The sequence below is a fragment of the Duganella fentianensis genome (assembly GCF_009857835.1).
Classification (GTDB): Bacteria; Pseudomonadota; Gammaproteobacteria; order Burkholderiales; family Burkholderiaceae_D; genus Rugamonas; species Rugamonas fentianensis.
The window spans coordinates 687,514-745,184 of the sequence record NZ_WWCL01000002.1 but is presented as its reverse complement, the minus strand read 5'-3'; the positions used below and the strand labels follow the sequence as shown (position 1 = coordinate 745,184).

The window sequence follows — 57,671 nt, the reverse complement described above, 5'->3', positions numbered from 1 at the left end:
TTATACTAAAGCAACTTATTGATGTAGGACAGATGAAGCAGGGGCAAATTCGCAGCCAAATATGCTGAGGCAGGAACTTACTATGGATTTGTATTAGACAATTACGGAATTTCTATCTCTGCCGTGGCATATTCTGCGCCACAACTCGAATAGCGGCTAGCACTCAAGCATGGTGGGTGGAATAGCCTGCATAGGCTGACTGTGCAGGACTGCTGGCCTGACGCTTACTTCTCCACCGCAGCGTGGCGCTGCTGCTTGGCACGGTACATGGCTTGATCGGCCTGGTCCATCAGTTCGTCCAGGTCGTAACCCTGTTCGGGGCAGATGGCATAGCCTATGCTGGCTGCCAGCGGCAATTCCCGTCCTTCGTACAGGAAAGGCGCGCTGATGGCGAGCCTGAGTCTGGCGCACTTGTCGTCCATGCTGGCACGGTCCCGTACGCTGGGCAGCAGCACGGCAAACTCATCGCCGCCAAGACGGGCAGCCAGATCGCCCTCGCGCAACACCTTGCCTATCCGCTGCGCTACCTGGCGGATGGCAGCATCGCCTGCCCGGTGCCCGCGGCTATCGTTGATGGTTTTCAAGCCATCCATATCGATGCTGATGATGGCCAGTTGGCTGTGGGCGCGCCGTGCCACGGCCAGTTGCTGGCGCAGACGGTCGTAGAACAGGGAACGATTGGCGAGGCCGGTCAGATCGTCGTGCGTGGCCCGAACGTAAAGATCGCTGGACTCGTACTTGGCTGCGTTGAAGATGGCGGCTCCGATCAGCTCGGATAGCAGCCCCAGTATCTGCGCGATTTCGGGGCTGAACGCGTGGGTGCGTACGGCTATGACTTTCAGCACACCGACGATGTCATGATCGTAGTGCAGTGGCACCACGAGCATGGAGCGGAAGCCGACTTTACGGCAGGCGGGTCTGTCCACACGGGGATCGGTTTCCGAGTCGTCACACTGGAGGATGCGGTTTTCTGTCACACACAGCCCCGACAGGCTGCCGCTACGCTGCAGGCGCAAGCCCAGCTGGCCTTCGGCGATGCCGGCCGTGGCGCGGTACACCATCTCGTCGCCTTCCGCCAGCTCCACCACCGCACCATCCCCATGGCAGAGCGACGAGGCATACTGGCAGACCAGCTGCATGACGCCACCCAGGTCCAGCCCCAGACGGGCAATTTCCGTCTGGACACGGATCACCTCTAGCAAGACCGACGGACTGATGCTGTTCGCTTTCATGCCAATACCCACCGTTGAACTTGGATCCAGTGTGGCGCATAGCATGTGAAAAGCCAATCTCATACCAGGGTCTGACCTAGCATACTAGCTCTACAGCAGCCACCACAGAGCGCAGGCGGGGGGAGCTGCGGCATAGCCCGCTGTGTACCGTTTGCTACGCCCGGCAGCTTATCCGTGTGTGGACGTCAGGTAACTTGATCTTACATAGTTTTGGCGCAGGGAGAGCGCGGTCATGTAAGCAACAGCATGGCCGGTGGCGTGCCGCGGCGGCGGCACGCCATCTCCCCTCACACGCGCCCTACCTGGCGATTTTCACCCCGAAGAATAACTGGCGACCGTTCGAGTAGAAGGCCTGCGGACGATCAGCCGTGGAGTAATACTTGAGCGTCGGATTGTTCAGGTTCAGCGCATCGAGCGTGAACGTGATATGGTCGTTCAGCTTGTAGTTGACGGAAATGGCCAGCGTCCCCATGCCGGCCGCGTACTGCGGCGCCACATTGGCCAGCCCGACCAGATAGGCGGAACGGTAGGAATAGGCCAGCCGCGTGCTGAAGCCGGCCTTCTCGTAATACACCTCGGCGTTATAGGTATTGGCCGAAGAACCGACCAGCGAGGCACCGTCTGCTGTGCGGCCATGGGCATAGGTGTAGTTGAGGGCGGCGCCAAAGTCCTGCCACAGCGGTTGCTGCCAGGCCAGCTCTATGCCCTTGTTTTTTGCCGCCACATTCAACGGCGTAGTGATGGTGAAATCGTCAAACTGGTTAATCGCGGTATTCAGGTAGCGCCGCTTGCTGTAGCCAAAGGCAATGTAGGACGGCATATCCATGTAGAAGACCGCGGCCGACAGCACCGACTGCGGCGCGTAATACCATTCCAGCGTGGCATCGGCATTGTAGGAACGCACAGGCTTCAGATCGGTATTGCCGCCCGTGCCGGTGGCGTTGATGTTGTTCAGCGTGACAGCCGGGGTCAGCGCCGAATAGTCAGGGCGCGACATGGTTTTCGACGCTGCCAGGCGGGCCACCAGATCCTTGCTCACATCGAAGCGCAGATTGGCGCTCGGCAGCACGTCGACGTAGTTGTGGCTTACCGTCTCGGCCACTGCATGGTTGTCCGCATCGAAGTTATAGCCCAGGCTGCGCTGACGGGTGCCGGCCACGCGCAGGCCGACATTGCCGCGCCAGCCATCGCCGGCCAGATTGGCCATGGCGTAAGCCGCGCTGACTTTCTCTTCGATGGCGAAATTGCCCTGATAGTTAGGCCCCAGATCGACATTGTTATACTGGCTGTGCCAGAGCGCCACCTTGGCCGGATCCAGCGTCCAGACACGCGACAGGAAACCGCTGCCGCCCCCCAGACTGCTGCCGTAATTAGCCGGCGTGGTTTCGCCATTCCATTGCGGCAGCGGCAGCGTTACGCCGGGGTTGCCTAAGCAGGCCGCCTCGCTATCGGTCGAGCAGCCGAAGTTGTGTCCATCGGCCTCCCGCTTGTGGGCGGCAAAGCGCACACCGAACTTGACGCTTTCCAGATGGCCCCAGTCCGTATCGGCCAGCGCGTCGATCTGGGCATAGCGCTCCTGATCCGTCACCCTGGCGCTGCTAGACCAGCTGCCGCCGTTGGTCACGTTGGCCGGATTGTTGAAGTTGGCCGCATCCACGCCGGGGAAGGATACGCTGGCTGGCCCGGAAGTGCCGTGCATCTGGTAGGACATGGCGGAGTTGGTCAGATACGCTTCATAGCCATAGTCATGCGGCGTTTCGCCCAGGCCGCGCGTATAGCCCAGCATGCCGGTAATCTGCAGGCGGTCGGTCGGGCGGTACTTGGCCGACAGGTCCAGATAGGACGCCATCGAAGCGGCCTTGGGGCGGTAGATCACATCGCGCAAGCCGGGGAAAGGCTGGTCGCCGCCCGGCGAGGCGCCGCTGGGATCGAAGTGGGTGACGGGGAAAGTCGCGGCCACCAGCGTGTTATTGCGCACCGTGTAGCTGGTCGGAGCTATGCCTTTTTCCAGCAGATCGGTAGGATTGGCCAGATAGTTGGTATCGTAGTTGGTGCCCTGGAAGTGCGAATAGAAGGCGTTGGCTTCCAGCGTCAGCGTCTTCACCGGTTTGACCTGCACATCGAGCAGGCCGCCCTGGCGTTTGCTCTGCTGGGTGAACAGTGCCGAGCCGATCTGCGAGGGATAGAGCACATCTTTCAGATCAGGATGGGCGGCAATCACATCGGGATGGGTGATCGTGCCCTGCCCCAGCAGGAATAGTTCCTGACCATCGCGGCGCTCTTTGCGCGACTCGGAAAACACTTGCGCCAGCACGCCCAGCGTCTTTTCCTCGTTACGCCAGTTCAGCAGCGCATTCGCCTGTGGCGAAGTTTTGCGCGGCAAGTCCGCATACATGGCCTGCGCCGTCGCTTCCAGCGTCAGCAGCTGCTTGAAGTCCAGCGGCTTGCGGGTGACGATGTTGACATTGCCGGTCGTGCCGCCTTCCGTGATATCGGCCTGCGCGCTCTTCAGCACTTCGACCGAGCCGACGATTTCCGACGGCAGCAGGGTGAAGCTGACGCTGCGTCCCACCGTGCCCGTCTGGTCGCCCACATACCAGTCACCAGTGGCGATGCTGTGACCGTTGACGGTAGTCTGGGTCAGGCTGGGATTGGTGCCCCGTATGCTGACGCGGTCGTTTTCCGAAAAGCCGCCCTGCCCGCCCGAGCCCGAGCTGATATTCACGCCTGCTACGCGCTGCACGGCATCGGCCACGTTCTTGTCCGGCAGCTTGCCGATGTCTTCGGCCGACACCACATCCATCACCGAATCGGCACCGCGCTTGCGCACCAGCGATTTTTCACGCGAGGAGCGCACACCGGTCACCACCACCTGTTCCACTTCTGCTTCGGCTGCAGTAGCAAGCACGGCAGCACTGCCAGCATTCGACTGCTGCGCCAACGCGCCGCTGCAATACTGGCCCAGCGCCATGGCCACGGCCAGCGCGAGCGGACTACGAGTGAGTTGTTTCATTTTGTCTCCAATCTTGTTGTCAATGGTGGAGCCCCGAACGGCGGGACTTACTGCTGCCCAAACAGCTGCGCAATGGGGAGCGTGTGATTACGGACCAGCGGACGAGCCCAGCCAGCGATGGCCAGAATGAAGCTCAGGGTCAGGAACAGCAGGGTCATCGCCAGGCGCAGCCCGATGCGATCCCCCAGAAAGCCCACTAGCAGCGGCAGCAGCGCGCCGCCGAGGATGCCGGTACACAAAATGCCGGACAGCGCACCGTGATGGGCCGGCACGGAATTGAGTGCCAGCGAAAAAATAATCGAGAACATCACCGACAGGCAGAAGCCCGCAGCGGGGAAGGCCAGTACGGCCTGCGCTGCCGATCCGAACAGCGCCAGTGCCACACAGCCCAGTGCCAGCAAGGAAAACAGTGCCAGCACACGGCGCGAGTCCAGCAGCTTGAGCAGCCCCAGTCCCGTCAGGCAGCCCAGCGCCATCAGGCCCCAGAAGCGCGCCACCGCATCGGCACCGGCGCCGCTGGGCGACAGGTGGTGATAGGTGCTGAGGAATTGCGACATCCAGTTGGCCAGCGTCTGCTCGCTGCCCACATAGGCCACCAGTCCGACGAAGAACAGCCACACATCGCGCCGCGCTAGCAGCACCCGGTAGGCCTGCCAGCCGCTGGTCTTTTCATCGTCCTTGAGTGCCAGCGTGGGCAGCGGCAGCAGCTGGTTGGCCACCAGCAGCAGCACGAACAGCACGCTGAACGCCCAGTAGAAGCCTACCCACACACCGGCCGTCGCAGGCGCACCACCCGTGCCGGCCTGCTCCATCATGCGGCTGAACACTAGCGGACTGAGGAAGGAAGCCAGCCCGAAGATCAGCTGCGCCATCACAGAATAGAACGCAAACTGGGCTTCGCCGCCGACGGTGCGCAGCAAAGGGTTGACCACCACCTGCAGCAGCGCCATGCCCAGCCCGATGGTGAACAGCCCGCCTATCACGGCGGCATAACGCGGCTGGATGGCAATCGCCAGTGCGCCCGCCAGATTGAGCAGGAAGGCCAGCCTCAGCGTGCTGCGCCCGCCCTTGCGTTCCACCAGCAGGCCGCCCGGTATCGAGATCAGGCCGTAGGCGAGGAAGAAGGAGAATGGCAGAAAGCCCGCCATGGACAGGCTCAGGTGAAACTCTTCTATCATGATGGGCATCAGCGGCCCGATCAGGTTGGTGACAAAGGAAATCACGAACCAGATCAGCATGATGTAGGCCATGATCAGGGTACGCTGGCTCATGCTGCCTCCGCCGTCCAGCCATCCTGCTGCAGACAGCCGGCCAGTTCGCCGGGGACGATGGCGCTGCGCGGGAAGCGCTGCAGAATCGCTACGGCCGCCTGACAGCCTGCCGCCAGCGCCTGTGCCAGACTGCCGCCGCGCAGCCGCATGGCCAGATAGCCGGCGTTAAAGGAATCACCGGCACCGATGGTGTCGAAGATCTCCGCACGGGCCGAACGATGGTCTATGCGCTGGCCGGCCTGCAGGCCGGTAACGCCTTGCGCGCCCGTCTTGACGATGATGCTGGCCTCCGGCTGGCTCGCCAGCGCCAGCCGTGCCAGCGCCGTGTCCAGATCAGCCGCGCCGGTAATGCTGAGCGCCTCCAGCTCGTTGATCAGCAAGTGGTCGCACAGCGGCAGCCAGCTGGCCACCAGCGCCAGATTGGTGTCGTTCCACTGGTCGGACGGCCAGCCCGTATCGAGCGCCACCTGATAGCCGAGCGCACGTATCGCTTGCAGCAAACGGATGTAATGAGCGCGCAAGCGCGGCAGCAGGAAGACGCCCGTCAGCAGGACGATGGCGCCCTGGCTGCTGGCTGGCGGCAGGTGGGCCAGCACATATTCGCAGGACAGCTCTTCCAGATGGCCGTGGGTGGTAAAGAAATTGCGCTCGCCGCAGGCGTGCATCAGTCCCACTGACACCGTGCTGGGCCGGTCGCAGATTTGCAGATCGGTGCGCACGCCGTGGAACTGGGCTTGCAGCAGGCGGCCCAGTTCGTCGTTGCCGATGGCCGAGATCAGATGGGCCGGCAAGCCCAGATGGCGCAAGGCCAGCGCCGTGTTGGCTGCCGAACCGCCGGCGCGCAGCTCGCTGCGCGGCAGCAGCACTTCCGTGCCGATCTGGGGCCAGCCGTCGATAGACCCCATGACGAGATCAACGCCGAGGTCACCAATGATGGTTAAAGGGGGATGAGGTGTGTTCATGCCCCCAACTGTAGAACACGATTATTCCAGTGTCAATAAATAAAACCATTGGATGTATTTAATCAGACACTCCCTGTCCGGCGCTGTTGCCCCAGCAGTTCTGCTGCGTCCAGCTCGCTGCGCGGCTCTGATTGCAGCACGTCCAGACGGGGCGATAACATGTCGTACAAAGGCAACACGGCCGCACCTAAAATCGAACTATCCTGCTCGCGCTCGGACAGCATGATGCGCTGGGCCGCACCCGGCACGCCGCCCCGCACGGAACGGTGCAGCGGCTGCGCCAGCTCGACCAGATGGGCCACCAGCGCCTTCGGTGCCGAACCGCCGATCACGATGGTGTGAGGGTCCAGCATGTTTTCGATGGTGCAGATGGCATCGCGCAGACAGGCGGCAGCGGACTCGCACCAGGCCGTGAACGCGGGCTGGCCGCCCTGCTCTATCCATTGCTCGATGGGGCTGTCGTGGATCTTGCTGCTCTCCACGCCGAGCGCCTCGGCCAGCGAAAACAGCGAAACATAGCGTTCCAGACAGCCGCTATTGCCGCAATAGCAGGCGCGCCCGTCCTTGACCACGGGAATGTGGCCAATCTCCGTAGCATTGCCGCTGGCGCCGCGGTAGGCCGAACGGCCATCGACCAGCACCCCGCCCAGCCCCATGCCCATATGCAGATAGAAGAAGTTATCGATGGATTTGGCCACGCCGAACAGGTTTTCGCCCAGCGCACCGGCCACGCTATCGACGCTGTAGAACACGGGCAGGCCCGTTGCATGGCGCAAATCGTCCAGCACGGCCAGATTGCCCCAGCCTTCCAGCGAGGTGGGACCGATGAAACTGACTTCGCTGGTGACCAGCGGCCCCGGCAGCGCCACGCCCACCCCCCAGATCCGCCCCTGCGCCCCGCGCCGCAGCTCGCGCACCAGATCGAGCATGGCCAGCAGCACGCGCTGGGGATCGGACGTATCGACCTCGACGTGGCGGCGCTCCTGCACCTCGCCCACCAGACTGACCAGCGCGGCCGAAGCCTTGCCGTTTTCCAGACTGATGCCGATGGCCCCGCCCGCCGCCGGATTGAGGGCAAATTCTATCGGCGGCTGGCCGCGCGCCTTATCGGCTTTCTGGCGGCGCGAAACGATCAGGCCTATAGCTTCCAGATCATTGGTAATGTTGGTCACGGTCTGGGGGCTGAGCGACACGCTATCGACGATTTCCTTGCGGGACATCGCGCCTTGCTGGCGTATGAGGTCGAGTACAACGCGCCGGTTATAGGGTGCGCTCGATTGTTGATTCGTGCCGCGAGCTGTGATTTTCATGAAAGAGCATTCAGACAGTAAAGCGTAAATGATACCGCAAGCCAGCGCGGATGACGGACTGCTAGTCGCTCAATAATAAATACAATCAATGTTTGTAATGATTGACGCAGCCCCGGCCTGGCCGTATAGTGCAGCGGACAGCCCATCCCCACCAGAAAAAAGGCGCACCATGAGACGAACTCCGCTAGTCCGACTACTCCCCCTGTTCCTGCTCGTTGCCGGCAGCGCACTCGTCAGCAGCCAGGCCTGCGCTGCCAGCACGCCAGAGGTGAGCGCCATACTGCCAGTCAGCGCCACCACCCCGCTCAGCGTGCAGATCAATCAGGTGGCACTGGACAGCCATGGTCCGAAGATCGCGCTGGTCGAAGCACGTAGCGCCACCACCCAAGGCAGTTACCGCGTGCTGCGCAACGCACAGCAGGTCGGCAGCGGCCCGTTGCAAGCCCTGCCCGCCTTTAGCGACTGGGGCGCGGGCCTGCACTATTTTGCCGTCGACTTCTCCCGCTATACTGAAGTGGGCGACTACCAGATCGAAGTCGAACTCGATGGCCAGCTGGCCACCACGCCCGCCGTGCCGGTCAGCGACAACGCCCTGTTCACCCGCACGGCCACCCAGTTGCTCGACTACTTCCGCAAGAGCCGCAACACCAGTGCAGCCGATCACCGCATACGCATCTTCGGCACCCAGCGTTTTGTCGATGTCTGGGGCGGCTGGAACGATGCGGGTGGCGATAACGGCAAATACCTGTCGCACCTGTCGTATGCCCACTTCTTCAATCCCCAGCAAGCTTCGCTGGCCACCTGGGTACTGGCCAGCACGGCTGATCAGGCGCCCGAACTGTACCGGCAGGCCGGACTGGAAACGGCCGTACGCGAAGAAGCCTTCTGGGGTGCCGACTATCTGCACCGCATACTGGACCGGCGGGGCTATTTCTACCTGACGGTGTTCGACAAATGGGGCACCGACAATGCCGAACGCGTGGTGACCGGCTTCGAAGGCATAGACGGCGTCTACACCAAAAACTACAAATCCTCTTTCCGCGCCGGCGGCGGCATGGCTATTGCCGCACTGGCAAGGGCGGCGCTGCTCGCGCGCCACACGGGCCAGCATGGCCAGTACAAGGCAGCAACCTATCTGGCCGATGCGGAGCGCGCCTTTGCCCACTTACAGCAGCACAACCGCGACTACTGTAGCGACGGCAAGGAAAACATCATCGACGACTACACGGCGCTGATGGCCGCTGTCGAACTGCATCACGCCACGCGTCAGCCGCGCTACCTCGCTGCGGCACGGCTGCGTGCTGCCAGCCTGTCCGCCCGCCTGAAACCTGGCGGCTACTTCACCAGCGATCAGGCTGACCGGCCGTTCTACCATGGCGTCGAAGCGGGCCTGCCCATCATCAGTCTGGCCTACTATCAGGCCATCGAAACCGATGCGGGCTTGCGCGCACAAGCGCGACTGACCATCGCCACGGCACTGGAGCAGCAGCTTGCACTTGATCGCGAGGTGGCCAATCCCTACAACTATGCGCGCCAGATATTCCGCACCTTTGAACAGGGCAAGCTGTCCGGCGAATTGCAGCGCGGCTTCTTCATGCCGCATGCGAACGAGACGGGTTACTGGTGGCAAGGCGAAAGCGCGCGCCTGTCCTCGCTCAGCACGGCAGCGCTGCTGGGCGGCCGTATCAGCCATGCCGATGCGGCCGGTCCTTACGGCGTACGGCAGGATCTGGCCGAGTTCGCCCAGAATCAGGTGGACTGGACGCTGGGCCGCAACCCGTATGGCATGACCATGCTGTATGGCTACGGCCAGCGCAACCCGCCCCATGCGGAGAGCGCCGGCACCATGCTGGTTGGCGGCATCTCCAACGGCATCACGGGAGCACAGGACAGTCCCACCGGCGCCGGCATAGAATTCAGCCCCGGCCCTGACGAAAACCAGTGGCGCTGGGTGGAGCAGTGGCTGCCGCATAGCGCTTGGATGCTGCTCAATGCGACGGCCATGGCGCCAGCCTCCAAGCCATCGCATAAGCCGCCGCACGCGGCGTTGCCTTCACCATCCCGCTAGACCGTACATCGGCCCAGCCCCGCGCTAGCGCGGCGGCCGGGCACTACGCATCTCCACATAATCTCCATAAACATTCCACAGATTATTCACCACCCAGCCCCATAATAGTAGTTTTACAAGTTTGCAGGACTACTATGGACTTCAGAAGCAGAAATTACTGGTGGCTGTGGCTGCCTGTTCTAGGCCTGAGCGCCTGTACCGACACGCCGCCATCGGAGCCGCCTGCGGCGCCGGCCGCAGTCTCCGTCCTGACCATCCAGCCACAGGACATCACCTTGCAGGACACCTTGCCCGGCCGGGTGGTCGCCGTGCGCAGCGCAGAAATCCGTCCGCAGGTAGGCGGCATCGTCGTGCGCCGCCTGTTCGAACAGGGCAGCGAAGTGCGTGCCGGCCAGCCGCTGTACCAGCTCAATCCGGCGCCTCTGAAGGCGGAACTGGCAGCGGCCCAGGCTGCGCTGGCCCACGCCGAAGTCACTTATGCGCGCAGCCAGCGTCAGGCTGAACGCCTGCGTCCCCTGCTCGACGCCGACGGCGTCAGCCAGCAGGCCTATGATGACGCCGTATCGGAGCGCGATATGGCGCAGGCCAGTCTGGCGCAGGCCCGTGCCAATCTGCAGCGCAGGAGGCTGGATCTGGAATATGCCACGGTACAGGCGCCCATCTCCGGCCGCATCGGCGCCGAGCTGGTGTCCGAAGGCACGCTGGTAGCGCCCACCGATAGTGCGCCGATGGCACGCGTGCAGCAGATCGACCAGGTCTATGTCGATGTACTGCGTCCTGCCAGCACCTTGCTGGCGCGCCAGCCTGACCATAAGACCGCACCGCCCGTCACCATCCTCGGCGCCGATGGCCGTCCATATGAGGGCAGCGCCCGCGTGCTGCTGCAGGAGCAGCAGGTCGATCCGGCCACGGGCGACAGCAATGTGCGCATACTGGTGAACAACCCCTACCATGTGCTGCTGCCGGGCATGTTCGTGCGCGCCAGCATGGCGCGCGCCAGCGCCGCCCCGCAGCTGCTGGTGCCACAGCAGGCCGTGCAGCGCAGTGCCGACGGCCAGGCCTATGTCTGGGTGATCGACAAGACCCAGCGCGCGATGCAGCGTCAGGTGAATGTGGGCGACGTGATTGCCCACCAATACCTGATCCATACCGGCCTGCAGGCCGGCGAACTGCTCGTCGTCGAAGGGCAGGAACATCTGCACGCAGGCAGCGTCACCAAACCACGCCTGTGGCGCAGTGCGACGGCAGCCGCTGGCAGCAGCGGCAATACCCGCCAATAAGGAAATCCGATGTCCGCATTTTTCATCCACCGGCCCGTGTTTGCCTGGGTCGTCGCGATCTTTATCATACTGGCCGGCCTGCTGGCCTTGCCCGAACTGCCGATAGCGCGCTTTCCTTCGGTAGCGCCGCCCAGCGTCTCGATAGGCGCCAGCTATCCGGGCGCCTCGCCCCAGACCATGAACGATGCCGTGATCGGCCTGATCGAGCGCGAGCTGTCCGGCGTAAAAAATCTGCTGTACTTCGAATCATCGAGCGACACCTCGGGCTCGGCTTCCATCACCGTCACCTTCAAACCCGGCACCAATCCGGAACTGGCGCAGGTCGATGTACAGAATCGCCTGAAGGCGGTCGAGTCGCGCCTGCCGCAAGCGGTGCGCCAGAATGGCCTGTCGGTGGAATCGTCGTCATCGAGCTTCCTGATGATCGTCAGCATCAACTCCACCCGCAAACATGACGAACAGGAGCTGGGCGACTATCTGGCGCGCAATGTGGTGGATGAGCTGCGCCGCGTGCCCGGCGTAGGCCGGGTCCAGCTGTTCGGCGCCGAGCGCGCCATGCGGGTCTGGGTCGATCCCGTCAAGCTGATCGCCTATCAGCTGTCCATGGGCGATGTGACCGCTGCCATCACCCAGCAGAATCTGGTGATCGCTCCGGGCCGGGTGGGCGATGCGCCCGCTGTGGCGGGGCAGATGGTCACCACACCGCTGACCGTGCAAGGCCAGCTGCGTACGGCCGAGGAATTCGGCGCCATCGTACTGCGTGCCCAGCGTGGCGGCGGCAACGTCACGCTGGCCGACGTCGCCCGTATCGAACTGGGTTCGCGCGACTATACTTTCCGCGCGCGGGAAAACGGCAAGACCACGGCAGGCGCCTCGGTCTCCCTGTCGCCCGGCGCGAATGCCGTCGCCACGGCAGCCCAGCTGCGCGCACGGCTGGACGATCTGTCCAAAGCCCTGCCGGCCGGCATGGAATTTACCGTGCCTTTCGATACCGCGCCCTTCGTCAAAATCTCGATAGAGAAAGTGCTCGTCACGCTGTGCGAAGCCATGCTGCTGGTCTTCCTCGTCATGTATCTGTTCCTGCAGAAGTTGCGCTACACGCTGATCCCCGCCGTGGTCGCCCCGATAGCGCTGCTGGGCACGCTGGCCGTCATGGCGCTGGCCGGCTATTCCATCAACGTGCTGACCATGTTCGGCATGGTGCTGGCCATCGGCATCATCGTCGACGATGCCATCGTGGTGGTGGAAGCGGTGGAACGCCTGATGGCCAGCGAAGGACTGTCACCGCGCGCTGCCACCCTGCGTGCCATGCAGGAGATCAGCCATCCCATCATCGGCATCACGCTGGTACTGACGGCGGTGTTCATCCCTATGGCGTTCGCGGCCGGCTCGGTGGGTGTGATCTACCGCCAGTTCACCATCGCCATGGCGGTGTCCATCCTGTTTTCCGCCGTGCTGGCACTGACCCTCACGCCCGCCCTCTGCGCGACGCTGCTGCGCCCTATCACGCCGGAGCAGCACCATAAGAGCCGTTTCTTTGTCTGGTTCGACCGGCAGTTCGAACGTCTGACGCAGCAATACACCTGGCTCGCCGGCAAACTGATACAACGTAGCGGACGCATGCTGCTGATCTATGCCGTGCTGACGGGCGCCGTGGCGGCCGGCTTCAGCCTGCTGCCCTCGGCCTTCCTGCCGGAAGAAGATCAGGGTTATTTCATGACCTCGTTCCAGCTGCCGGCCGATGCCACCATGGACCGCACCATGCGCGTGGTGCAGCAATATGAACAGCATCTGGCCAGCCGCCCCGGCATCGATGTCAATCAGTCGCTGCTGGGCTTCAGCTTCTCCGGTTCCGGTCCCAACGCGGCCATGGCTTACACCATGCTGAAGGACTGGAAAGATCGCCATGGCGCCAGCGTGGCAAAAGAGGTAGAGCTGGCCCAGGCCGCCATGGCCAGCGCGGGCGAAGGCACCATCATGGTGGTGATGCCGCCGGCCATCGATGAACTGGGCAACTCCGCGGGCTTCTCGCTGCGCCTGCTGGACCGCAGCAATCAGGGCTATGGCGCCTTGCAGGCAGCACAGGCCCATCTGCTGAATCTGGCCGCGAAGAGCCCATTGCTGGCCGGCGTCTATGCCGATCAGCTACCGCCCGGCAACAGCATCCAGCTCGAGATCGACCGCCAGAAAGCCGAGACCCTAGGCGTGCCGTTCAGCGCCATCGCCGACCTGCTGGTCAATGCGACAGGTTCCAGCTATGTCAACGACTTCCCCAATGCAGGCCGGATGCAGCAGGTGATCGTGCAGGCCGATGCAGCGGCACGCATGCAACTCGACGACGTGCTGGCACTACGCGTGCGCAACAACGACGGCAAGATGGTCGCACTGGCGCAACTGGTCAAGCCGCACTGGCAGCAAACGCCGCTGCAGCTGAACCGCTATCAGGGCTATCTGGCAGCGCGCCTTAGCGGCACTGCGGCGCCGGGCGTCTCGAGCGGCGCCGCACTCAAGGAAATGGAACGTCTGGGCCGCCAGCTGCCGCCCGGCTATGCGCTGGCCTGGACCGGACAATCGCTGCAGGAACAGGGTGCTGCCGCCCAGGCGCCGCTGCTGATGCTGCTCTCGATGCTGGTGGTCTTCCTGGTCCTGGCGGCCCTGTATGAAAGCTGGACCATACCGCTGGCGGTGATGCTGGTGGTGCCGCTCGGTCTGTTCGGCGCGCTGACGGCAGTGATCCTGCGCGAGCTGCCCAACGACGTCTTCTTCAAAGTCGGCCTGATTACCATCATCGGCCTGTCCGCCAAGAACGCCATCCTGATCATCGAATATGCACGCAAGCTGCACGCCGAAGGCAGCGATCTGACCACGGCGGCCATCAACGCGGCCCAGCTGCGCCTGCGCCCTATTCTGATGACCTCACTGGCCTTTACCCTGGGCGTGCTGCCGCTGATGCTGGCCAGCGGCGCCAGCGCGGAAACCCAGCAGGCCATAGGCACCGGCGTGTTCGGCGGCATGCTGGCCGCCACGGTACTGGGCGTGCTCTTCGTCCCGGTGTTCTTCGTCATCGTGGTCGGCGCGGCGCAAGCACTGCAACGCCGCTACCGCAAGTAAGTAGTAAGGAACTGAACCATGCAACCCACCATAGTCCTGTGCCTCTGCCTGAGCACGCTCACCGCATGCAGCCTGACGCCGCCCCGCCCGCCTACCGCCGTGCAGCTACCGGCCAGCTACCGGCAAGTGCCGCCCACCAGCGCTAACGCTGCCGAACTGGGCTGGCGTGAAGTGCTGACCGAGCCCCAGCTGCAACAGCTGGTGGCCCTGGGGCTGGAGCACAACCGCGATCTGCGCGTGGCCACCCTGAACGTGGCCGCGATGCGGGCCCAGGTCCAGCAACAGGATGCAGCGCTGCTGCCCTCGGTCGATCTGAGTCTGGCTGCCAGCCGCCAGCGCTTAGGGGCTGGCATGCCCGTCCAGGCGCAATACAGTGCAGGCATAGCCAGCACAGCCTTCGAGCTCGATCTGTTCGGCCGCCTGCGCTCGCTATCCGCTGCAGCCCAGGCGCGCTATCTGGCATCCGATCAGGGCCGGCGTGCTGCCCAGCTCAGTCTGATCAACGCTATCGCCGAAGCCTACCTCGAACACCAGCGTGCACGGGCACAGCAGCAGCTCAGCGAACGCATGCTGGCGGACTGGCGCAGCACCCTGCACATCACCGAGCAGCAACACCAGGCCAGACAGCGCAGCGGCATAGACCTCAGCGCCGTGCAGGCCCAGGTGGCCAGCGCCGAGGCCGATCTGCAGGCGCGCAGCCGTGAACTGCAGCTGGCCAGCCATGCCCTGCAATTCCTGATCGGTACCGAGCTGCCCGCCCCCGCCGCCCTTGCCGACCCGCTCACTGCCGCGCCCGTGCGCACGGTCCTGCCAGCCGGCCTGCCTTCCGACCTGCTGATACGGCGGCCCGATATCATGCAGGCGGAACAGGAACTGCAGGGCGCCCAGGCCGATATCGGCGCCGCCCGTGCCGCTTTCTTCCCCCGCATTGCCCTGACCACCAGCTTCGGTCTGGGCAGCAGCGAATTCGGCGATCTGTTCAAAGGCGCCAGCCGCAGCTGGTCTTTCGCACCGCAGATCACCCAGCCGCTGTTTCACGGCGGGCAGTTGCAGGCCGAACTGAGTCTGGCCAGAATCCGCAGCTCGGTGGCGGTGGCCCAGTATGAAAAAGCCATCCAGAATGCGTTCCGCGAAGTCAGCGATGCGCTGGCCGGTTGCCAGACCATCGCGCCACAGATGGCGGCCCAGCAGCGCGTGCTGGGCGCCAGCCGGCAGCGGGCGCAATGGGCCGTGCTGCGCTACCGTCAGGGGCTGGACGGACGGCTAGAGCTGCTCGATGCGCAGCGCCAGGCTTATGCTGCCGAAGCAACGCTGATCGATCTCCAGCGCGAGCAGTATCGCTATGCACTGGCTTTGTACAAGGCTCTCGGTGGCGGAGTCAGCTGATGCAGTATCATGCTCTGATGAAAACCCCTAGCGCTCCACAGAATAATGAGAGCGACCATCCGTCGCTGATACTGGTGGTCGAAGACGAGGAAGAAATCGCCCAGATCGTCATGGCCTATCTCTCCCGTGCCGGCATGCGCGTGGCCCATGCGGCCGACGGGCGCAATGCGCTGGCCATGCATCTGATGCTCAAGCCCGACCTGATCCTGCTCGATGTCCAGCTGCCGGAACTCGATGGCTGGGCCGTGCTGGCCCAGTTGCGCCAGCGCGGCGATACGGCCGTCATCATGCTCACGGCCATGGATCAGGACATCGACAAACTGACGGGACTGCGCATCGGCGCCGATGACTATGTGGTCAAGCCCTTCAATCCGGCCGAAGTGGTGGCACGCGTGCAGGCCGTGCTGCGCCGTACCCGCCAGCCCGCCACACCGGTCCATAAACTGTTGCGCGTCGAAGGCATGGAAATCGATGCGGAAGAACATCAGGCCAGCGTGATTGCTCCCGACGGCAGCCGTCAGGTGCTGAGCCTGACACTGACAGAGTTCCGCCTGCTGGCCCACATGGCCCGCGCGCCCAAGCGCGTATTTAGCCGCGGCGAGCTGCTCGTCAGCTGCCTGCCTGAAGGTGAAACCATGGAGCGCACTGTGGACAGCCATGTCAGCAAGCTGCGCAAAAAACTGGAAGCGAGCGGCCTGCAAGGCAAACTCGAAAGCGTGCGCGGCGTCGGCTACCGTCTCGGAGGCGGCGCATGAAACTCAATGCAGGCATCAGCCGGCAGATTTCGCTATCGATGGCGCTGGTAGTGCTGGGCATCATCGCCATGGTGCAGATCAGTTCCTATGCGCTGTATTTCTGGCTATTGCGCCAATCGCCGGATGCCCTGTGCGATATCACCAACCCGTGGCCGGAAAAGGAAGAAGTCATCTGGCTGATCGTCACGACCATCTGTTCGCTGCTGATTGCCGTACTCGCCGCAGGCCGGCTATCGCGCCGCATCCTGACACCGCTGAACTCGGTGGCGCAGAGCCTGCGTGCAGTCGCCCAGGGCGATCTGTCGGCGCGGGCGGGCAGCGACCAGCACGCGATGGGCGAAGCAGCGCAGCTGGTCAGCGACTTCAATCTGATGGCCGAGCGCCAGCAGCATATGGCGCAGCAGCGCGCTTTCTGGAATGCGGCCATCGCCCATGAATTGCGTACGCCTGTCACCATCCTGCGCGGGCGCCTGCAGGGGATTAACGATGGCGTGTTCCCGGCCGAACCAGCGCAGTTCCAGAGCCTGCTCAAGCAGGTGGAAGGTCTGGGCCATCTGATCGAAGATCTGCGCACGGTAGCGCTGGCCGAGAGCGGCCACCTGCCACTGCAAAAAATCGCCACGCGGCTCGACGAAGAAGTGGCCAGCGTGGTCGAACTGGCAGAGCCGCTGTGGCAGGCCGGCGGCTTCCGCATTGAAGTCGCACTGAGCGTAAGCGTGGTCGAATGTGATCCCATCCGCATCCGGCAGGCTTTGCTGGCCATGCTGGAGAATGCCTGCAAACATGCTACGCCCGGCCTGATCCGCATCAGCGCCGAGATCAGCCAGGGCTACTGCCATCTGGCCGTCGCCGATCAGGGGCCCGGCATAGCTCCCGCTGCCGCCCAGACCATCTTCGAAGCATTTCAGCGCGGCGCCGCCGTCAGTACGGGCAAGACCAGCGGTAGCGGCCTGGGACTGGCCGTCGTCAAGGCAATCGCCCTGGCCCATGGCGGCTTTGCCGTCTGGCAGCCTTCCTCGCTGGGCGGCAGCCAGTTTGAAATCTGCTGGCCGCACAGCGCATCGGCGTAAGTCTGGCACGCTTAATTCTGCGCCGCTGACGCCAGCACGCCGCCACGCTCGACGTACAGCCTTAGCACTTCGCGCGTCAACATCACGATGGCATTTTCGTGCAAGGTGAGCTGCCCCAGCATCCACAGTTCACCGTGCACCGATTCGGAGTACCAGACTTTCCCCTCGGGGAAAGTGGCCGGCAGCGCATCGAAACTCGCAGTGAGCACATAGTCTGCCATCGGCCCCCAGAGAAAATCCGGCGGGTGCCTGGCACTCCAGCGATAGCCATTTTCCTCCGCAAACATGCGGTTGTGGCGAAATGTCAGGTCCACCAGAATGCGCTGACCCGAGGCATCGTGCGCGGATTCGATCCAGCAGTGATAAGCGCTGCGCCGGCCTATAGCGGCTTGCAGTTGGCTGTAATGTATTGCTGCAAGATCGAGACTCAGCGATGCCAAGGTGGAGAATCGATGGAGAGGCCCAGGCAGCGCCATCCGCTGCGGAATGCAAGGGCGGCTCAGGTCGCCGCGTGCGCCCTATCGAATGTGGAATGCCAGAGTGTTGCATTCACGTCTGGCAAGGTCATCGGGATAGGACCATTTCACGATGTGTCCGCTCCCGTCATAGTAGAACTGCCAGCGACAATAGACCGGACGCAGGTAGGAGTACTCGACGATCACAAAATCATCGCGCGAGGCGCTTTTCAGTGGCATATCCAGTGGCAATGCGACTTGCTCGTTGGTTTTACCGACTGCCATATCCAGCTTGGCATTGAAATCGGGATAGCTCGAGGTGTTCACACATCCGCCAAGCAGGAATGGCAGCGCGACAACCATCGCATGGGGTAATCTCATGTTCGGACTCGGAGTCTGGTTCGAATTGATGTTCATGCTGACCTGAAGCGCAACACACAAGGTTCCGGCACACACAATAAGGCGATTGTCGTCTCGAACTATGGATATTTGATGGAGAATGGATTGCGCGTCTGTGATGCTCCAAACGGGCGCAAAATTGACTTGCGGGCATAAGCGGCTGCTCTTCTTCTCCCCGTTGCGGCAAGTAGCTACTGCGCCGCCATCCCGATCGCCGGTAAGGTGCTGCTCCCCGCAGGGCAGTCTGAAAACATCATTACCGCTGCGCTAGCAAATGTGGCGACCTGGCAGATCTTTAACAACAGTCGCTTTCGATTTTGAACCAGTAGTGATATTGTCAACATATCATTCTGATATCAAAGAAGTTCTCCGATGGAAGGTGGAATTCACATGCGGATGAGACTATTGCTGTTCATGCTGGTGCTCAGTGTCTTTTGCCGAGCGGCTTACGCGCAACAGAAAGAGCTGACGCTCGTGAGCTTTGACTATCCGCCGCTTATGGAAGCGGCATCCGCGCAGCGGCCGGCCAGCGGAATGGCGGTTGATATCGTCAGCGAAGCGTTCCAGCGTATGAAAGTGCCGATGCGGATAGTGTTCTATCCCTTGGCCCGTGGACTCGCAATGCTGGAATCAGGGCAGGCAGACGGTATTTTCACGATCAAGAAAAATCCGGAACGGGAGGCCCGCTTCCTCTTTTCGACCCGTCCACTGCTATCGCAGGACTATGTGATTTTTGTGCGGAAGAATTCCAAGATCGTGTTCGACGGCGACATTACCTCACTCGAAAATATCTCGCTGGGCATCCTGAATCGAGCCTATTACGGCCCAGTGTTCGATGCGGCGCTACAGGCTGGACTCTTCAAGAAACTTGATATCGCCAACAGCCACAAGGGTAACTTTCTAAAACTACTGGCGCAGAGAACCGATGCTGTCATCTGCAGCCGGATAGTAGGCTTGGCCTTGCTCAGACAACTTAACGCAGAAAACGACGTGGTCGTCAGCGGGCCAGTACTGGATACAGCGCCCAGCTACATCATGTTCAGCCGGCAGACGATTACGCCTGAATTTATCCGGCAATTCGACGCCACCATCGCAGCAATGCATGAGGACGGCACTTTCGCCTCTATCGCAAAGAAATATCCTCAGTAATGCGGTAATCGTAATGAGGCCCCGGGCCAGACGAGCAAATCATCCAGACCTTAGGCTGTGACAACCCAGTGCTTCGCCCCATACTCCACAAAACAAATAAAAAGCCCCTGAAGATCACGGGCTCCGAAGTCATCTTAGTCAGTAGGGACGGAAAGATGTACTGCATTGAACTTGATTTCTTGGCGAAAGACTGCAGAAGCCCTACCTCGGAAAACACTGTCCCCATCCCATCGATTTTCTCAAGCGACAGGTGCAAGGCAGGATAACCCATGCATTGATTTGCGCCCTGTAAGCTGCCATTTTTAGAGTTGGGTAAAGGTAGAAGCGCTCAGCTACGTCATTACCCGACAGGCAAAAACACTTGACCGAGATCCTACAAGTGTGACATGCTACTCCTGTAGCACAACCTCTAGGATCTCAATCATGGCTTCTGGCATCAAGCAAGCATTGCTCTTCCTTGTTCTCTTCTGCGCAGGCTACTGCGCCAGCGCGACAGACTTTGATGGCCTGGTCGATCTGGAGCAGCAAAAACTCCATGTGGTCCAGGCAGGCCATGGTCCGATAACCGTCGTTTTTGAAGCCGGTTTCGCCAGCGATCTGAGCGTCTGGCGCCGTGTTGCCCCGGAAGTAGCAAAGAAGGCACAGGTCTTCCTCTACTCCCGAGCTGGCATGGGGAAATCTCCGGCTCCGGCACAGGTGCATACGTTTGACCAAGACACGCTCGAACTTGAAAAGTTACTGGAGCAGTCGCAAGCCAAGCCGCCCTATATTCTTGTAGGGCATTCATACGGTAGCTTCTTGATTCGTGCATTCGCGTCCCGCCATCCCGGGCTGATCGCCGGGATGGTATTTGTCGACCCGGCCGACGAAGGCATGGAAAGCGCCCTCAAACAGATCAATGCAGCGCGCGTGCTCCAAGACCGGCAAGCGCTGCTTGCTGCCATCCCGGCAAAATGGCATGGCGACCTGGAGATGATTCAGCAGCTACTCGACGCTGGAAAACTCCCCATCACGGCACCGCTGCCAGATGTTCCGACCTACGTCTTGACGTCGGTGCGCGCCCGTGAAGGATCTGACTTTTTCCAGGAAACGCCAGTCGCCGTACAGCTCAAGCGCTCTCGCCACCAGGCATTTTTTGCGCAGTTTAGCAATGGCGCCCATCTGGTTACCTCAAACAGCGGTCATACTATTCAGTTGCAAGAGCCGGAGCTGGTCGTCCATGCGGTGGAACAAGTGCTTACCAGTGCTAACAACAACATGAAGCGCATGGCCTATGAACGGACACGTAAAGCCATACTCGGCGAATTCGACAAGGCGCAATCCCTGCTCGACCAAAACAAAGCCGACATGGCGACCAACATAGTCTCCAGTGCAATTCGCGATAGCCAGTTTAATGAAGCAGATGTCAACAACCTTGGCTTTGAGCTTTTAACGAAGCGCAAGCAAGTAGCACTGGCGGGGCTGGTCCTGCAATACAATTCCCGAGCCTACCCTCAATCACATAATGCGGCGGACAGTTATGGTGAAGCGCTGTACGCCCTGAAGCGCTATCGCGAATCCAAATTGGAGTTTCAACGTGCGCTAGCACTAGGGACACAGGCGGCGGCTAGCGAGCGAGCCCTGGCAGGCTATCGGGAAAATCTTGGAAAAGCTGAAAAAGCGGAGCAATGAACATGAAAAAATCGGACGACCAGCCACACCTGACACTGGAGGATCTTCCGCTGAGGGAGCGTCAGGTCGTCGAAGCGATATATTTTCTACAGGAAGCTACGGCCACGCAGATTCAGGAAAAACTGGAGGTCGAACTGACCAATTCCGCCATCCGTGCAATGCTGGCACGGCTGGAGGAAAAAGGCATTCTGCGGCATCGTACCGAAGGCCAGCGCTATTTATATAGCGCCGTAACGCCTAAGCAGGTAGTGCGCAATTCCGCGTTGAAAAAGCTGGTCGGGACATTTTTCGACAATTCGACCGCCAGCGCTGCAACAGCGCTGCTCGGTTTGGCCGAAGACCTGAGCAAGGCTGACCTCGACGCTCTTGAGGCAATGATAGCCAAAGCCCGTAAAGAGGGGCGCTAGTGGCGGGACTTGATCTGGTCACTCTGCTGCTAAAGCATAGCGTGACTGTCCTTCTGGTGTTTGTGGCCTTGCATTACCTGGCCAAGGCATCCGCCGCGCAACGTGTCTTTGCTGCGCGTTGCGGTATGGTCGCGCTCCTTTTGACGCCCTTGCTCTGGACGCAACTGCCAACCCCAGCGCTGCGTTTGCCACATGCCTGGACGGCCTTGCTCGATCCGCCACTTGAATTGCCAAGGCTAGAATGGCTGGCCGTCGTTCCCAATCAGGATACGGCCCAAGCCATGGTTGACCGTGCCGCTGACCTCGGCCGCTACCTCATTGCCGTCTACATCGCCGGTGTCTCGCTCTTCCTGGCACCGCTATTCCTGGGTTTGCTCAGGCTAAGTATCCTGTCGCGCAAATCTATCCCGGTTGAATCGGAAAAATGGCGCACCGAACTGGCCCGCCTGCGCGGACAATTCGGCATCACCAGGGATATTGCGCTACACCTTAGTGACAAGATTAACGCGCCAATCAGCTGGGGGCTGGTGCGGCCAATCGTCCTGCTTGATCGAAGAAGTCTGTTGGGCACGCAGCCTGAAACCATCCTTGCCCATGAGCTCGGCCATATTGCCCATCACGACTGGCCCGGCATGATAGGCGCCAAATTACTCGTCGCCCTGTACTGGTGGCATCCGCTGATGCACCTGCTGCTGAAGAAACTAGCGTATGAAACGGAATGCGCCGCCGACGATGCCACACTCGCAGCGGGCGTTACCCCATCGACGTATGCAGAGACTTTGGTGTCTGTTTCGCAACGGGCGTTTGGCGCGAGCAAAGCGGCCAATAGTCTCGCCGGTAGCGGCAAACCATTTGTTGACCGGATAGTTGCGTTGCTTGAAACAGATCGTGACCGTGAGCGCGTGAGCACCGGGCAATGGATCCTTGGATCATGCCTGACAGCACTGATCATCACAGTGCTTGGCAGCCTTGTGGTCCGTGGCGAACATGTAGTCTGGCCGGACACTATGTTTGCTGCACCACGTGCAGGGGATAAGCAAGCCGAACAACTTCTCGAAGAGCTGGGCAATCCCAATTTCAGCCAGCTTGCGAAAGCAATGCGCGCGCGCGATTTCGCTCAGCGGCATGCAGAAGGTGGTGTTTCGTTTCGACAGAGAGCCGCTATCCCGGCACTCTTGCTGGCAATGCGGGACGCTGATCCGGTAGTTCGGCGGCTCGCGGTATGGGGGCTAAGTGAACTTCGATTCCCGGAAACAATTCCTGCCGTGGCTGCAGCCTTGGTCGACCACGATGCCGCTGTACGTGGCGAAGCGGTGGCCGCGCTGGGTGATTTCGCAGAGAGTCGCTGGCGATTACCGATGCTGGCCATGCTCAAGGATGAGAGTTCCAGCGTACGCGCCCGTGCGGCGCACGCGCTGGGGGACTTAGGGGAGAAATCAAGTATCTCGGCCCTGGAAAACACACTAAGCGATACGCATCCACAGGTGGTCGCCGAAGCGGAATGGGCGCTGCGAGAGCTTCGATAGCATGCGCAACTATTCACAGTTCGCGCGCCACCATGGCATCAGCTTTGCCGCGAAAATGGCATAGGCTTCTGGCTCGCACGGGCATTTGCGCCGTGCCATGAAAAATGCCATTGACGATGCAGTGAAGATCATCAATGGCATGCGACTAGCCCTACACAATCAAGGCATTAGAAAACAACCTCATTCCCACTCGATGGTCGCTGGCGGTTTGCCACTGATATCGTAGACCACACGGTTGATGCCGCGTACTTCGTTGATGATGCGGTTCGATACCTTGCCCAGCAGCGCGTGCGGCAGGTGCGCCCAGTGTGCCGTCATGAAGTCCTGCGTCTGTACCGCACGCAGCGCCACCACGTATTCATAGGTACGGCCGTCGCCCATCACGCCTACCGATTTCACCGGCAGGAACACGGCGAATGCCTGGCTGGTGGCTTCGTACCAGTTGGCTGGTACGCTGTCCTGATCGAAGCCCGGCACTACTACGGCTTCGTACGGCGTATTGCGCAGCTCTTCGATGAAGATGGCATCGGCCTGACGCAGCAGGTCGGCATATTCCTTCTTCACTTCGCCAAGGATACGCACACCGAGGCCAGGGCCAGGGAATGGATGACGGTACACCATGTCATGCGGCAGACCCAGCGCCACACCGAGCTTGCGCACTTCATCCTTGAACAGTTCGCGCAGCGGTTCCAGCAGCTGCAGCTTCATGTGCTCGGGCAGGCCGCCCACGTTGTGGTGGCTCTTGATGGTCTGGCCTTTTTTGCCCTTGCCTGCGGACTCGATTACGTCCGGATAGATGGTACCCTGAGCCAGCCATTTGGCGCTGGTCAGCTTGCCCGATTCGGCATTGAACACTTCGACGAACTCGCGGCCGATGATCTTGCGCTTCTGCTCGGGATCAGCCACACCGGCCAGATGGCCCATGAACTGGGCTTCGGCATCGACGCGGATCACTTTCACGCCGAGGTTTTTGGAGAACATATCCATCACCATCTTGCCTTCGTCGAGGCGCAGCAGGCCATGATCGACGAAGACGCAGGTCAGCTGATCGCCGATGGCGCGGTGGATCAGCGCGGCAGCAACGGACGAATCCACGCCGCCCGACAGACCCAGGATCACTTCATCCTTGCCCACTTGCGCGCGGATTTTCTCGACCGCTTCGCTGATGTAATCAGGCATGTTCCAGTCCGATTTGCAGCCGCAGATTTCGTGTACAAAGCGGCCCAGCATGGCCTTGCCCTGCACCGTGTGGGTGACTTCCGGGTGCCACTGCACGCCGTAGAAGCGCTTCTCTTCGTTCGCCATCGCGGCAATCGGACAGCTCGGGGTATTCCCCATCAATACGAAACCCGGTGGCATTTCCAGCACTTTGTCGCCGTGGCTCATCCAGACTTTCAGCATGCCGTGGCCTTCGTCGGTGACGAAGTCGTTGATGCCGTCCAGCAGCTTGGTGTGGCTGCGCGCGCGCACTTCGGCGTAGCCGAACTCGCGTACCTTGCCGTTTTCCACTTTGCCGCCCAGCTGGGCTGCCATGGTCTGCATGCCGTAGCAGATACCCAGCACTGGCACGCCCAGTTCGAACACGGCGTCCGGCGCGCGTGGCGCGTCGCCTTCCAGCGTGGAGCTGTGGCTGCCCGACAGGATCACACCGGCGGCGCCATAGTTGCGGACGAATTCGTCGCTAACGTCGTAGGGGTAGACTTCCGAGAACACGCCGGCATCGCGCACGCGGCGTGCGATCAGCTGGGTTACCTGGGAGCCGAAATCGAGAATGAGGATTTTAGAGTGCATGGATATGTGCAGAAGAGGTCAACAATAGAAAAACGCCGGCCACACGGCCGGCGTTGCAAGGAGCTTAGTCGCCCGAACGGTAGTTCGGCGCTTCCTTGGTGATTTGTACATCGTGTACGTGCGATTCGCGCATGCCGGCCGAGGTGATCTCGACGAATTCGGCCTTGTTACGCAATTCTTCGATAGTCGCGCAACCGCAGTAGCCCATGGACTGGCGCACGCCGCCCACCAGCTGGAAGATGATGGCCAGCACACTACCCTTGTAGGCAACGCGGCCTTCGATACCTTCCGGCACGAACTTGTCGGCCTTCATGGCAGCGTCCTGGAAATAGCGGTCGGCCGAACCATCGGACATCGCGCCCAGCGAACCCATGCCACGGTAGGACTTGTAGGAACGGCCCTGATACAGGATCACTTCGCCCGGTGCTTCTTCGGTACCGGCAAACATGGAGCCCATCATCACGGTCGATGCACCGGCTGCCAGCGCTTTCGAGATATCGCCCGAGTAGCGGATGCCGCCGTCAGCGATACAAGGTACGCCCGTGCCTTCCAGCGCTTCGGCCACGTTGGAGATGGCGGTGATCTGCGGTACGCCTACGCCAGCGACGATACGGGTGGTGCAGATCGAGCCGGGACCGATACCGACCTTGACTGCGTCAGCGCCATGTTCTACCAGAGCTTTGGCAGCAGCAGCGGTAGCGATATTGCCGCCGATGACGTCCACTTGCGGGAACTTGGTCTTGATCCATTTTACGCGGTCCAGAATGCCTTGCGAGTGACCGTGGGCGGTATCCACCACCAGCACGTCCACACCGGCAGCGACCAGCAGTTCGATCCGCTCTTCATCCTTGGCACCGACACCGACGGCAGCGCCAACCAGCAGCTTGCCCTGCGAGTCTTTCGAGGCCATCGGGTGCGAGGTCGATTTCTGGATGTCTTTCACGGTGATCAGGCCGCGCAGTTCGAAGGCATCGTTCACCACCAGCACGCGTTCCAGACGGTGCTTGTTCATCAGGCGCTTGGCTTCGTCGCGGTCTGCGCCCTCGGCGCCTTCCTTCACGTACACCAGCTTGTCGCGCGGGGTCATCTTGGCGCGTACTTCAGCGTCCAGTTCGCGTTCGAAACGCAGGTCGCGGTTGGTGATGATGCCGACCACTTCCTTGCCTTCCACCACAGGGAAACCGGAAATGCCATACTGCTCGGTCAGCTGAATCACGTCGCGGATTTTCATGGTCGGCGGAATCGTGATCGGGTCACGCAGCACACCGGCTTCAAAACGCTTGACGCGAGCTACTTCGCGCGCCTGATCCTTGGGGCTCAGGTTCTTGTGGATGATACCGATGCCGCCTTCCTGTGCCATCGCGATGGCCAGACGGGCTTCGGTCACCGTATCCATCGCAGCCGACAGCAGCGGGATATTCAGACTGATATTACGGGTCAGACGGGTTTTGAGAGACGTATCGGCAGGCAGAACATTCGAATACGCGGGGACGAGCAGCACGTCATCGAACGTGAGTGCTTTTTGGAGTAGACGCATAGCATTTCCTATAGGCGCAAAAGCAGATTATACAGAAAATGGCGCATTCTGTCTGCAACTTCCTCGCACCTTGCTGCGAAAGCGCTATCATTAGCCTTCTTCACCGTATAAGGTAAGCCGTATGTGCGTGAATTTCCGACCGCCCGATCCTGCCCTGCTGGAAGCCGTCATGGGCGTAGTGATCGACTTGCATGACAGCGGGTTCTGGCGTGGTGAAACATGGAAGGACTACCCTGCCCCCATCGTCCGGCGCGGCGCCGGCGGGCAGCATGAAGGCCTGCTGGCCAGCTACGGCATGGTGCCGCGTGAGCGCATTCCGGCCGGCGTGCGGCCCTTCGACACCATGAATGCCCGCATCGAAACGGTGGGCCAGTTGCGCTCGTTCTCTGCCGCATGGCAGCATAGCCAGCTTTGTCTGGTGCCCATGACGGCCTTTTACGAGCCCAACTATGAATCGGGCAAAGCCGTGCGCTGGGGCATAGGCGCGGCCGATGGCGGCCTGCTGGCGGCTGCCGGCCTGTGGCGCGCCTGGCAAACAGAAGCCGGCCTGCAGCATTCCTTCACTCAGCTGACCATGAACGCCGATGATCACCCGCTGATGCGCCGCTTCCACCGTCCCGGCGAGGAAAAACGGGCACTCATATTGATCCCGCAGGCAGAATGGGACGAATGGCTGGACTGCCGCAATCCCGAGTACGCGCGCAGCTTCGTGCAGCCCTATCCGGCTGATCAGCTACGCGCATGGCCGGAACCGCTGGCAACGCGGGCCAAGACCGCACCGACGCAGCAAGCCGCTGACAAACAAGGCAATCTAACGCTGGATTTCTGACATCACCATGAAAATAATGATCCAAACCTCCATCCCATGGCGCCATCAAGCGCTTGCAGTACTGGGCGGCCTGTGTCTGCTCGGGGGCGCATTGCCGGCATCTGCTCAGTACATGTGGCTGGACGAAAAAGGCGTCAAGCAGCTCTCGGACCGGCCGCCACCACCGAATATACCGGACAAGCGCATCCTCAAGGCACCGGGCAAAACCAGCTTCAATCCCGACGCTGCCCCGGCCGAGGAAGCGGCTCCGGCGCAGGCCAGCACGCCCACGCTGGCCGAGCGCAATGCCGAATTCAACCGGCGCCAGACGGAAGCCCGGCAGGCGGCCGGCAAGGCGGCTGACGAAGCACGCCAGCGGGCCGCCATCGCCGCCAACTGTGAAATTGCCAGAAAGAATCAACAAGCGCTGAACGACGGCATCCGCATCGCAACTTACGATAAAAACGGCGAACGTTCCTTCATGACAGACGCGGAGCGGGTCGAACAGGAAAAAAACAACCGTAAAGTGTTGGCCAATTGCAAATAGCCCCTGTTGCAAATGGGGCAAGCTGCCGTATCATGTCGCGATACTTTTTCTTCGCAACCTGACATGCTCAAGCCTAGCTTTAACAAGGGCCGCGCCAGCGGACGTATCACCTTGGCCATGGTTGCACGGCACGCCGGGGTTGCCACCATGACGGCCTCCCGTGCGCTGACCCAGCCCGGCCTGGTTTCGCAGCCCCTGCGCGACCGTGTACTGCAATCCGTCGCCGAACTCGGTTATGTGCCCAACCGCGCCGCCCGCGCCCTCGCCTCGTCCCAGTCCAAAGTCATCGCGGTACTGGTGCCGTCGCTGTCGAACGCCGTGTTCACCGAAGTGCTGGCCGGCATCGAAGACGCACTGGAAGGCGACGATTACCAGATCCTGATCGGCAACACCCGCTATTCCGAACGCGAAGAAGAGAAGCTGATCGCCACCTATCTGCAATCGGCCCCCGATGGCATGCTGCTGACGGGCCTGAGCCCTTGCCCGCGCGTGCAGCAGCTGCTGGCAGGCAGCCCAATGCCGCTGGTTTCCATGATGGATCTGGCCGGTGCCAGCGAACAGCCATCGGTCGGCTTCTCCCAGTTTGCCGCCGGCCAGACCATGACGCGCTACCTGATCAGCCGTGGCTACCGCCGCATCGGTTTCATGGGCGCCCAGCTGGACGAGCGCACGCTGCGCCGGGCCGACGGCTACCGTCAGGCCATGCAGGAGGCGGGACTGGCCGCGCCGGAACTGGAAGTGATGGTAGCGCAGCCCTCCACCATCGCCCTAGGTGCGGCCCTGCTGGACCGCATGCTGGAACAATCGCCCGATTGCGACGCCATCTTCTGCTGCAACGACGATCTGGCCCAGGGTGCCGTGTTCCAGGCCCAGCGGCGTCACCTGAGCATCCCCGACCAGCTGGCCATCTGCGGCTTCAACGACCTGCCCGCCTCGGCGTGGATGAACCCCACCCTGACCACCATCAGCACGCCACGCTACCGCATCGGCTTCGAAGCGGCAACCTTGCTGCGCTCGCTCATCAAAGGCGAAACGCCGCCGGCCCGTCACATCGACCTCGGCTTCACGCTGATGGCGCGCGAGAGCGCATGAACCAGTCTGTCGCCAGCAGCTGGGTAGTCATGGGCGTCAGTGGCAGCGGCAAGTCGTCCGTCGGCCAGCAACTGGCGCAAGCGCTGCAATGCCCTTTCATCGAAGGCGACGCCTTCCATTCGCCGGCCAATATCGCCCGCATGAGTTCCGGCATCGCCCTCAGCGACGCCGACCGTGCCGACTGGCTGGAGGCACTGGGCGACGAAATCCGCCGTGTTCGCCAGCAGCACGGCGGCTACGTGCTGTCCTGCTCGGCACTCAAGCGCGCTTACCGCGACCGCCTGCGTCAGGCCGATCCTGCGCTACGCTTTGCCCACCTGCATGGCGAAGCGGCACTGCTGGCCCAGCGCATGGCCGGCCGCAACGCCCATTTCATGCCGCCCAGCCTGCTAGCCAGCCAGCTGGCCGCCCTGCAGCCGCTGGAAGCGGACGAGGCCGGACTGGTGCTGGACATCCGCCACAGCACCGAGCAGCTGGTACAGGCGATATTGATGCAATCCGGCGCAGCAAGTCCTTAAAAACGCTTAGACTGGCGCTACCACCGCAGCGCGGGAGAGCGCCATGAATCTTACCAAGCAGGAGCAGCTGCAGCGCGCGCTGAACGATGCGGCACGCGACATCGTGCGTCCGCCGCTGACGCTGGCCGCCGTCAGCATGCCGCTCAGCGCGGCCCAGATCGCTGATGGCAACCTCAATATCGTGCGCAACAAGGATACCGGCTGCATCCAGTTCATCTTTCCCGGCCATCGTGCGCCCCAGCTCGATAGCGCGCCCGCTTCCGCCATGGACTGGCTGGTGCATGCCGCCCTGCGCGTGCGCGAAGAAATCACGCAGGGCATGATAGATACCATGGAAAGCCACAGCAAGCCGGAACGCCTGCTCAAGCTGGGAGCCAGCTGGCAGCAGCCTGCCACGGCGCAGGATCTGGCCGGTGCGCGCGGCCGCAAAGTGCTGCTGATGGTACATGGCATCTGCAGCAGCAGCGAAGGCGCATTCTGCGAACTGGAGCGCGATGGCACGCTGGCCACACTGGTCGAACACTATCAGGGCCAGGTGTACGGCTATGACCACTGGACCATCGCCAAGACGCCGCAGCAGAATGCGCTCGATCTGCTGCAACTGCTGCCAGCCGACGGGCAATGGCAGCTCGACCTGCTGTGCCACAGCCGTGGCGGGCTGGTGGTGCGCAGCCTGCTGACCGAGGCCACGCAGGACAGCACGCTGGCCGCCGTACGCAGCGCCCGTCAGGGCCGCATCGCCAGCGTGGGCAAGGCCATTTTCGTGGCTGCAGCCAATCAGGGCACGCCACTGGCCCAGCCGGCCGACGTGCAGAGTTTTCTGAATATCGCCGCCATGCTGGCCACCATCAGCGGCGCGCTGGGGCTGGATCTGGTGATCGCACTGGCAAGGCTGGTGCTGAATCAAGGCCTACAACGGCCCAGCATCGCCGCACTGGCCAGCCAGTCGGCACTACAGGCCCAGCTAGCCACCGGCAGCAGCCTGCTGGCAGCGGCACAGGTCTTCTACGCCCGCGCCGATTTTGCCTACGGCGGCTCGGCGCTGGAGCAGACGGGCGCGCTGATCAATCATTTGCTGATCTCCGCCGACAACGATGTGATCGTCCCCTACGACAGCGTGCTGCTGCCGGAAGCCGTACCGGCGGCCGACCATCTGCTCGACTTCGGCACGCCGCAAAAGCGCCAGAGCGAAGTCTGGCATACGGAATTCTTCCGCCAGCCCGCCATGCGCGAATTCATTTTGCAGGCAGTACGATCGCCAGCGTAGTGCCGTCCACGTCCGAGGTGGTCATGGCGATGCTGCCGCCGTGGGCCTCGGTAATCAGGCGCGCCGAATACGTCCCCAGACCGCTGCCGTTCTCCTTGCCGGAGGTGGCATATTTTTCGAAAAAGCGTTCCCGCATCGGTTCCGGCACGGCCGCGCGGTTATGGATACGGATCTCGCCATCGGCAGCCAGCGTGATACGCACCGTATCGCCCGCCGTACTGGCCTCGGTGGCATTGCGCACCAGATTGTGCAGCATGGAGTACAGCAGCAGCTGGTTGCCCGCCACGCTGCGCGCTGCGCCCAGTTCCAGCACGATGCTGATATGCCGCCCCGCGCAGATGCCGCGACTCTCGTCGGCCACCCGCTGCAGCAGCGCCGCCAGATCAACCGGATGCGGTTCGGGGCGATAGTCGCCCGCCTCCATGCGCAGCAGCAGCGCCGACAGCTTGAGCATGTCCAGCATATCGTTGGCCGTGCGTTCGATTGCCACCAGCTGACGGTTCTGGGTTTCGTTCAGCGGCCCTTCCAGCAGCATGGCGCTGCTCATGCCGATAATCGCCGCCAGCGGATTATGCAGGTCGTGGCGGGTGATGCGTTCCACCTCTTCGCGCAGACGCGCATTCTCCAGCGCCAGATCGAACTGCGCACGCAGATTCTCGCGGTCGCGCGCCGTGCGCAAGGCCGTGGCCACGCGCGCCTTCAGGATCATCGGTTCGATCGGTTTGCTGACGTAATCGACAGCGCCTAGAGCCAGCCCTTCCACCGTGCGGCTGGCATCACTGACAGCCGTGAGGAAAATCACGGGAATATGGGCGGTAGCCGGATCAGCCTTGAGGCGGCGGCATACTTCGAAGCCATCCATCTCCGGCATCATCAGGTCCAGCAGCACCAGATCGGGCGCACTGCTGGCGCACAGCTGCAAGGCCTTGTCGCCGCGTGCAGCCAGCTTGACCTGATAATCGTCGCGCAGCAGGCCACCCACCAGCGTCAGATTGGCCGGCGTATCGTCCACCACCAGCACGGTCTGGCGCTGCGCCGGAGCGGCCGGCGCCGGTGCCGCAGCTACCGGCGGTGCCAGACGCTGGCCGCCTAGCGCTGCCTGAATGCGCCGTTCCAGTTCATCCGGCCGGAACGGCTTGAGCAGAAAGTCGCTGACCTTGGCCTCGATGGCCGCTGCCACTTTCTCGCGCTGGATCTCTGCCGTCACCAGTATGAAAGGCAGGCGCGCCAGCGCAGGGTTGCTGCGCACCTGTTTGAGCAGACCCAGCCCGCTCATGCCCGGCATGGACCAGTCGGACAGCACCAGCGAAAAGCTGCGCCCCGCCAGCAGCTTCAGGGCGTCCTCGCCATTGCTGGCCGTATGCACATCGGTCATGCCCAGCAGCTTAAGCTGGTGCACCACCAGATCGCGCATCACGGCAAAATCATCGACTACCAGTATTGTCGGCTGACCCAAGGGCGCCTCCCTTCCATCATGGTTACAGGCTGCGCCTATTTGCGCAGCAGTATATTCAGTCCCGGTTTCAGATCGGCGTCTTCCACATAGCCTATCGCGCCCGGCGTGGTCTGGACAAAGTTCACCACCTCCGCGCCGCTGGCCAGTTCGCGCGGCGGCGTGCCTTTGCCGATATAGCGCCGCACAGTCCAGTAGGCCGTGTATTTCTCCTCGTCCTGATTCAGATAGGTCTGCAGAAAGTGGGCGCGCACCGTGTTGCCGCTGCGTAGATTCACTGCTGCCACCGTCACGCCGGCCACCTCGACCACTTTGCCGCTATAGATTTTCTGCACCTGCGCGTCGTCCAGCCGGGGCAGATTGCCATTGCCGATCACCACCACGCCGGCCATCGCCAGCGGTGCTGCAGCGGCAGCCAGCGCCATGGCTGCCAGCAGACGGCGCCCGCGCCGCCCTTTGCTAAGTGCTGTGAGCTGGTCCATATCAGTACGCCACGCTGTAGGAAGCCGACAGCACGTTCAGGTTCTGATGCTGGACCACGCCAGCGCCAGCGCTATGGTCGATCAGGCTGCTGCTGGTGCCGATATGCACCTGCATCCATTCCAGCTTGAACTTGCTATTGGTACTCAGGCTGTAAGAGCTGCCCAGCGACAGCGAGCGCTGGTCGTCCACCCCGCCGCGCGTGCCTTCCGCAACGCGCGCTGCGCGCTCCGACAGCAACCGGGCCAGCGTCACATACGGCGTCCATTTGCCCACGGGACGCAGCAGGGTCAGATAGGCGCCCTGAGAATTTTTCGGTGTTACGGCATTGGCAGCGTGGCGCCATGCGTATTCACTGACTACCCGCAGGCCACTATCGAAATGCAGATCAGCGCCCAGCAGCGCTACACGGGTATCGATGCCGTCACTATCGGCGCCCAGCGGCACACCGGGCGCGATGTCGCTGCCGCCCTGCTGCGGTTCGAGCGGACCGGCGCCCTGCCCCATGCCATCAACGCGGATGCGCGAACGCTGCCAGCCCATGCGCCACACATCGTCCTCGTGGCGATAGGCCAGCACCACGCCGCCGGAGCGCGTATGCAGTTCGCCGGGCGAAGCGCCGCCCTGCTGTGCGCGCGCCGTCAGGCTGGTGCGACCTGCATAGGCTTCCAGCCCCAATTCGCCGGCAGCCAGCGACCAGTTGCGGCTGAAGGCAAAACCCGTGTAGTCATTGGTGGGCGCAGTCGAATACACTTCCGTCGGCAGATGCATCACATCGTAGGACGCACCAACCTGCATGTTTTCCGAGAATAGATACATGGGCATACGCAGCTTGCCCGCGCGCAGCAGCGTGTCGTTGCTCAGGCGGTAGGACAGAAATGCCCATTGCAGTCTGGTGTCCCAGCGCTGGTCGTCGCTGACGGAAGGTGCCATGGTGGCCTGCACGGTCGCGCTCCAGCGTGGTGCCAGTTCTGCTACCAGCTGGGCACCGGCCAGACTGTCGCGCCGGAAGGTGCCGCTACGGTCTACATAGCGCTCGTAGGTATAGCTGCGATCGGAGATGGCATAGCCGGCAGTGGCAAAGCCGGACCAGCTCAGATCGGCCGCATGCACAGCGGGCAGGCTGCCCAGTCCCGCGCCCAGCACCAGCGCAAGACGCAGCGCCGGCTGGGACCATCGGCTGCGGCTGACCGCTTGGGAGGTAGGTGATTTCATCATAAACAGTGTCAGGTAATGGATTCCGGCAGCAGGGTCAGCGCCGTATCGAAGTCTATATTCTCCAGCGCGTGGTTAATCTGCTGGACTATTTCAACAGGCAGGGCCGCTGCGAAGGCAGCACGGTGCTCGTCCCACAGGGCGATGCAATCGCCGTCGCTATCAGCCAGCAGCGCACGTAGCTGCGGCAGGCAGTCGGGCAAGGCAGCGGTTGCGCCCGCACTAGCTCCCAGTACGGGCGCTGGCGCCTGCGGCAACGCGGCCAGCAGGGCTTGCAATGGCGCGACCAGCGCGGCTAACGCTGTCTGTGCTGCTGCGGCATCGCGCCCGTGGCTAGCACTTTCCAGCGCCGTCGCCAGTTCGGCCACGCTAGCTGCGCCTATGGTGCCGCTCAAGCCGCGCAGCGTATGCGCTAGCCGTTCCGCTTCTGCCCACTGGGCAGCGGCTAGCAGTCCTTCCAACACTGGCACCAGCTGGGCGAACTCCTGACCATAACGTTCCAGCATACCCCGATACAGCGACACCCGCCCGCCGCAGCGGCGCAGGCCCGAAGCCGTATCCAGCCCGGCGATAGCAGGCAGGCCTGACGCGTCGCTGTCCGCCACCGCGCCGCCCTCGCCACTGATACCATTCATACCGCTCATGCTGCTGATGCCACTCATGCCCGTCAGACCGTTGGCGGGCAGTGATGGCGCCGCGTAATGACGGGCCAGCTCGGCGTAGAGTTCGTCCGGCTCGATCGGCTTGCCGATATGGCCATTCATACCCAGCGCCAGACACTGCTCGCGCTCTTCCACCAGCGCGTGGGCCGTCATGGCAATCAGCGGCAGCGCCGCGTACTCGGGCTGAGCGCGCAGGCGGCGTGTGGCTTCGTAGCCATCCATCACCGGCATCTGCAAATCCATCAGCACCACATGGTAATGGTCGGGCGGCACGGCTGCCAGCAGATCCAGCGCAGCCTGCCCATGTTCGGCCACCGTCACCTGCACGCCACGTCCCTCCATCAGCTCGCAGGCCAGTTGCTGGTTGAGCGGATTGTCTTCTACCAGCAGCACGCGCATGCCATCGAGTGCGGTAGCCTGTAAGCGTAACGGCAGGCTGGCGTCGCTACTGGCCTGCCCCGTCACGCTGGCCAGCAACTCGCGCAGGGCCGCCGGCAGCACCGGCTTGGCGAGGAAGTGGCGCGCGCCCAGACGCCCTGCACTGATATGCAGATGCTCGGCATCGTAGGCGGAAACGATGGCAGTGACGGGAGTCTGTCCATCCAGCGCAGCGAGCACCGTATCGCCGCCTGCCGGTGGCATTACCCAGTCCAGTAGTAGCAGGTCATAAGGCAGGCCGGCGGCATGGGCCGCCTGCGCCTGCGCGATGGCCACTGCAGCGCTGTCGGCCAGATCGATGCAACCATCCCCTGCGGCACCAACGCCCAGCGCCTGCAGCAGATGCTGGAGTACCGCGCGGGCTTCCTGCTGGTCGTCCACCACCAGCACGCGCAGCGTATCCAGCTGCGCCAGCGCCGTGCTGGCCGCAGCGCCTGCCGTCCGGCCGAAGCTGGCACTGAACACAAAGCTGGACCCCTGTCCCGGCGCACTGTCCACATAGATGGCGCCACCCATCAGCTCCACCAGCCGCTTGGATATGGTCAGCCCCAGCCCCGTACCGCCGAAGCGGCGCGTGGTCGATCCGTCGGCCTGAGTAAATTCCTGAAACAGATTGGCCACCTGTTCAGCCGTCATGCCTATGCCCGTGTCTCGGATGGCAAAGCGCAACGTCAGTGCAGCGGCGGTACTTTCTGCCACCTCCACCGACAACCGTACGTAGCCGCGCTGGGTGAACTTGACAGCGTTCGATAGCAGATTGGTCAGCACCTGCCCGAGCCGCAGCGCATCGCCGTTCAGCATGCCCTGCTCGCCCAGCAGCTGCGGGTCCTCCACATCGAGCAGCAGTTCCAGCCCCTTGTCGCGCGCCGCCATACTGAGCAGCGACATGCTGTTGGCCAGCACGTCTTCCAGCCGGAACGGCGCTTGTTCCAGCCGCAGCTTGCCTGCTTCGACTTTGGAGAAATCCAGAATATCGTTGATGATGCCCAGTAGCGACTTGGCCGCCTGATGGACCTTGCTGACGTAATCGCGCTGGCGCGCATTAAGCTGCGTCTCCAGCGCCAGATGGCTCATGCCGATAATCGCATTCATGGGCGTGCGGATTTCGTGGCTCATATTGGCCAGAAACATGGACTTGGCCTGCGTCGCTGCCTCGGCCTGCGCCCGTGCCGCTTCCAGTTCGCGCTGTACCGCGGCGCGCGCTGAAATATCGCCTTCGATCGCCTGCGCCATGCCATCCAGCGTGCCGCCCAGCTCCTGCACTTCTTCCACTGCACTAGGCCCGCTGCGTGCTGCCTCGGCGCCGCCATAGCGGGTACTGTAATCGCCGCCGCGTAGCTGGCGTGCCGCCCGGCCCAGCCGCGTGATGGGTGCCAGCACTTTGAGCCGCACCACCTGGAACGCGGCCAGTACCAGCAGCACCGTCAGCGCCATCGATGCCAGCGAAATGGCGATGCGCTGTTCCAGCCGCTGCGCTGCCATATCCATTTCCGCACTGGTGCGGCTATCCGTGATGGCACTGAGCGCATTCACGGCGCGCGACAGATCGGCTTTAAGTTCGCTGTACTGCTTGCTGTAAACCAGCTGGCTGGCATAATCGCGCCGCGGCTCGCCATCATCGACGAAATCGCCCTGCACGGGGTCATACAGCCCCTGGGTGGCGGCGAAGGCGATCTGTTCGATCTTGTTCATGGCCGCCGTGGCGGCGATCACCTGATTCAGCGCCTGGAATTCGGCCGGACCGAATCCGGCTTTTTTCATCTTCTCGGCCAGCGAGACTTTCAGGCCCTGCTCCGGCAGATGATGTTCGATGCGTCCCGCAATTGCATCGTCCCAGTAGGTCACGGGATTGTAGTTGGCCGGCGCCGGCTTGCTGCCTTCGCGGATGGCGAGGATGTCGTAGTAGTAGAACAGGTAACGGGTTTCGCCCGTCAGCGTATAGGCCCGCACCAGCTGGGCCAGCTGTTCGGTTTCTTGATGTAGGCCATGGGTCAGCGCCAGCGCATCCTGCCGGTACTGTTGCGAAGAAAGCATTTCATTATGGGCCTGACGGATCAGAATAATCAGCCAGCCATTGGCCGCCAGCGAGAGCAGCACGAGAAACGAAAACCAGGCAGAAATTCTGCGTAATTTCATAGGCGGGACAGCATACTTGGCCAGAGAAGCGATAGCACAAGAATAGAACAGAATGCCTAGAAAACGAACAAAAAGTCACTCTGCCGTATGGATTTACGGCAATAGTGTTGGTTTGTCAGACGCTGGCTTTGCGCCGGCGGCGCGCGTGCTTGGGATCGGCGATCAGGGGACGATATAGTTCGATGCGGTCATGCTCGCGCAGCACCGTGTCCAGCGTCTTCTTTTTGGCATAGATGCCTACCTGCAGCGCCTGCAGGTCCAGCTGCGGTAGCCGCTGCTGCAGGCTGCTGAGGGCGATGGCCCGGGCGATGGTGCTACCGGCCGGCACCTGCAAAGCTTGCAGGAATTGCACGTCATCGCTGGCGTAGCAGACTTCGATATTCAGCACATCATTAGCCATACACTGCCTCCGCCCGTTTGCAGAAGGAATCCACCATGCTGTTGGCGATCATGCCGAACACGGGGCCTACCAGCTGGGCCAGCAGCGCGCTGGAAAATTCGTAGTGGAGATCGAGCTCGATTTTGCAGGCATCGTCACGCAGGGCCTTGAAACTCCACACACCGTCCAGACATTTGAAAGGACCGTCGACCAGTTTCATGCGGATTTCCGATGGTTCCGTATTGTGATTGGAAGTAGTAAAGCTCTGGCGCACGCCGCGATAGTTGATGCCGACACTGGCCACTACCTGATTGTCGTGTTTTTCCTTGATTTCAACCGCCCCGCACCATGGCAGAAATTGGGGGTAATCCTCGATGGCAGCCACCAGATCGTACATCTGCTGGGCGCTGTATCCGAGTAAAACTGACTTGTGCACTACTGCCATACGCTAACCATTTGCTATCATGTTGAATTATTCGCGTAAAAATCCGCGTAGCAGTAGTTTAACCGATACCATCCCATGACCATAGCTGATAACAAAAAAGCCTTTTTTGACTACTTCATCGAAGACCGCTATGAAGCGGGCATCGTGCTGGAAGGCTGGGAAGTCAAGGCCATCCGCGACGGCCGCGTGCAGATCAAGGAAGCCTACGTCACCATCAAGGGCGACGAGCTATTCCTGTTCGGCGCCCACATCAGCGCCCTGCCCACGGCCTCCACCCACATCCATCCGGAAGCCGTGCGCACCCGCAAGCTGCTGCTGCACCGTCAGGAAATGGATAAGCTGATCGGCAAAGTGGTCCGTTCCGGCTACACGCTGGTGCCGCTCAATCTGCACTACAAGGGCGGCCGGGTGAAATGCGAAATCGGTCTGGCCAAAGGTAAGAAGATGCACGACAAGCGCGCCACCGAGAAAGACCGCGACAACAAGCGCGAAGTGGCGGCCGCCATGAAGACTCACCGCCGTTAATCGGGCGGCGCCGCCCTGCCGCAGCCATCGCAGCGGCTAGAGCAGGCGCGGTAACACATCGGCCGCCGAGGCGGCCAGTTTCAGACCTATCAGCTCATCGGCGCGGGTCTTGCCCAGATTGATAGCGGCAATCGGCTTGCCCGCAGCAGCGGCCAGCTTGCAGAAGCGGAAGCCGGAAAACACCATCAGCGACGACCCCACCACCAGCAGCGCGTCGGCCTGTTCGGCCAGCGCCAGCGCAGCCGCCGTGCGCTCGGGCGGAATATTATCGCCAAAGAAAATCACGTCAGGCTGCAGCGTTCCGCCACAAGCATGGCAGACCGGCATATGGAAGCGCTGCATGGCTTCCAGCTCCACTTCGGCGTCGCCATCGGGACGCACCTCGGGCACCACACTGTCCGCATCGGCACTGCTGGCATTGGCCGCCAGCTCGGGGTTATGCTCGAGCAGCCATTGCTGGATACCGGCGCGCGCATGAACGGTGTGGCACTGCAGGCAGCGCACACCATGGATATTCCCGTGCAGTTCGATCAGCTGGCGCGTGCCGGCCTGCTGGTGCAGACCATCGACATTCTGGGTGATGATGGCGCCTATGCGCCCGGCTGCTTCCAGCTGCGCCAGCGCGTAGTGGGCCGCATTCGGTGCGGCCTGCGCCAGCGTGGGCCAGCCCACCATGCTGCGTGCCCAGTAGCGCCGCTGCACGGCTTCATATTTGCGGAAATCCGGCCCCTGTATCGGCGCACGGCCACGCCGCACGCCATCCTGATCACGGTAGTCGGGGATGCCGGAAGCGGTGCTCAGACCAGCCCCCGTCAGCACCAGCACATTGCGGTGCCGCTCGAGGAATTCCGCCAGCTGCGCCAGCTGGCCTTGATCCACGCTAGACATGCGGGGCTCAGGCCTGCAGGCGCGCACGCAGCCCGGCCACGCTGGCGCTCCACTCGGCGTAGTATTCGCTATCTTCCCACAGCGCACGCAGTTCCGAATCCGGCGCCACAACCTTATCGAGTACCTGCAAGGCTTTCTGCGCCAGATCCGCGCGTGGTTTGGCCTTGGGCTTGCGGGCGGCCACCCAGGCATCGACGGCGGCACTATCTTCCGTCTGTTCGCCGCCCTTACCCTGCAGCCGCGCCAGCACCTCGATGGCCACCAGCGCTTCTATCGCATACGGCGCTTCAAGTCCGGCAGCGTCGCTCTGCAAGGCAACGTCCAGCGTGTTTTCTACCGCATCCAGATTGCTGACCTGTGCCAGATCTTCTGCCCAGTCCTGCGCATAATCGTTGCCGAATGCGTCTACCGCCCATGTACCCATTGCCACTCCTGTCTATCCGGCCAGAGCGCCAACGCAGCGCCTGAGCCAACGGGCGCATCTTAACAGAGCGCCACGCCAATTCAAGCCGGCTTCTGGGTTTTCACCACCTGCATGGCCGTGGCAATCAGGCCGCTCATATCGCCCAGATTGGCCGGAATGATGATGGAATTATTGGTCTTGGCCAGCTGGGCAAACGCGCTGACGTACTGCTCGGCCACTTTCAGGTTGACGGCATCAGTCCCGCCCTGTTCGCTGATGGCCGCGCCCACCTGACGCAAGGCCGAGGCATTGGCTTCGGCCAGTGCCACGATGGCCGCTGCCTGCCCCTGCGCCCGGTTGATGGCGGCCAGCTTGTCGCCTTCCGAACGGGCGATCTGGGCTTCCCGCTCACCATTGGCGATGTTGATCTGCTCCTGCTTGCGCCCTTCCGAGGCAGAAATCAGCGCGCGCTTCTCCCGCTCGGCCGTGATCTGCGCCTGCATGGCATGCAGAATTTCCTTGGGCGGGGTCAGGTCCTTGATTTCATAGCGCAGTACTTTGACACCCCAGTTGGAAGCCGATTCATCGATGGCGTTGACGATGGCCGTGTTGATGTGCTCGCGTTCCTCGAAAGTCTTGTCCAGTTCCATCCGGCCTATCACGGAACGCAGCGTGGTCTGGGCCAGCTGGGTGATGGCAGCGATGTAGTTGGACGAGCCGTAGGATGCGCGCATGGCATCCGTGATCTGGAAGTACAGGATGCCGTCCACCTGCAGCTGGGTATTGTCCTTGGTAATGCAGACCTGGGGCGGTACATCAAGCGGGATTTCCTTAAGCACATGCTTGTAGCCTATGCGGTCGATGAAGGGAATCACGATGTTCAGGCCGGGGCCCAGCGTGGCGTGGTATTTACCGAGCCGCTCCACCACCCAGGCATGCTGCTGCGGCACCACGTTGATGGTCTTGAACACAAACACCAGTGCTACCAGAAACAGAATCAGACTGACGTTACCAAAACTGATATCCATAAATCACTCCTTGTCGTAGTTGCTCTTTGCTTGCCTTGCCAGCGCGCTGCCGTTCAGGCTGCTGCTGCGACGATCAGCCGGCTGCCCCGTACTTCGCGTATGGTGTAGGCGCCCGCTGCTGGCGTCGCGCCGGCCTCCAGTTCCACATCCCACAGGGCGCCGCGATACATCACACGGGCCATACCGTCCTGCCATTCGCTGACCTGCACGGTCTGGCCGATATCGAGGTGCTGGTTGGGATCGCGCCCCGCTGCCACGGCCAGCTGTTCGGGCGTGTAGCGGCTCAGCCGCAGCAGCACCGTGGCCAGCATGCCCACCAGCGCTGCCAGCACGGTCTGCGCGGCCATGCCGAAGCCCAGCACGGCGGCCAGCGCACCCGAGATCAGCCCCAGCGCTATCATCAGCAGGTAGAACGTCCCGCTGAATAATTCCATGATGACCGTTGCGCCCGCGGCCATCAGCCACAAACTCCAGTCCGTCATACTGCTCTCCTTTCCGGCGATAAAACACACAAAATAAAATGCAAAAACCCCCGCAAGCCCGTGCGGGCTGCGAGGGTTTTCAGAGACAACGTAAGCGTTGAGGTATTAATGGTGTTGTTGAAACCTTAATGCGACAACCGCAGTCTATACCAATCCCGGCTTACGTCAATCCTTTTCGCTGGCTTACTTGACCAGCGTGGCCAGCTTCTGCCACGTATCGATCACCGAGTCCGGATTCAGCGACATCGATTCGATGCCCTGTTCCATCAGCCAGACGGCGAAGTCCGGATGGTCGGATGGGCCCTGACCGCAGATACCGATGTACTTGTCGCGCGCGCGGCAAGCCTTGATGGCCATGGCCAGCAGGGCTTTCACGGCCGGATCGCGTTCGTCGAAATCAGCCGCCAGCAGCGCCATACCGGAATCGCGGTCCAGACCCAGGGTCAGCTGGGTCAGGTCGTTGGAACCGATGGAGAAGCCGTCGAAGTGGTCGAGGAACTGGTCGGCCAGAATCGCGTTGGAAGGCACTTCGCACATCATGATCAGACGCAGGCCGTTTTCGCCGCGTACCAGACCGTTCTTGCCCAGCAGGCCCACGACTTTTTCAGCCTGACCCAGCGTACGCACGAACGGCACCATGATTTCGACGTTGGTCAGACCCATGTCGTTGCGCACGCGCTTCATGGCCTGGCATTCCATTTCGAAGGCACCGGCGAAGTCGTCGGCCAGATAACGGGCTGCGCCACGGAAGCCCAGCATCGGATTTTCTTCGTCCGGCTCATAGCGCGAACCACCGATCAGCTTCTTGTACTCGTTGGACTTGAAGTCCGACAGACGCACGATCACTGGTTTAGGCCAGAACGCGGCAGCGATGGTAGCCACGCCTTCGGCCAGCTTGTCGACGTAAAAGGCTTTCGGCGATGCATGGCCACGGGCCACGGATTCCACGGCCTTTTTCAGATCTGCATCAATATTCGGGTATTCCAGAATCGCTTTCGGGTGTACGCCGATGTTGTTATTGATGATGAATTCCAGACGGGCCAGACCCACGCCGGCATTCGGCACAGCCTGGAAGTCGAAGGCCAGCTGCGGGTTACCCACGTTCAGCATGATCTTGGTTGGCAGCTTAGGCAGCTCGCCGCGCGAGACTTCCGATACTTCCGTTTCCAGCAGACCGTCATAGATCTTGCCTTCGTCGCCTTCGGCGCACGATACGGTGACGAAAGTGCCGTCTTTCAGCACGTCAGTCGCATCGCCGCAGCCGACCACGGCCGGCACGCCCAGTTCACGCGCGATAATCGCCGCGTGGCAGGTACGGCCACCACGGTTGGTGACGATGGCGGAAGCACGCTTCATCACCGGTTCCCAGTTCGGGTCGGTCATGTCGGCCACCAGCACGTCGCCCGGCTGTACGCGTTCCATTTCCGACGGATCGGTAATCACGCGCACCGGACCGGCGCCGATTTTCTGGCCGATCGCACGGCCCGAAGCCAGCACGGTACCGGTCGATTTCAGCTTGAAGCGCTGCTGTACGTCGGTGGCTTTCTGCTGCGATTTCACGGTTTCAGGACGGGCTTGCAGAATGTACAGCTTGCCGTCGCGGCCATCTTTACCCCACTCGATGTCCATAGGACGGCCGTAGTGGGTTTCTATGATGACAGCGTACTTGGCCAGCTCCACCACTTCTTCGTCATTGAGCGAATAGCGGTTGCGCATTTCGACCGGCACATCGACGGTTTTCACGGAACGGCCAGCTTTGGCTTCGTTGGTGAATTCCATCTTGATCAGTTTGGAGCCGATGTTACGGCGGATCACAGGCGATTTGCCTTTTTCCAGCATCGGCTTGTGCACGTAGAATTCGTCCGGATTGACGGCGCCCTGCACCACGGTCTCGCCCAGGCCATAGCTGGAGGTGACGAAGACCACATCCTTGAAGCCCGATTCCGTGTCGATGGTGAACATCACGCCGGAAGCGCCCAGATCGGAACGCACCATGCGCTGCACGCCGGCCGACAGTGCCACTTCGGCGTGGGTGAAGCCTTTGTGCACGCGGTAGGAGATGGCACGGTCGTTATACAGGGAAGCGAACACGTGTTTCATCGCGTCCAGCACGTTTTCGATCCCGACCACGTTGAGGAAGGATTCCTGCTGACCGGCGAACGAGGCGTCCGGCAAGTCTTCGGCGGTAGCCGAGGAACGCACGGCGAACGATACTTCGGTGCTGGAATCAGCCACCAGAGCAGCGTAGAACGCTTCGATTTCCTGTTGCAGACGGGGCTGGAACGGGGTGTCGACGATCCACTGACGGATTTCCGCACCGGCTTGCGCCAGAGCACGGACGTCGTCGATGTTCAGATCGGCCAGACGATCGGCGATGCGCTCGGCCAGCGGCTTGCCGCCTTCGATACTGTGCGACAGGAAGTCACGGAATGCCTGGGCCGTGGTGGCAAAACCACCGGGCACACGCACGCCGGCACCGGCCAGCTGGCTGATCATTTCGCCCAGAGAGGCGTTTTTGCCGCCGACGGATTCGACATCCGTCATGCGCAAGTTTTCAAACGAAGCAACGTAAACCGCGTCGTTGTTCTGCTCCTTCAATGCTGCGTTGGACATAATTACACCTTTTGATGATAGAAATCTTCCAGCGAGGCGCAGACATGTTTCTTGTTATTCTGTTCGTCGTGCAGCACAATCTTGCCATTGGCGTCCATTCTACAGCCTGCGACGCAAATTGACGATCCACAATAATGACTGGCGCACCTCCCATGACACAAGAACAACGTTCTCCCCTGCCTTCCGCCGCCCGTACCGTGTTTTTTGTTTCCGACGGCACCGGTATTACCGCTGAAACTTTTGGTCACTCAGTTCTCACCCAGTTTGACTTGCGGTTCCGTCAAATCCGCCTGCCTTTCATCGATACGGTCGATAAAGCGCACGAAGCTGCACGCAAAATCAACGAAGCGTTTGCAACTGATGGTTACAGACCGATCATCTTTTCGACTCTGGTGAAGACCGAACTGTCGCATATCATCCGTCAGTGCAAAGGCATGCACATGGATTTGATCCAGACATTTGTTGCACCGTTGGAACAAGAACTGGGCGTTATGTCCACCCATACTATTGGTCGCTCGCACAATATTGTTGACAGCGAGGAATACAAAAACCGCATCGAAGCGATCAACTTCTCGCTGGCCCACGATGACGGCCAGTCGCATAAAAACCTCGCTTCGGCCGACGTCATCCTGGTTGGCGTGTCGCGTTCCGGCAAAACCCCGACCAGCCTGTATCTGGCCATGCAGTACGGCATCAAGGCTGCCAACTACCCCCTGATCCCCGACGATTTCGAACGGGGCCGCCTGCCGTCCTCGCTGTACGAGTTCAAAAACAAGATCTTCGGCCTGACCATTACCCCCGAGCGGCTGGCGGAAATCCGCAACGAACGGCGCGCCGGCAGCAAGTATGCGTCCATCGAAAACTGCCGCTACGAAGTCAACGAGGCGGAAAACATGATGAAGCGCGAGGGCATACGCTGGCTCTCTTCGACCGCCAAGTCGATCGAAGAGATTTCCACCACCATTCTGCAAGAAATCAAGCCTAACCGGCGCGACTACTGATAGCGAGGCCTGCCATGCATGCGCACACTGCCCTTCCCTATGATCAGACTGCCGAGACCGAATGGTCGAATATCGTGCTGGCCACGCCGGAAGTCTGTCGTGCCACACTAGACAGTCTGATGGGGCGGGATGCGGAAAAGCTGGCAAGTTATTTCTACCAGCACATGCTGGGGCACCCGCAGGCACGCTCCTTCCTGACGGCGGACGCCGTTCAGCAACGGCTGCACCAGTCCATGACACGCTGGCTGCGCTCCATCTTCCACCATCCCATGGATGATGCGGCCGGCATCGTCGCCCATCAGCGGCTGGTGGGCGAAGTCCATGCCCGCATCCAGCTGCCCGTGCATCTGGTGTCGCGCGGCGCACGCCTGCTCAAGCACCACTTGCGGCTGGCGCTGGCACAGGAATTCGACGATGCCCAGATACGCGCCCAGGCCACGGCCTATGCCGAAGGCCTGATCGATCTGGCGCTCGAACTGATGAGCGTCTCGTATGAACGCAACAGCCAGCGCGAAGCCCGCACGGACGAAGCCTACCGCCTGTTTGCCATCGGCCAGAATGTGGGCGTGGAACGCGAGCGCCAGCGTGCCGTGCTGATGGAATGGGCCAATGAAGTGATGGTGGCGCTGCACTGCAAAAGCGCGGCCAGCCTGCCGCCCCTGCGCAAATCCGAATTCGGCATGTGGTTCCACCACAAGGCCATCGCCATGTTCGAAGGCGATATGGAAGTCGAACAGATCCTCGACATCATAGAGCGCATCGACAATGTGGTACTGCCGCTGCTGCGTCCGCGTGATGGTGCACGCGGCGCCGTCGAACGCGTCAGCGACCTGCAGGACGAAATCGATAATCTGAAGTTCCTGCTGTCTACCCTGTTCGAACGCAATCTGGAAGCGGAAAACGGACGCGACGCTCTGACCCGCTTGTTCAGCCGGCGCTTCCTGCCTTCCGTGGTCAGCCGCGAGATTAACGTCAGCCAGAAGCGCAATACGGGCTTTGCCCTGATCCTGCTCGATCTCGACCACTTCAAACAGGTCAACGATACCCATGGCCATGAAGGGGGCGATCTGGTGCTGCAGCAAGCCTCGGCGCTACTGCTGTCGAGCGTGCGCAATGGCGACTTCGTGTTCCGTTACGGCGGCGAAGAATTGCTGGTGATGCTGGTGGAAGTGACGGCGGAATCCGCCCGGCGCATTGCCGAGCTGATCCGCAGTAAATTTGAAAGCACCCCGTTCTCGCTGGCGCAGGGCCACTCTGTCAGCGTCACGGCCAGCATAGGCGTAGCCATGTTCGACGGCCACCCTGATCACCAGTATCTGATCAAACGGGCCGATGCCGCCATGTACGAAGCCAAACAGTCGGGCCGCAACCGCGTGGTCATGGCGCGCTGAAATCTGCCTGGCCCGGGTATTTGGGGCTGGGGCCGTAGCGGTTACTGCCGGGTTCGCTGTCCTGACACAGCAGTATCAGATTCACAATGGGCAGCAGCAGCCACCAGCCGCTGCGGTTGCTGTCATGCAGGCGCCGCACGCCTACAGCCACGCCGGGCAAGAAAGTCACCAGCACCAGCAGTGTCGACAGCATGCCTATCGATGAACTCTGGAACAATCCGGCAAAAAAACCCAGCATGAAATTCACGCCCATCAGGAATAGCAGGAAGTACCAGTATTCCTTGCGCCTTGCACGACCGCTGAACACGGCGTACTGCCGGAACGGCCGCAGCGCATAATCAAAGAAGCCGCCGGCATCGGCGAACCGGGGCGCCGAGGCTACTGTCTGGGGCGCGCCGCAATGGGGGCAGAGCGGGGCCGACTCGTGCAACTCCTGGCCGCAGCCGCGACAAAATACCATAGCCATACTTTCCTTTCGCTGGTCATCCACGCTGCGCACCAGTGCAACGTTTAGAAAAATATAACATGTATCCGGCGCGGCAAATAGATGCCAGTTGCAAAAATCGGCCCGGCTTTATGCCATGCCCACCCGCGCCAGCGCGAACAGCGCCAGCGTGACCACGATCGCACCGCCTATGCGGGTGGCAATCTGGGCAAACGGCATCATCTGCATGCGGTTGGCCGCCGTCAGGATCGCCACGTCGCCGGTGCCGCCCTGGCCGCTGTGGCAGGCATTGATGATGGCCGTCTCGATCGGGTACATCTTCAGCATGCGCCCCACCACGAAGCCCGTCGCCATCAGCGTCGCCACGGTCGCGACAATGGTGATCAGGTTGACGATGGTAAAGGCTGCAATCAGTTTTTCCCACGGTGTCAGTGCCGCACCAATAGCGAACAGCAGCGGATAGGTGACGGCCGTGGAGAAGAACTTATAGACCACGCCCGAAGCCTGCTGCAACTGGGGCGAGACCACCCGGCACAGCATCAGCAGCACCGCCACGAACAGCATCACCACGGGCGCGGGAAAATCGAACAGCTTGTGCGACATCAGGCCCACCATGTAGAGCGCAATGGCAGTCAGGCCGGCGCCGGCTATCTGGCCCACATCGACCGCAGCGGCCGGCAGTTCCGTCACACGTACATCGTCTTCGCTACCGGGCTGCAGCCGACCCTCGCCCGTCAGGTGGGGATAGCGTTTGCCGGCAAAGTTGAGCGCGCCCGCCATCAGGATGGCGCTCAGGCTGCCCAGCATTACCGGCGGCAGTACCTGCGCGAAAATTTCGCCCTGCGCGTGGCCGAGGATGGCCGCATAGCCTATCGACAGGGGAATCGCGCCCTCGCCCACACCGCCCGCCATGATGGGCACCACGATGAAGAACAGGGTGTGCTGCCAGCTCATGCCTAGCGCCGTGCCCACGGCCGTGCCCACCAGCGCAGCCACCACCGTACCGGCGGCCAGCGGCGCGAAGATCTTCAGGAAGCCCTTGATGAGCACATCGCGGTCCATGCTGAAGATACTGCCCACCACGATGGAGGCGATGAACAGGTAGAGGAAGTTGCTGTTCTTGGTGAATTCGGCCACGTTCTTCAGCAGCACGGGTGGCATGGCATGGGCGTAGACCAGAAACGATGGCACAAAGGTAGCGAAAATCGCGGCGGCACCGATATGGCGCAGCAGCGGCATGCGCTTGCCGAATTCGGCACAGGTAAAGCCGCCCACGGCCAGCACGGCGATGGACACCGAGATGTCGGTCGGCACCTTGCCCATGTAGACAAAACCACCTATCAGGGCCAGCAACAGTAGATAAACGGGCAGCGGCACCAGCCCGATGCGCAGCTCCATGGCGCGCCATGCCAGCATATGCGGCGGGGCGCTGGCGGCATCGCCATGCTCATGGATAGGGCTGACGCTGGCCATGCCGTGCTGGGCAGCAGATGCCTGATAGGGGGAAGTATGGGGGTTCATTATGTCTCCTGTGACTGGTTCTGACAGGAGTGTATGGGTGGCCAGCTTTCAAAACGCTTTCTAGCGGCACGTCACGTGATTAGCATAAAAACCACAAAGAGTGCCTGATAGTAAAAATAAATGATGATTAGATATTTTTCCATGCTAATCTTCGGCCTATTCGCAGTAGCCACCGATGTCAAGAGGAAAAATCCAATGAAGCTCATAAAATCCGCATCGATCACCCTCGCTCTGGGCCTGAGTCTGGCATCCGGCATGGCTGCTGCCAGCACCCCGAGCTGCTCCGGCAGCTCCATCGAAGTCATCGTGGCCGGCCACTCCGTCCCCGTCACCTGCCTCGGCTATTACGCGGGCAATCTGAACGGCAATCCGCAAACCTGGGATGACGTCAACGGCTACCTGCACACGCCGTGGGGGATCACCCTGAGCGGCGCTGTACCCGACAGCAAGATGGCGAAATCACTGGATGGCGCGGCCCTTTTCCACTTCAACCAGACCCTGTATGGCGACACCGTGATCGGCATCCATTACGGCGTGATCAAGGTGACCACCGATGCAGGCACGACCAACTACAATCACCAGACCGCGTTCTACCGCTTTAATGCCGGCAGCACGGGCGTGACCGACATCATCAACCACATCGATTCGATCTCCAACGCCACCCTATACCGCACCGGCGTCTCGGCCGTGCCGGAACCGGAAACCTATGCAATGTTGCTCGCTGGCCTAGGCATGGTGGGTCTGATCGCCCGCCGCCGCAAACAAGCTTGATGTAGAACAGGCCGAGGGAATACGCGGACTAAGTTCGCCTGCCGCGCCGGGTACAGCTTGCTGACCCGGCGTTCTGTTTAGAAGAAGTGGCGCCAGTCCGTCAGCCAGTCGGGGAATTCTTCCACCGGCATGGGTTTGCCGATGTAATAGCCCTGCGCAAAGGTGCAGCCCAGCCCTTGCAGGAAATCCCAGTCTTCCTTGGTTTCCACGCCCACGGCCACCGAACGGCGGTCGAGGTTGCGGGCCAGCCCCAGACAGGAACGCAGCACGGTGGCGATAGCGGGCTTCTTGAACGCACCGTCGACAAAGCTGCGGTCTATCTTCAGCTCGGAGAAGGGGATGCGGGCCAGCAGTTGCAGATTGCTGCGCCCTGTACCGTAATCATCGATGGCCAGACCATAGCCTTTCATGCGCAGGCGCAGCAGGCGTTCGATGAAATGCGGTTCCGTGGTCAGCACGGCCGATTCGGTCATTTCGAAGGTGATGTAATCGGGCAGGATACGGTGGCGCTCCAGACAGGCCGCCATCTGCTCCATGAACTGGGCATGGGCCAGCGTGCTGGGGTCCACATTGATCGAGAAGGATATCGGTATGCCCTGATCGTGCAGGGTACGGCAGGCCGCGACCGACTTCTCGATCAGCGTCCAGTCGAGAAAATCGATGCGCTTGTGCTGCTCCAGCACCTGCATGAAGGCAGCCGGTCCCAGCACCCCGAACACGGGATGGCGCCAGCGCGCAAACATCTCCAGCCCCTTCACCTGCCCCGTTTCCAGTTCTATCTTGGGCTGGAAATAGGGATCGAACTGGCCATCCTGCAGCCCCTGCCCCACTTCGGCAAAGCTGAACTGCGGCAGCTGGCTATGTACCTCGCTGATGCGCGGTGCGGACGGCTGGGCCGCATGCTCTATCATGCTTTGCAGCCGCGCCGGTGCGACCGGCTTGGCCAGTGTGCCCCAGATGTTCACGCCATAGGCTTGCGCCATGGTTTCCACGGAAATCAGCACGGCGCTGCTCTGGGCGCCGATCACGATGATGCCGGCCTTGCAGCGCTGTTCGGCCAGACGGCGTATCAGTTCCAGCCCGTCCATGCCGGGCAAGGCCAGATCGACGATGGCCACATCCACCTGCGGCGCCAGACCTGAAGTCAGGTGGCGCAAGGCGGTATGGCCATCCGGCACCTGGGTGATGTGGCCCACCCCGAGGTGCACCAGAACATCGGCCAGCGCCAGACGCTGACTCTGTTCTCCTTCGGCTACCAGAAAGTGCAACTGGGCGATGTCCATGCGGGGCTCCATTCATCGCGCTAAATAAGCGCTTAGACCTGATTCTGCCTGACTTGCTCGAAAAAGCATACTGCCGCGCAAGCCGCCACATTCAGCGACTCCACCTGCCCCAGATGGGGAATCACTACCTGATGGGTAGCCAGCGACAGCAGATCATCGGCCACGCCCTGCCCTTCGTGGCCGAACAGCCAGGCCACCGGCTGGCGCAGATCGACATCATACAGCCGCTGGGTAGCATAGCCGCTGGTGGCCAGCGTGCTGACGCGGGCATTGCGCACCAGCTCGGCCAGATCCACATTTTCATAGATATCGAGCACAAAGTGGGCGCCCATGGCCGCGCGCAGCACCTTGGGCGACCAGCAATAGGCCGAACCGGCGCTGCAATACACTTCCCTGATACCCGCCGCCGCAGCGCTGCGCAGGATGGAGCCCATATTGCCGGGGTCCTGCACGCCGTCGAGCAGTACGGCATTCACGGCCAGCGGGCCGCTGACGCTGCGCTCGGGCGTGGCGACGGAAAACATCACGCCAATCCCATGCTCGACCTGCGAAATGGCTTTGAACAGGCTATCCGGCAGCGCCAGTACGTGACCATGGCGCGCTTCCAGCTGACCGACGATGTCCATCACTTCGCCATGCTGCAGGGCCGATTCGCTGACGATGCACTGCTCGGGCAGGCCACGCAGCTGCAGATAGGACTGGCACAGGTGGACGCCATCGAGCAGGGTGCGGCCCAGTTTGCGCCGGGTGGCGGCATTGCCGGCCAGCTTGACCAGCTCTTTGTATTGCGCGTTATCGCGCGAGGTAATCGTCTTCATGCTGCCTCTCCTGCTGCTGGCGCCCCGCCTTGCGCGCCGGCGGCCAGCGCTGCCCTTACCGGCGCAAACGAACGGCGGTGCACGGGCGACGCGCCGAACTCGCGCAGGCGGGCCAGATGCAGCGCCGTACCATAGCCTTTGTGCTGGTCGAAGCAGTATTGCGGATATTGCTCATGCAGCGTCACCAGCGCCGCATCGCGCGCCGTCTTGGCGAGGATGGAGGCGGCCGATATGGCTTCCACCTTGTCGTCGCCGCCGACGATGGCCATGCTCTGGATTTTCATGACGGGGCAGCGGTTACCATCGATCAGGGCCAGCGTGGGCACAGTCTGCAACGCTTCCACCGCGCGCCGCATGGCCAGCATGGTGGCCTGCAGTATGTTCAGCTGGTCGATTTCCGCTTCCGATGCTTCGGCGATGGCCCAGGCCAGCGCCTGCGCCTTGATCACAGGGGCCAGCAGGTCGCGCCTGGCTTCCGTCAGCTTCTTGGAATCGCGCAGGCCGTCGATGGGACGGGCCGGATCGAGGATCACGGCAGCCGCGAATACAGGGCCGGCCAGCGGCCCGCGCCCTGCCTCATCGACACCGCAAATGATTTCATCGGGCGAGTCGGGTAGATAGTCGAACAGGCCGGGGGTAGGGTTTTTCACGTTGTTTCTCTTATGCTTGGATTACTTTGAGCACGGCAGCCGCGCTCTCCTGCGCGCTATTGCGCAGCAGGCTGTGATGCATATCGCTGAAGCGCTGTGCCAGCCGCAGGCGGTGCGGCGCATCCGTCAGCTGCTGCCACATGGCTTCGGCCAGCGCCTGCGGGTTGGCCGCATCCTGCAGCAGCTCCGGCACGAGGAATTCGCGTGCCAGAATATTCGGCAGGCCTATCCACGGCTGGTAGCCGAAGTGGCGCAGTATCTGCCATTCCAGCGCCATCATCTTGTAGGCGATCACCATAGGCTTCTTGAACAGCGCCACTTCAAGCGAAGCCGTGCCGGAAGCCACCAGCACCGCATCGGCCGCCGCAATCGCAGTATGCGACTGTCCATCGAGCAGGGTCAGTTCGACATCCTGCAGGCCGGCCTGCGCGACCAGTTCAAGGAAATACTGGCGCTGGCGTGCGCCCGCCATCGGCACGACAAAGCGCAGCGAGTGGTCGCGCTGCTTGAGCAAGCGCGCCGCGCTGATAAAGGCCACCGTGTTGTACTTAATTTCGGACATGCGGCTGCCGGGCATGATGGTCACTACATTGGCCTGCTCGGGCAGACCCAGCGTACGCCTGGCCCCCGCCTCGTCGGTTGCCAGCGGTATCAGTTCGGCCAGCGGGTGGCCCACATAGCTGACCGGCACACCGGCCTTGCGGTAGATTTCCTCTTCAAACGGGAACACCACCAGCATGTGCGACACGGCACGGATGATTTTCTTGATACGGCCACCACGCCAGGCCCAGATCTGCGGCCCGATGTAATGGATGGTGGGGATACCGGCGGCCTTGAGCTGTTCTTCCAGCCCCAGATTGAAGCCCGGATAGTCGGCACCGATGAAGGCGGCCGGACGTTCGGCCAGTAGCTGGTCACGCAGCTGGTTCTGGATGCCCTTGATTTCGCGGTAGCGCGGAATCACTTCAAGCACGCCGCGCACCGTCAGCTTATCCATAGGCCAGTGCGATTCGAAGCCCTGCGCCATCATCTGCTCGCCGCCTATGCCATGGAAGCGCGCGCCGGGCAAATGGGGGCGCAGACCGGACAGCAGACGGGCCGCCAGCATATCGCCGGACGGCTCGCCCGCCACCAGCGCGAGCGACAGTGGCGAGGTGGCCGACTGGCCAGCCACCGGGGTATCAGCGGACGATGCCACGAGTGGCCGTACCGAGGAACTCGCGCATGGCACGGATCTGATCGGCCGCCGCTGGATGGGCGCTTTCTTCTGCCAGCAACGCCGTCTTGGCCTCTTCCAGCGTCAGGCCGGAACGGTAGATCAGCTTATAGGCAGTGCGGATGCCGTTGATCTGCTCGCGCGTGAAGCCGCGCCGTTTCAGACCTTCGATATTCACGCCGTGGGCCTGGGCCGGATTCCCGTTCAGCAGCACGAACGGCGGCACATCCTGGGTCAGCGAAGTGCTCATGCCGACGAAGGCATGCGCACCGATCTTGCAGAACTGGTGCACATTGGCGAAGCCGCTCATGATCACCCAGTCGCCGATCTCGACGTGACCGGCGATCTGCGCATTGTTCGAGAAGATGGTGTTGCTGCCCACCTGACAGTCGTGCGCCAGATGCACGTAGGCGGAAATCCAGTTATCGTTACCCAGCGAGGTCACGCCCTTGTCCTGCACCGTCCCCGTGTTGAAGGTACAGAATTCGCGGATGGTGTTACGGTCGCCTATGGTCAGACGGGTCGGTTCGCCATTCCATTTCTTGTCCTGCGGCGCAGCGCCTATGGAGGAGAACTGGAAGAACTTGTTATCGCAGCCTATGGTGGTATTGCCCTCGATGACCACATGAGGGCCCACCACGGTGCGCGCACCGATCACCACATTCGGGCCGATCACCGAGTAAGGGCCGATTTCAACGCTATCGTCGAGCTGGGCCTTGCTGTCGACGATGGCGGTTGCATGGATCTTGGCCATGATTACTTCCCGGCTGGCTGGCTAGCGTCGGTGGCGCTGCGGATGGTGCACATCAGTTCTGCTTCCACGGCGGTCTGGCCGTCGACCGAACCTACCGCCTTGTATTTCCAGATGCCGCGCGAGACGCGCAGGATTTCCACGTTCATCACCAGCTGATCACCCGGTTCCACCGGACGCTTGAAGCGGGCGTTATCGATACCGACGAAGTACACCACCGAGTTCTCGTCCGGTTTGATATCCATGGTCAGGAAGGACAGAATGGCAGCGGTCTGCGCCATCGCTTCGATCATCAGCACGCCCGGCATTACTGGCTTGTGCGGGAAATGGCCGTTGAAGAACTCTTCATTGACGGTGACGTTCTTGATAGCGGTAATGCTCTTGCCCGACTCCCAGTCCAGCACGCGGTCTACCAGCAGCAGCGGGTAGCGGTGTGGCAGGTACTGTTTGATGGTGTGGATGTCCAGGCACTTCTTGGTGCAGGTGGACTCGGAGCTTACCGGGGTGTTCGTAGTCATAATGTTTTCTCGTCCTGATTCGTCAATGTTTTAATTGTTTTTTCCAGCGCGCGGATTTTATCGCGCATCGTCGACAGATTGCGCACGATGACCGCCGATTTTTCCCATTCGCTGTTTTTGGCCAGCGGGTAGAAGCCCGTGTACTGGCCAGGTTCAAGGATGGAGCGCGATACCATGCTGCCCGATCCTACGTGTACTTTATCCACGATGGTCAAGTGCCCCAGTACCATGGCGGCGCCGCCGAAAGTACAGTACTTGCCTATCCTGGCGCTGCCGGCCACGCCGACGCAGCCGGCCATGGCCGTGTGCGCGCCGATATGGCAGTTGTGGCCGATCTGGATCTGGTTATCCAGCTTGACGCCATCTTCGATGATGGTGTCGGCCAGTGCACCACGGTCGATGGTGGTGTTGGCGCCGATGTCCACATCGTCGCCTATCACTACCCTGCCGGTTTGCGGAATCTTGATGTAAACCCCGCCCTCGTTGGCGAAACCAAAACCGTCCGTGCCGATCACGGCGCCGGAGTGGATGATGCCGCGCTGACCGATTACGCACTTGGCGTGGAAGGTTACGTTGGCGAACAGGTGGGTCTCGGCGCCGATGACGGCCTCGCGGCCAATGTAGCAGCCGGCGTCGATCACGACGTTCTCGCCGATCACCGCGCCGCTTTCGATCACCACGCGCGCGCCGATGTGGGCGCTGGCGGCCACCTGGGCATCCTCGGCCACCACGGCACTGGCATGCACTCCTGGCTGCGGCACCAGTGCCGTCAGCGACTCGAAATACTGCGCCGCACGGGCGAAATACACATACGGATTATTGGTGACGATCAGCGCACCGGAAAAACCGGCGCTGATGAAGGCCTGATCGGCAGCCGACACGATCAGTGCCGCCGCCTGGCTTTGCAGCGCCTGTGCGCGCAATTTGCTGTTGCTGAGGAAGCTGATGTGCGAAGCGCTGGCGTCTGCCAATGGTGCGATGCCATCCACTTCGAGGTTGGCATCGCCCATCAACTGACCGCCGAGGCGTTCGACCAATTGCCCTAGTCGAGTGCCCATCGGGTGGTCCAATCTGTTGAATTATTTATCTTTATCGAGTGCAGCCAGCACTTTATCGGTGATATCGATGCGCGGGCTGGCCCAGACGGCGTCCTGCAGCACGATATCGAAGCCTTCCACCGTGGCCATCTGCTTGATGATCTTGGTGGCTTTTTCCGAAATGGCCTGGCGCTCCTCGTTGGTGCGCTGGTTCAGGTCTTCGCGGAATTCGCGCTGGCGGCGCTGGTATTCCTTATCCAGCTCGAACACATCGCGCTGGCGCTTGACGCGGTCGGTTTCGGCCAGCGCCGGCATATCCTTTTCCAGCTTCTCGGAGGCGGCCTTGAGGCGCATGGCCATATCGGTCATGGCTTTTTCGCGGCTCTTGAATTCTTCCTGCAGCTTCTCGCCGGCCAGCTTGGCCAGCTTGGACTCGTTGTAGATGCGCTCAGGACTGAGCCACGCAATGCGCGACACGGAAGTCTGGGCCTGCACCGGCGCCCATGCACAGCAGCCCAGTGCGAGCACGGCAAGAGATTTGGTCAGGTTAGCGGACAGAGTCTTCAACTTATTTCTCCGAAGTAATTTTCAATACCAGCTAGCAGCTCGCCTGCGGGCCAGCTTAGAAGCCGCCGCCCATCTGGAACTGGAAACGCTCCAGCCGGTCGCCCGGTTTGGCGTTGAGAGGCTTAGCATAACTCAATCTCAGCGGACCCACCGGGGAAATCCAGCTGATACCCAGACCGGTAGAATAGCGCAGCTCGGAGGCGCGCATTTTCTGGCCTTCCTGATACACCTGGCCCGAATCGACGAAACCGAACCAGCGCAGGCTGCGGTCCTTGCCCGAACCGGGGAACGGCATCTGCAGCTCGGCGTTACCGATCAGACGCGAAGCACCGCCCAGCGCATCGAAGTAGTAAGGATCGACCGCACCCAGCGAGGAACTCAGGTAGCCGCGCACGGAACCGATACCGCCGCCGTAGAAGTTCTTGAACACAGGGTATTTGCTGTTACGCAGACCGTGGCCGTAATCGATCTCGCCCTTCAGAGCCAGCGTGATATTCCAGAACAGCGGCTTATACCACTGGTGCTCGTACACGGCACGGAAGTACTGCTGCTGGCCTACCAGATCGACCTCCAGATTGGCACGCTGGTAGCGGCCTACCGTCGGCGTCAGAGCAGAATCGCGGCTGTCGCGCGCCCAGGCGGCCGTCAGCGGCACCGCGTGGGTCTGGGCGGTACCGGTACCATCAGGGCTACCCGTCACGCTGGTGACGTATTCGCGGAAGCGGGTCGGCGAAGTCAGGTCGGTGGTGATGCGCGAGCGCTCCAGACCGATACCGAAGAACACCGTATCGACTTCCGAGAACGGCACACCGTAGCTGATACGGCCGCCCTGCTGGCGGATGGTGTAGCTACCGATGTTCAGCGCCGGCGGCTGCTGGGTACGCATATACACTTCGTACGAACGCGACACACCGTCATCGGTGTAGTATGGGTCGGTCTGCGAGAACGAGACGGTGCGGCTGTATTTCGAGGTATTCAGTTCGATGCCGACGGTGGTACCGGAACCGGCAAAGTTAGCCTGCTGGATGGCGGCCTGGAAGGAGAATTTCTCCGACTGGGAGAAAGCGCCACCGATCTGGAAGTTACCGGTCGGTTTTTCCACCACGGTCAGGTTGACATCCACCTGATCGGAAGTGCCTTGCGCTTCCGGCGTATCCACCGTCACGTCCTTGAAGTAGCCCAGACGGTCGACACGATCACGCGACAGCTTGATCTTGTTGGCGTCGTACCACGACGATTCGAACTGGCGGAACTCGCGGCGGATCACTTCATCGCGGGTGGTAGTGTTACCGGCGATATTCATGTGGCGCACGTAGGCGCGCTTGCCCGGATCGATAAAGAAGGTAAACGATACCTCGCGTTTTTCGCGGTCGATATCAGGGTTGGCGTTGACGTTGGCAAAAGCGTAGCCGAAGGTGCCCAAGCGGTCGGAGATCAGCTTGTTGGTGGCTGTCAGGCGTTCGCCCGAATAGGTCTCGCCTTTGCGCAGCAGCACCAGCGAACGCAGTTCTTCTTCGCGGCCGAAGGTCTCGCCTTCGAACTTGACAGCGTTGACCGTGTACTTCTGGCCTTCGGTGATGTTGATGGTGATGTAGATATCCTTCTTGTCCGGCGTAATCGACACCTGCGTCGAATCGATCTGCATCTCGATATAGCCGCGGTTCAGATAGTAGGACTTGAGCGACTCGATATCGCCGGTCAGCTTGGTCTTGGAATACTGGTCGGACTTGGTGTACCAGCTGAACCAGCCGCCCGTATTCAGGGCCAGTTCGTCTTTCAGTTCCTTGTCGCTGAAAACCTTGTTGCCGACGATGTTGATCTGTTTGATCTTGGCGATTTCGCCTTCGTCCACGGCGAAGGTAATGTTGACGCGGTTACGTTCGATCGGCGTCACGGTAGTGACGATCTTCACGCCGTACAGGCCATGCGA

Annotated in this window: 50 protein-coding genes (1 of these 50 running past the window's edge); 19 read left to right on the top strand and 31 right to left on the bottom strand. The window is 61.5% G+C overall.

Going from position 1 to position 57,671, the window contains the following annotated elements; translation table 11 throughout:
• Positions 1–224: 224 nt before the first annotated feature.
• The 5 genes from GTP23_RS11175 to GTP23_RS11155 all read right to left on the bottom strand — a co-directional run bounded on the left by GTP23_RS11175 (position 225) and on the right by GTP23_RS11155 (position 7,788).
• A complete protein-coding gene (locus GTP23_RS11175) occupies positions 225–1,232 on the bottom strand; it encodes a sensor domain-containing diguanylate cyclase (RefSeq protein WP_161035193.1) in 1,008 nt (335 codons plus the stop codon).
• Positions 1,233–1,530: 298 nt separating this feature from the next.
• Positions 1,531–4,245 carry a TonB-dependent receptor gene (locus tag GTP23_RS11170; RefSeq protein WP_161035192.1) on the bottom strand — a complete coding sequence of 905 codons (2,715 nt, stop codon included), beginning with the start codon at positions 4,243–4,245 and terminating at the stop codon, positions 1,531–1,533.
• A gap of 47 nt (positions 4,246–4,292) precedes the next feature.
• Positions 4,293–5,516 carry an MFS transporter gene (locus tag GTP23_RS11165; RefSeq protein ID WP_161035191.1) on the bottom strand — a complete coding sequence of 408 codons (1,224 nt, stop codon included), beginning with the start codon at positions 5,514–5,516 and terminating at the stop codon, positions 4,293–4,295.
• Positions 5,513–6,421: a carbohydrate kinase family protein gene (locus GTP23_RS11160; RefSeq protein WP_161035190.1), complete on the bottom strand. Its 909-nt coding sequence runs from the start codon at positions 6,419–6,421 to the stop codon at positions 5,513–5,515. The genes GTP23_RS11165 and GTP23_RS11160 overlap by 4 nt, the downstream gene beginning before the upstream one ends.
• Before the next feature lie 119 nt (positions 6,422–6,540).
• Positions 6,541–7,788, bottom strand: coding sequence for an ROK family transcriptional regulator (locus tag GTP23_RS11155; RefSeq protein WP_161035189.1), 1,248 nt, complete (start codon positions 7,786–7,788; stop codon positions 6,541–6,543).
• Between the two features lie 169 nt (positions 7,789–7,957).
• On the opposite strand from GTP23_RS11155, the gene GTP23_RS11150 reads away from it, so the two are divergent.
• From GTP23_RS11150 to GTP23_RS11125, 6 genes are all read left to right on the top strand, one after another.
• A complete protein-coding gene (locus GTP23_RS11150) occupies positions 7,958–9,856 on the top strand; it encodes a glycoside hydrolase family 9 protein (protein ID WP_161035188.1) in 1,899 nt (632 codons plus the stop codon).
• A 134-nt stretch (positions 9,857–9,990) separates the two neighbouring features.
• Positions 9,991–11,136, top strand: coding sequence for an efflux RND transporter periplasmic adaptor subunit (locus GTP23_RS11145; RefSeq protein ID WP_161035187.1), 1,146 nt, complete (start codon positions 9,991–9,993; stop codon positions 11,134–11,136).
• A gap of 9 nt (positions 11,137–11,145) precedes the next feature.
• A complete protein-coding gene (locus GTP23_RS11140; RefSeq protein ID WP_161035186.1) occupies positions 11,146–14,247 on the top strand; it encodes a multidrug efflux RND transporter permease subunit in 3,102 nt (1,033 codons plus the stop codon).
• An 18-nt stretch (positions 14,248–14,265) separates the two neighbouring features.
• Positions 14,266–15,633: an efflux transporter outer membrane subunit gene (locus GTP23_RS11135; RefSeq protein WP_161035185.1), complete on the top strand. Its 1,368-nt coding sequence runs from the start codon at positions 14,266–14,268 to the stop codon at positions 15,631–15,633.
• Positions 15,633–16,388, top strand: coding sequence for a response regulator (locus GTP23_RS11130; RefSeq protein ID WP_371866892.1), 756 nt, complete (start codon positions 15,633–15,635; stop codon positions 16,386–16,388). The genes GTP23_RS11135 and GTP23_RS11130 overlap by 1 nt, the downstream gene beginning before the upstream one ends.
• Entirely contained in the window at positions 16,385–17,458 is a 1,074-nt protein-coding gene (locus GTP23_RS11125; protein WP_161035184.1) for an ATP-binding protein, read from the top strand. The genes GTP23_RS11130 and GTP23_RS11125 overlap by 4 nt, the downstream gene beginning before the upstream one ends.
• A gap of 11 nt (positions 17,459–17,469) precedes the next feature.
• On the opposite strand, the gene GTP23_RS11120 is transcribed toward GTP23_RS11125, so the two are convergent.
• Both GTP23_RS11120 and GTP23_RS11115 read right to left on the bottom strand, forming a co-directional pair.
• Positions 17,470–17,898, bottom strand: coding sequence for a hypothetical protein (locus GTP23_RS11120; RefSeq protein ID WP_161035183.1), 429 nt, complete (start codon positions 17,896–17,898; stop codon positions 17,470–17,472).
• Positions 17,899–17,976: 78 nt separating this feature from the next.
• Positions 17,977–18,330 (bottom strand): hypothetical protein, encoded by a 354-nt coding sequence (locus GTP23_RS11115; RefSeq protein WP_161035182.1) that lies wholly within the window; start codon positions 18,328–18,330, stop codon positions 17,977–17,979.
• A 396-nt stretch (positions 18,331–18,726) separates the two neighbouring features.
• Here GTP23_RS11115 and GTP23_RS11110 point away from each other — a divergent pair, with 396 nt between their 5' ends.
• The 4 genes from GTP23_RS11110 to GTP23_RS11095 all read left to right on the top strand — a co-directional run bounded on the left by GTP23_RS11110 (position 18,727) and on the right by GTP23_RS11095 (position 23,065).
• Entirely contained in the window at positions 18,727–19,461 is a 735-nt protein-coding gene (locus GTP23_RS11110) for a substrate-binding periplasmic protein (RefSeq protein WP_229256084.1), read from the top strand.
• Between the two features lie 423 nt (positions 19,462–19,884).
• Positions 19,885–21,132 (top strand): alpha/beta fold hydrolase, encoded by a 1,248-nt coding sequence (locus tag GTP23_RS11105; protein WP_161035180.1) that lies wholly within the window; start codon positions 19,885–19,887, stop codon positions 21,130–21,132.
• Between the two features lie 2 nt (positions 21,133–21,134).
• Entirely contained in the window at positions 21,135–21,539 is a 405-nt protein-coding gene (locus GTP23_RS11100) for a BlaI/MecI/CopY family transcriptional regulator (protein WP_161035179.1), read from the top strand.
• Positions 21,540–21,580: 41 nt separating this feature from the next.
• Positions 21,581–23,065, top strand: coding sequence for a M56 family metallopeptidase (locus GTP23_RS11095; protein WP_161035178.1), 1,485 nt, complete (start codon positions 21,581–21,583; stop codon positions 23,063–23,065).
• 180 nt (positions 23,066–23,245) lie between these two features.
• Here the strand turns inward: GTP23_RS11095 and guaA are convergent, their stop codons facing one another.
• Entirely contained in the window at positions 23,246–24,856 is a 1,611-nt protein-coding gene (guaA, locus tag GTP23_RS11090) for a glutamine-hydrolyzing GMP synthase (protein ID WP_155435325.1), read from the bottom strand.
• Positions 24,857–24,920: 64 nt separating this feature from the next.
• Complete coding sequence (gene guaB, locus GTP23_RS11085; RefSeq protein WP_155435324.1) at positions 24,921–26,393, bottom strand: IMP dehydrogenase; 1,473 nt, start codon at positions 26,391–26,393, stop codon at positions 24,921–24,923.
• Between the two features lie 121 nt (positions 26,394–26,514).
• Between guaB and GTP23_RS11080 the strand changes: the two genes are divergently transcribed.
• The 5 genes from GTP23_RS11080 (at position 26,515) to GTP23_RS11060 (ending at position 30,625) form a co-directional block, all read left to right on the top strand.
• Positions 26,515–27,222, top strand: coding sequence for an SOS response-associated peptidase family protein (locus GTP23_RS11080; protein ID WP_161035177.1), 708 nt, complete (start codon positions 26,515–26,517; stop codon positions 27,220–27,222).
• Between the two features lie 7 nt (positions 27,223–27,229).
• Positions 27,230–27,748 carry a DUF4124 domain-containing protein gene (locus GTP23_RS11075; RefSeq protein WP_229256049.1) on the top strand — a complete coding sequence of 173 codons (519 nt, stop codon included), beginning with the start codon at positions 27,230–27,232 and terminating at the stop codon, positions 27,746–27,748.
• Between the two features lie 63 nt (positions 27,749–27,811).
• The gene (gene gntR, locus GTP23_RS11070; protein ID WP_161035176.1) at positions 27,812–28,840 is read left to right on the top strand and encodes an HTH-type transcriptional regulator GntR; all 1,029 of its coding nucleotides are present in this window, start codon (positions 27,812–27,814) and stop codon (positions 28,838–28,840) included.
• Positions 28,837–29,358, top strand: coding sequence for a gluconokinase (locus tag GTP23_RS11065; RefSeq protein WP_229256048.1), 522 nt, complete (start codon positions 28,837–28,839; stop codon positions 29,356–29,358). The genes gntR and GTP23_RS11065 overlap by 4 nt, the downstream gene beginning before the upstream one ends.
• A gap of 43 nt (positions 29,359–29,401) precedes the next feature.
• Positions 29,402–30,625, top strand: coding sequence for an esterase/lipase family protein (locus GTP23_RS11060; protein WP_161035175.1), 1,224 nt, complete (start codon positions 29,402–29,404; stop codon positions 30,623–30,625).
• On the opposite strand, the gene GTP23_RS11055 is transcribed toward GTP23_RS11060, so the two are convergent.
• From GTP23_RS11055 to GTP23_RS11030, 6 genes are all read right to left on the bottom strand, one after another.
• Positions 30,594–32,081, bottom strand: coding sequence for a response regulator (locus GTP23_RS11055; protein ID WP_161035174.1), 1,488 nt, complete (start codon positions 32,079–32,081; stop codon positions 30,594–30,596). The genes GTP23_RS11060 and GTP23_RS11055 overlap by 32 nt on opposite strands.
• A 35-nt stretch (positions 32,082–32,116) precedes the next feature.
• Entirely contained in the window at positions 32,117–32,560 is a 444-nt protein-coding gene (locus GTP23_RS11050; RefSeq protein ID WP_202412130.1) for a hypothetical protein, read from the bottom strand.
• Between the two features lies 1 nt (position 32,561).
• The gene (locus GTP23_RS11045) at positions 32,562–33,776 is read right to left on the bottom strand and encodes a hypothetical protein (protein WP_161035173.1); all 1,215 of its coding nucleotides are present in this window, start codon (positions 33,774–33,776) and stop codon (positions 32,562–32,564) included.
• A gap of 8 nt (positions 33,777–33,784) precedes the next feature.
• Positions 33,785–37,009, bottom strand: a complete 3,225-nt coding sequence (locus GTP23_RS11040) for a hybrid sensor histidine kinase/response regulator (protein ID WP_161035172.1) — start codon at positions 37,007–37,009, stop codon at positions 33,785–33,787.
• Positions 37,010–37,124: 115 nt separating this feature from the next.
• Positions 37,125–37,409 (bottom strand): RnfH family protein, encoded by a 285-nt coding sequence (locus tag GTP23_RS11035; protein ID WP_161035171.1) that lies wholly within the window; start codon positions 37,407–37,409, stop codon positions 37,125–37,127.
• Positions 37,402–37,833 carry a type II toxin-antitoxin system RatA family toxin gene (locus GTP23_RS11030; RefSeq protein WP_161035170.1) on the bottom strand — a complete coding sequence of 144 codons (432 nt, stop codon included), beginning with the start codon at positions 37,831–37,833 and terminating at the stop codon, positions 37,402–37,404. The genes GTP23_RS11035 and GTP23_RS11030 overlap by 8 nt, the downstream gene beginning before the upstream one ends.
• Positions 37,834–37,908: 75 nt before the next feature.
• Here GTP23_RS11030 and smpB point away from each other — a divergent pair, with 75 nt between their 5' ends.
• Positions 37,909–38,358 carry an SsrA-binding protein SmpB gene (gene smpB, locus GTP23_RS11025; RefSeq protein WP_161035169.1) on the top strand — a complete coding sequence of 150 codons (450 nt, stop codon included), beginning with the start codon at positions 37,909–37,911 and terminating at the stop codon, positions 38,356–38,358.
• Between the two features lie 36 nt (positions 38,359–38,394).
• On the opposite strand, the gene GTP23_RS11020 is transcribed toward smpB, so the two are convergent.
• The 5 genes from GTP23_RS11020 to ppsA all read right to left on the bottom strand — a co-directional run bounded on the left by GTP23_RS11020 (position 38,395) and on the right by ppsA (position 43,772).
• Complete coding sequence (locus GTP23_RS11020; RefSeq protein WP_161035168.1) at positions 38,395–39,246, bottom strand: NAD-dependent protein deacetylase; 852 nt, start codon at positions 39,244–39,246, stop codon at positions 38,395–38,397.
• A 7-nt stretch (positions 39,247–39,253) separates the two neighbouring features.
• Positions 39,254–39,670 carry a DUF4259 domain-containing protein gene (locus GTP23_RS11015; protein ID WP_161035167.1) on the bottom strand — a complete coding sequence of 139 codons (417 nt, stop codon included), beginning with the start codon at positions 39,668–39,670 and terminating at the stop codon, positions 39,254–39,256.
• Between the two features lie 80 nt (positions 39,671–39,750).
• Entirely contained in the window at positions 39,751–40,677 is a 927-nt protein-coding gene (locus tag GTP23_RS11010) for an SPFH domain-containing protein (RefSeq protein ID WP_161035166.1), read from the bottom strand.
• 53 nt (positions 40,678–40,730) lie between these two features.
• Positions 40,731–41,159, bottom strand: coding sequence for an NfeD family protein (locus tag GTP23_RS11005; RefSeq protein ID WP_161035165.1), 429 nt, complete (start codon positions 41,157–41,159; stop codon positions 40,731–40,733).
• Positions 41,160–41,342: 183 nt separating this feature from the next.
• Entirely contained in the window at positions 41,343–43,772 is a 2,430-nt protein-coding gene (ppsA, locus tag GTP23_RS11000) for a phosphoenolpyruvate synthase (protein WP_161035164.1), read from the bottom strand.
• 152 nt (positions 43,773–43,924) lie between these two features.
• On the opposite strand from ppsA, the gene ppsR reads away from it, so the two are divergent.
• A complete protein-coding gene (ppsR, locus tag GTP23_RS10995; RefSeq protein WP_161035163.1) occupies positions 43,925–44,773 on the top strand; it encodes a posphoenolpyruvate synthetase regulatory kinase/phosphorylase PpsR in 849 nt (282 codons plus the stop codon).
• Between the two features lie 14 nt (positions 44,774–44,787).
• The gene (locus tag GTP23_RS10990; RefSeq protein WP_161035162.1) at positions 44,788–46,164 is read left to right on the top strand and encodes a GGDEF domain-containing protein; all 1,377 of its coding nucleotides are present in this window, start codon (positions 44,788–44,790) and stop codon (positions 46,162–46,164) included.
• Here the strand turns inward: GTP23_RS10990 and GTP23_RS10985 are convergent.
• Positions 46,151–46,630 (bottom strand): DUF805 domain-containing protein, encoded by a 480-nt coding sequence (locus GTP23_RS10985; protein WP_229256047.1) that lies wholly within the window; start codon positions 46,628–46,630, stop codon positions 46,151–46,153. The genes GTP23_RS10990 and GTP23_RS10985 overlap by 14 nt on opposite strands.
• Positions 46,631–46,738: 108 nt before the next feature.
• Positions 46,739–48,130 (bottom strand): 2-hydroxycarboxylate transporter family protein, encoded by a 1,392-nt coding sequence (locus tag GTP23_RS10980; protein ID WP_229256046.1) that lies wholly within the window; start codon positions 48,128–48,130, stop codon positions 46,739–46,741.
• A 195-nt stretch (positions 48,131–48,325) separates the two neighbouring features.
• Here GTP23_RS10980 and GTP23_RS22755 point away from each other — a divergent pair, with 195 nt between their 5' ends.
• Positions 48,326–48,901: a PEP-CTERM sorting domain-containing protein gene (locus GTP23_RS22755; protein WP_229256045.1), complete on the top strand. Its 576-nt coding sequence runs from the start codon at positions 48,326–48,328 to the stop codon at positions 48,899–48,901.
• 77 nt (positions 48,902–48,978) lie between these two features.
• Here GTP23_RS22755 and GTP23_RS10970 read toward each other — a convergent pair whose 3' ends face one another.
• The 9 genes in view from GTP23_RS10970 to bamA are tightly spaced (at most 55 nt apart) and all read right to left on the bottom strand, a layout consistent with a single transcriptional unit that may run on beyond the window.
• Positions 48,979–50,184, bottom strand: a complete 1,206-nt coding sequence (locus GTP23_RS10970; RefSeq protein WP_161035161.1) for an EAL domain-containing response regulator — start codon at positions 50,182–50,184, stop codon at positions 48,979–48,981.
• Between the two features lie 32 nt (positions 50,185–50,216).
• The gene (locus GTP23_RS10965; protein ID WP_161035160.1) at positions 50,217–51,002 is read right to left on the bottom strand and encodes a TrmH family RNA methyltransferase; all 786 of its coding nucleotides are present in this window, start codon (positions 51,000–51,002) and stop codon (positions 50,217–50,219) included.
• A complete protein-coding gene (rnhB, locus tag GTP23_RS10960) occupies positions 50,999–51,652 on the bottom strand; it encodes a ribonuclease HII (protein WP_161035159.1) in 654 nt (217 codons plus the stop codon). The genes GTP23_RS10965 and rnhB overlap by 4 nt, the downstream gene beginning before the upstream one ends.
• A 10-nt stretch (positions 51,653–51,662) precedes the next feature.
• The gene (lpxB, locus tag GTP23_RS10955; RefSeq protein WP_371866890.1) at positions 51,663–52,850 is read right to left on the bottom strand and encodes a lipid-A-disaccharide synthase; all 1,188 of its coding nucleotides are present in this window, start codon (positions 52,848–52,850) and stop codon (positions 51,663–51,665) included.
• Positions 52,834–53,622 carry an acyl-ACP--UDP-N-acetylglucosamine O-acyltransferase gene (lpxA, locus tag GTP23_RS10950; protein WP_161035158.1) on the bottom strand — a complete coding sequence of 263 codons (789 nt, stop codon included), beginning with the start codon at positions 53,620–53,622 and terminating at the stop codon, positions 52,834–52,836. Before lpxA ends, lpxB begins: the two co-directional genes overlap by 17 nt.
• Before the next feature lie 2 nt (positions 53,623–53,624).
• Positions 53,625–54,137, bottom strand: a complete 513-nt coding sequence (fabZ, locus tag GTP23_RS10945; protein WP_161035157.1) for a 3-hydroxyacyl-ACP dehydratase FabZ — start codon at positions 54,135–54,137, stop codon at positions 53,625–53,627.
• A complete protein-coding gene (gene lpxD / locus GTP23_RS10940; protein WP_161035156.1) occupies positions 54,134–55,195 on the bottom strand; it encodes a UDP-3-O-(3-hydroxymyristoyl)glucosamine N-acyltransferase in 1,062 nt (353 codons plus the stop codon). Before lpxD ends, fabZ begins: the two co-directional genes overlap by 4 nt.
• Before the next feature lie 21 nt (positions 55,196–55,216).
• Positions 55,217–55,741 (bottom strand): OmpH/Skp family outer membrane protein, encoded by a 525-nt coding sequence (locus GTP23_RS10935; RefSeq protein WP_161035155.1) that lies wholly within the window; start codon positions 55,739–55,741, stop codon positions 55,217–55,219.
• A gap of 55 nt (positions 55,742–55,796) precedes the next feature.
• A protein-coding gene (gene bamA / locus GTP23_RS10930) for an outer membrane protein assembly factor BamA (protein ID WP_161035154.1) crosses the window boundary here: on the bottom strand, positions 55,797–57,671 show its 3' portion. 462 nt of this gene lie beyond the right edge of the window; the window shows 1,875 of its 2,337 coding nt (coding positions 463–2,337); its start codon lies beyond the right edge, outside the window; its stop codon occupies positions 55,797–55,799.

Excerpts from the sequence above, each read along its gene's own strand:
- GTP23_RS11145 (WP_161035187.1), top strand. The coding sequence starts at position 9,991 with ATGGACTTCAGAAGCAGAAATTACTGGTGGCTGTGGCTGCCTGTTCTA.
- GTP23_RS11170 (WP_161035192.1), bottom strand. The coding sequence starts at position 4,245 with ATGAAACAACTCACTCGTAGTCCGCTCGCGCTGGCCGTGGCCATGGCG.
- GTP23_RS10990 (WP_161035162.1), top strand. The coding sequence starts at position 44,788 with ATGCATGCGCACACTGCCCTTCCCTATGATCAGACTGCCGAGACCGAA.
- GTP23_RS11105 (WP_161035180.1), top strand. The coding sequence starts at position 19,885 with ATGGCTTCTGGCATCAAGCAAGCATTGCTCTTCCTTGTTCTCTTCTGC.
- GTP23_RS10965 (WP_161035160.1), bottom strand. The coding sequence starts at position 51,002 with ATGAAGACGATTACCTCGCGCGATAACGCGCAATACAAAGAGCTGGTC.
- GTP23_RS11010 (WP_161035166.1), bottom strand. The coding sequence starts at position 40,677 with ATGGATATCAGTTTTGGTAACGTCAGTCTGATTCTGTTTCTGGTAGCA.
- GTP23_RS10980 (WP_229256046.1), bottom strand. The coding sequence starts at position 48,130 with ATGAACCCCCATACTTCCCCCTATCAGGCATCTGCTGCCCAGCACGGC.
- GTP23_RS11035 (WP_161035171.1), bottom strand. The coding sequence starts at position 37,409 with ATGGCTAATGATGTGCTGAATATCGAAGTCTGCTACGCCAGCGATGAC.
- GTP23_RS11020 (WP_161035168.1), bottom strand. The coding sequence starts at position 39,246 with ATGTCTAGCGTGGATCAAGGCCAGCTGGCGCAGCTGGCGGAATTCCTC.
- lpxD (WP_161035156.1), bottom strand. The coding sequence starts at position 55,195 with ATGGGCACTCGACTAGGGCAATTGGTCGAACGCCTCGGCGGTCAGTTG.
- smpB (WP_161035169.1), top strand. The coding sequence starts at position 37,909 with ATGACCATAGCTGATAACAAAAAAGCCTTTTTTGACTACTTCATCGAA.
- GTP23_RS11135 (WP_161035185.1), top strand. The coding sequence starts at position 14,266 with ATGCAACCCACCATAGTCCTGTGCCTCTGCCTGAGCACGCTCACCGCA.
- GTP23_RS11075 (WP_229256049.1), top strand. The coding sequence starts at position 27,230 with ATGAAAATAATGATCCAAACCTCCATCCCATGGCGCCATCAAGCGCTT.
- GTP23_RS10985 (WP_229256047.1), bottom strand. The coding sequence starts at position 46,630 with ATGGCTATGGTATTTTGTCGCGGCTGCGGCCAGGAGTTGCACGAGTCG.
- GTP23_RS11160 (WP_161035190.1), bottom strand. The coding sequence starts at position 6,421 with ATGGGGTCTATCGACGGCTGGCCCCAGATCGGCACGGAAGTGCTGCTG.
- GTP23_RS11130 (WP_371866892.1), top strand. The coding sequence starts at position 15,633 with ATGCAGTATCATGCTCTGATGAAAACCCCTAGCGCTCCACAGAATAAT.
- guaB (WP_155435324.1), bottom strand. The coding sequence starts at position 26,393 with ATGCGTCTACTCCAAAAAGCACTCACGTTCGATGACGTGCTGCTCGTC.
- GTP23_RS11140 (WP_161035186.1), top strand. The coding sequence starts at position 11,146 with ATGTCCGCATTTTTCATCCACCGGCCCGTGTTTGCCTGGGTCGTCGCG.
- GTP23_RS11115 (WP_161035182.1), bottom strand. The coding sequence starts at position 18,330 with ATGAACATCAATTCGAACCAGACTCCGAGTCCGAACATGAGATTACCC.
- GTP23_RS11005 (WP_161035165.1), bottom strand. The coding sequence starts at position 41,159 with ATGACGGACTGGAGTTTGTGGCTGATGGCCGCGGGCGCAACGGTCATC.
- GTP23_RS11165 (WP_161035191.1), bottom strand. The coding sequence starts at position 5,516 with ATGAGCCAGCGTACCCTGATCATGGCCTACATCATGCTGATCTGGTTC.
- GTP23_RS11065 (WP_229256048.1), top strand. The coding sequence starts at position 28,837 with ATGAACCAGTCTGTCGCCAGCAGCTGGGTAGTCATGGGCGTCAGTGGC.
- gntR (WP_161035176.1), top strand. The coding sequence starts at position 27,812 with ATGCTCAAGCCTAGCTTTAACAAGGGCCGCGCCAGCGGACGTATCACC.
- GTP23_RS22755 (WP_229256045.1), top strand. The coding sequence starts at position 48,326 with ATGAAGCTCATAAAATCCGCATCGATCACCCTCGCTCTGGGCCTGAGT.
- GTP23_RS11080 (WP_161035177.1), top strand. The coding sequence starts at position 26,515 with ATGTGCGTGAATTTCCGACCGCCCGATCCTGCCCTGCTGGAAGCCGTC.
- GTP23_RS11060 (WP_161035175.1), top strand. The coding sequence starts at position 29,402 with ATGAATCTTACCAAGCAGGAGCAGCTGCAGCGCGCGCTGAACGATGCG.
- GTP23_RS11030 (WP_161035170.1), bottom strand. The coding sequence starts at position 37,833 with ATGGCAGTAGTGCACAAGTCAGTTTTACTCGGATACAGCGCCCAGCAG.
- GTP23_RS11015 (WP_161035167.1), bottom strand. The coding sequence starts at position 39,670 with ATGGGTACATGGGCGGTAGACGCATTCGGCAACGATTATGCGCAGGAC.
- GTP23_RS11050 (WP_202412130.1), bottom strand. The coding sequence starts at position 32,560 with ATGGACCAGCTCACAGCACTTAGCAAAGGGCGGCGCGGGCGCCGTCTG.
- ppsR (WP_161035163.1), top strand. The coding sequence starts at position 43,925 with ATGACACAAGAACAACGTTCTCCCCTGCCTTCCGCCGCCCGTACCGTG.
- GTP23_RS11125 (WP_161035184.1), top strand. The coding sequence starts at position 16,385 with ATGAAACTCAATGCAGGCATCAGCCGGCAGATTTCGCTATCGATGGCG.
- GTP23_RS11175 (WP_161035193.1), bottom strand. The coding sequence starts at position 1,232 with ATGAAAGCGAACAGCATCAGTCCGTCGGTCTTGCTAGAGGTGATCCGT.
- GTP23_RS11040 (WP_161035172.1), bottom strand. The coding sequence starts at position 37,009 with ATGAAATTACGCAGAATTTCTGCCTGGTTTTCGTTTCTCGTGCTGCTC.
- guaA (WP_155435325.1), bottom strand. The coding sequence starts at position 24,856 with ATGCACTCTAAAATCCTCATTCTCGATTTCGGCTCCCAGGTAACCCAG.
- fabZ (WP_161035157.1), bottom strand. The coding sequence starts at position 54,137 with ATGACTACGAACACCCCGGTAAGCTCCGAGTCCACCTGCACCAAGAAG.
- GTP23_RS11100 (WP_161035179.1), top strand. The coding sequence starts at position 21,135 with ATGAAAAAATCGGACGACCAGCCACACCTGACACTGGAGGATCTTCCG.
- GTP23_RS10970 (WP_161035161.1), bottom strand. The coding sequence starts at position 50,184 with ATGGACATCGCCCAGTTGCACTTTCTGGTAGCCGAAGGAGAACAGAGT.
- GTP23_RS11150 (WP_161035188.1), top strand. The coding sequence starts at position 7,958 with ATGAGACGAACTCCGCTAGTCCGACTACTCCCCCTGTTCCTGCTCGTT.
- lpxA (WP_161035158.1), bottom strand. The coding sequence starts at position 53,622 with ATGGCCAAGATCCATGCAACCGCCATCGTCGACAGCAAGGCCCAGCTC.
- GTP23_RS11155 (WP_161035189.1), bottom strand. The coding sequence starts at position 7,788 with ATGAAAATCACAGCTCGCGGCACGAATCAACAATCGAGCGCACCCTAT.
- ppsA (WP_161035164.1), bottom strand. The coding sequence starts at position 43,772 with ATGTCCAACGCAGCATTGAAGGAGCAGAACAACGACGCGGTTTACGTT.
- GTP23_RS11045 (WP_161035173.1), bottom strand. The coding sequence starts at position 33,776 with ATGATGAAATCACCTACCTCCCAAGCGGTCAGCCGCAGCCGATGGTCC.
- GTP23_RS11110 (WP_229256084.1), top strand. The coding sequence starts at position 18,727 with ATGCTGGTGCTCAGTGTCTTTTGCCGAGCGGCTTACGCGCAACAGAAA.